Below are 46,850 nucleotides of genomic sequence, written 5' to 3'. Positions count from 1 at the left end.
CTCGGGCCTGTGATAAGGCGTTGCGGGAGACGGTGGATTATTTGGGGATTCGGGGGGTGAGTACCCATAGTTTTCGGCGATCTCTGCTGACCTATTTGCATTTTGAGAAGGGCCATAGTCTGCGGACACTTCAGCAGATTACGCAGCATCAAGACATTGGCAATTTGGCGAAGTACTTGGAGGTCGGCAAATTGGAAGCTGATGAGGCGCTGCGATCTGCCTGGGAGTAAGACATACACGCCATCTAGTCTCCCATCGGGAACTACATTTCTAAGTCATGTGACTTTTTAAGCGTGAGTGGGCTTAGACAAACTCATGAGGATGAACAGCACAATCTGTATCGAGATTTATCCTGCTTCAGACACTCCCAGCAGAGGAAAAGATAAGTTGTCGATTCAACTGATGTACCAGTGAAAAGATGAATGTATTCATTTTGTGGATTAATCGCTCGAAGCCAATGTGCAGTGATGCAATGGGGGAAGACTTCTAGCCAATTGCATCAAATCAAGGGTTGGATGATTAAGCACAAATTGTTCAGTAATCTTTTCCAACCGCTTTGGTTATCCCACCAAGGCGAGATAAGGAAATGGTTAAGAAAAATTTCCTTACCTCAGGTGGTTAAGATGCTGCTGTATTTGACATAGAAGGGAGAACCATAAATATGATGTACGTCATATCCTGCCCAACTTCTTTGCAAAAGCCCTACTTACTCAAACAGCCAGAATCGGGTCGCTTCATCCAAGAGTTGAACCAATTTTCTGGATTGACGTAGGAGCAGTTTGGGCTACGGGTTGGTGTGTCTTACGAAACCGTAAACCGATGGGAGAACGGGAGAATGCAGCCTTCCTCGCTATTATTTAGGCAGCTACAGCAGTTAGCCCAAGAGTTTGGAGAAACAGGCAAGGCTTTGTTAGAACGGTATACATCTGATCCCCTATCTCCAGGAGCACCGTCGTATGGTTCAGCTTGAGGACTTGGTTCGCGGCACGACGGTTAAAGGGATTCTGCCGAATCACCATGTCATTATCGTGGATGTGACCCAGCATAGCGATGATGTGATTGAACTGGTTTATAAGGATGCCACTGGCAATCTGGGTCATGAACTGGTTTTGCGCGATCGCGAACCTGACTTGGAGATTGTCACCACTGGGCAACCCTGGAGTTTTGATGGGGATGGAGCCGTACTGCGTTTGGTGTCAGAGGCACATCGAATTCGACTGGCGCACCTCTTCGATCCACTGTTAGCAGTTCATACGTCGCTGGTTGAACCTTTGCCACACCAGATCACGGCAGTCTATGGGGAGATGATTCCCCGGCAACCTTTACGGTTTTTGCTGGCGGATGACCCTGGAGCCGGAAAGACGATTATGGCTGGGTTGTTGATGCGGGAGTTGCTAATCCGGGGGGATCTGCACCGATGCCTGGTGGTTTGTCCTGGCAGTTTGGCGGCTCAGTGGCAGGATGAACTATTCCAGAAATTCCATCTGCCGTTTGAAATTCTGACGAACGATCGCATTGAGGCGGCGCGAACGGGGAATGCCTTTACCGAAATTCCCTTACTTATTGTGCGTTTGGACAAGCTGAGTCGAAATGACGATTTGCAGGCGAAGCTGGCACAGACCGATTGGGACTTGGTGATCTGCGACGAGGCACATAAGATGTCCGCCTCTTTTTTTGGGGGTGAGGTCAAAGAGACGAAGCGGTACAAACTGGGCAAGCTGCTGGGGGACATTACTCGTCACCTGTTGTTGATGACGGCAACACCCCACAACGGGAAAGAGGAAGACTTTCAACTGTTTATGGCATTGCTGGATGGCGATCGCTTTGAGGGTCGGTTCCGAGGGGGCACCAACACGACCGATACTTCGGACTTGATGCGACGGTTGGTGAAGGAAGACTTGCTCAAGTTTGACGGCAAGCCCCTGTTCCCAGAACGTAAAGCGTATACCGTTGGCTACCGTCTTTCAGACCTGGAGCAGCAGCTTTATCACAAGGTCACGGAGTATGTGCGAAACGAGTTCGATCGGGCAGAAAATTTGGAGAACAATGGGCGCAAGGGTACGGTTGGCTTTGCGTTGACCATTCTTCAACGGCGGTTGGCATCTTCTCCAGAAGCAATTTATCAGTCAATCCATCGTCGCCGGGAGCGGTTGCAGAAACGACTTCAAGATGAGGAAGCCTTCAAGCAAGGACTGGGTGCCCGTCTTGATTTTGGGCGCACGATCGACCCGGAGGACTGGGAAGACGACTTTGATGATGTGCCAGAGGATGAGCGGGAGTCTACCGAAGAGGAAGTGGTGGACCAGGCGACGGCAGCGCGGACGGTGGCTGAACTACAAGCTGAAATTGAGCAACTGAATCAGATTGAGCAGTTGGCGCTGAAGGTGAAACGCAGCGGTAAGGATAAGAAGTGGGAGGAACTCTCCAACCTCTTGCAAAACGAGGCAGAGCTGTTTGACGCACATGGGCATCGCCGCAAGCTGGTGATTTTTACCGAACACCGCGACACGCTCAATTACCTTGCCGATCGCATTCGGACGCTCATTGGTCGCTCTGAAGCCGTTGTCATGATCCATGGTGGTATGGGACGCGAACAACGCAAGAAGGCAGAGGAGTCCTTCAAGCAGGATGTGACGGTTCAAGTGCTGCTGGCAACGGATGCGGCTGGAGAAGGGATAAATTTGCAACGGGCGCATTTGATGGTGAACTACGACCTGCCCTGGAACCCGAATCGGCTAGAACAACGGTTTGGACGGATTCACCGGATTGGACAAACGGAAGTGTGCCATCTTTGGAACCTGGTAGCAGAGGAAACCCGTGAGGGTGAGGTGTACCTGACGCTGCTCGGCAAGCTGGATCTCGAACAGAAGGCATTGGGCGGTAAAGTCTTTGATGTATTGGGTAAGGCGATCGCAGGCAAAGACCTACGCGACCTTTTGATTGAAGCCATTCGATACGGCGATCGCCCTGATATTCGGGCAAAGCTGAATCAAGTGGTGGCAGACCGTCTGGATCAGCAACGGTTGCGCGAACTGTTGGAAGAGCGGGCACTGGCGCGAGACACGATGGATGCCTCCAGAGTGCAGCAGATTCGAGAAGACATGGAGCGGGCAGAGGCTCGGCGGCTCCAGCCCCACTTTATTGCGGCATTCTTCCTGGAGGCGTTTGCCAATTTGGGAGGAACTGCCAAGCAGCGGGAACCTAAGCGGTATGAGATTACCCACGTTCCGGCAATTATTCGTAGCCAGGATCGGCAGATTGGAGTGAGGGAACCGATTCTGCGGAGCTACGAGCGGATTTGTTTTGAGAAGGGACTGATTAATGTCCCCGGCAAGCCCCCAGCTGCCTTTATCTGTCCGGGGCATCCTCTGCTGGAAGCGGTGACGGAGATTACGCTGGAACGGCATCGAGACTTGCTGAAGCAAGGAGCGGTGCTGGTGGATGAGAATGATTTTGGTGAACAGGTACGGGCGCTGGTTTATCTGGAGCATTCGATCCAGGATGCCAGTACCGACAGCAGCGGTAAGCGCCGGGTGGTGTCGCGACGGATGCAGTATGTGGAAATTGATGGGGAGGGCAATACTCAGAATGCTGGGTATGCACCCTATCTCAACTACCGACCGTTGCGTGAAGAGGAGAAACCGTTCATTACCCCAGTTTTGGAGCAGGATTGGCTGAAGAATAATCTGGAACCCCAGGCAACGAAGTATGCGATCGCTCATTTGATGCCGGAGCATTTGCGAGAGGTGAAGCAGCGCAAAGAGGATTTGGTTGCCAAGACGATGAAGGCAGTCAAGGAGCGGCTGACTAAGGAGATCTATTACTGGGATCAGCAGGCGGAGCAGTTGAAGCAGCAGGAAGCGGCAGGTAAGGTCAACGCCAAGATCAACTCAGCGAAAGCCAGAGCCAGAGCTGATGAATTGGAGTCTCGCCTCCAGCGACGGTTGACGGAATTGGAGCAGGAACGGAAGCTGTCTCCCCTGCCGCCGGTGGTGGTGGGTGGGGCGTTGGTTATCCCGATCGGATTTCTGCAACGGGCGCAGGGCAAGCGGCGATCGGAGGCTGATTTGTTTGCCAGGGAGACGAAGCGGGTTGAGATGTTGGCAATGCAGACGGTGATGGCAGCGGAGCGGGCGTTGGGGCATGACCCAAAAGATGTCAGTCGAGAGAAGTGCGGCTATGATGTTGAATCGCGGGTTCCGGGAAATGGAGAGCAACCGGGACGGGTGAAGTTTATTGAGGTGAAGGGACGGATTAAGGGGGCAGAAACGGTTACGGTTACGAAGAATGAAATCTTGACCGCACTGAATAAGCCAGAAAACTTTGTGCTGGCGTTGGTGCAGGTGCCAGAGTCGGCGGATTTTCCTGAAGGGGATGCGTTTAAGGTTTCCAGTACGAAGGGGACTTATAACGTTGGAGATAATGGGTGTGTGGTGCGGTATGTGCTGAACCCCTTCCAGAAGGAGCCAGACTTTAAGGCAGACAGTGTGAACTATAACTGGAAGGAGTTATGGGGACAGGGGAGGAATCCAGAATGACGAATCATGCGGTAGTTCAGGGGGGAGGTTACTGCGATGCAGGCTCATAAGGTTGAAGCGGTTTTGTCTGAGAATGGCACGTTAGTTCTGGAAGGGTTGCCGTTTCAAGCGGGGGAGGCGGTGGAAGTGATTATCTTGAAAAAATCTGTCTCTAGCTCTCAGCAACATGGAGCGGTAAATTCTCTTCAGAACAGTCTCTATTACTATGATGAGCCATTTGAACTCGCAACGGCATTAGAGGATTGGGAAGTCCTTCGATAATGGTTTTATATATCCGAAAGTTGGGTGGAAAATTTTATTGAAGGGAGTAAAACCATGCTACTAGAGTTACAGCGAATCAATGTACCACCGGGGCAGCGAGTCATATTAGAGGATGTTACTTGGCAGGAATTTGAAACCATCCTGGATGAATTGGGAGACCATCGCGGGTCTCGATTGGCGTATGACAATGGACTGCTGGAGATTATGATGCCGTTACCGGAGCATGAGGATGATAAGGAAATTATTGGGGATTTGATCAAGGCATTGTTAGAAGAGTTGGATATTGAGTTTCGTAGTTTGGGTTCAACAACCTTCAAAAAGCCTATGGCTCAAGGGCTAGAGCCTGACCAGTGTTTTTATATTCAGAATGAGGCGGCAATTCGCGGCAAGAAGCGAATTGATTTAAGTGTTGATCCACCGCCGGATTTGGCGATCGAGATTGATGTTACCTCTCGGACTCATCCCAGTATTTATGAGGCATTGCAGGTGCCTGAACTCTGGCGATTTGATCAGGGGAATCTGCAAATCAATGTGTTGGATTTTGGGAAATACCAGGAAGTGCTAGAAAGCCCGAATTTCCCAGGTTTAGATCTGAAACAAGTGATTCCTCATTATTTGAGGGAGAGTAAAACATTGGGCAGAAATAAGGTACTGAAGGCATTTCGCCAATGGGTACGAGAACAGATTCAGTAGTCCCAAAATCTTAAATCCAAAATCTTAAATCTAAAATTCAATGACCTACCGCAAAAAGCTAATTGAAGTTGCCCTACCGCTAGAAGCAATCAATATGGAATCGGCGAGAGAGAAGTCGATTCGGCATGGACATCCCAGTACGTTGCATCTCTGGTGGGCGCGGCGACCGTTGGCGGCTTGTCGGGCAGTGTTGTTTGCGTCGTTGGTGGATGATCCATCAAGCCATCCTGATAAGTTTCCGACTGAAGAAGCGCAAATTGCTGAACGACAGCGATTGTTTGATATTTTGGGGCGGATCACCATCGAAACGGATAAAAAGGGCAACACGAAGCAAGTCATTCGGGGCTTGGTGTCTTGGGATGACATCAATAACCCAAATTCGGGTGTGTTGATTGCGGCACAGCGAGAGATTGCCCGCAGCATTGCGTGGAATCGAGGAGATGAACCCCCAACAGCGCCAGAAGCAGTACGGCATTATTTGGCTGAAAATGCACCTCCGGTTTATGACCCGTTTGCCGGAGGTGGTTCGATTCCATTGGAAGCACAGCGATTGGGATTAAAGGCTCATGCCAGCGACTTAAATCCTGTTGCTGTATTGATTAATAAAGCTTTGACTGAGATTCCGCCTAAGTTTAAGGATCTACCCCCAGTAAATCCGGAATCACAACAGAAACTAAAGGTCAATCAGTGGAAAGGATTGCAAGGGGTAGCGGAAGATTTGTGCTACTACGGCAAATGGATACGGGATGAGGCAGAGAAACGAATTGGACATCTGTATCCTGAAGTGGCGCTACCATCGGACAAGGGAGGAGGATCGGCAACAGTAATTGCTTGGTTATGGGCAAGAACGGCAAAGTGTCCTAACCCAGCGTGTGGCTGTCAAATGCCCTTGATTAGATCATTTGCCCTTTCAAATAGGAAGGGTAGTGAAGCTCATATAAAACCTGTTATTGATCGTAGTCAAACTCCTCCTATTGTCACATTTGAAGCAATTTCTGGTAAAAATCCTGAGTCAACAGGAACAATGACTCGCCGAGGGGCTGTTTGTCTTGCTTGCCAAACACCAGTTCCCTTTGAATACCTGCGAGGAGAGGGCAGGAACAAACAAATGCGAGTTCAACTAATAGCAATTGTTGCAGAGGGCGATAGTGGGAGAGTCTTCTTGTCACCTTCCGGTAAGCACGAAGAAATTGCTAATCAAGCACAAGCGGAGTGGAAGCCCGAAACCGAAATCATTCAGAACTCGCGCCATATGACTCCTCCTGTTTACGGGATGATGAAGCATTATGAATTATTTACGGAACGCCAGCTCACTGCTTTATCTACTTTTGGTTCTTTACTGGGTGAAGTTCGAGAAAAAATTACGCATGATGCCTGCAAGATTTTGCCTGATGATAGCCTTCCTTTTGAAAACGGAGGGGTAGGCTCAACAGCCTATGCTGATGCTGTCGTAACTTATTTGGGACTGGGACTAAGTAAAGCAACAGATCTCTCGTCTGCACTTTGTCATTGGCAAGCAAATCCAGAACACTTAAAAATTGCTCCTACCTTCTCACGCCATGCTCTTTCAATGTCATGGGACTTTGCTGAAGGAAATCCTTTTAGTGATTCTTCAGGAAATTTTAGTCGTCAGTGGGAGTTGATAGAAAAGGTGCTGAACAACTCTTTTTCAGATAATGATGCAAAGGTAGAACAACAAGATTCAAGACTTTTAGATTCGTCTGAACCAATAATTGTTTCTACTGATCCACCGTATTACGATAACATTCCATATGCTGATTTATCTGATTTTTTCTATGTTTGGCTTCGTCGTTTTCTAGGTGGTATTTATCCAAATTTATTCAGTACGCTTCTTGTTCCTAAAACCCAAGAATTAGTAGCAGATCAGGTTCGGCACGGTGGACGTAAAGAGGCACAAGAGTTTTTTGAAAAAGGTTTGGGAAGTGTATTTCTGCGGATAAGGAAGGTTCAACATTTCGATTACCCATTTACCATTTACTACGCCTTTAAACAAGCGGAAACAGAGCAAGAAGAAGGAAAAGCCTCTCTCCTAGTTTCGTCTACAGGTTGGGAAACAATGCTTGAGGGACTTCTTAGGGAAGGATTTTCAATTACTGGAACGTTACCTATACGAACAGAAAGAAGCGGGAGAATGCGTGATTTTGGTTCCAATGCTCTGGCTTCTTCTATTGTCCTTGTTTGTCGTCCCCGTCCTGAAAATGCTCCATCCACTACTCGCCGTCGCTTTGTGGATGAACTAAAGCAAGAGTTACCCGATGCTATTAAGAAACTTCAGCAGGGCAACATTGCTCCAGTGGACTTAGCACAGTCAAGTATTGGTCCAGGTATGGCAATTTTCTCCCGCTATGCCAAAGTACTGGAATCGGATGGTTCACCCATGCGGATACGCACTGCCCTGCAACTCATCAACCAGACCCTCGATGAATTTCTGGCTGAGCAAGAAGGCGAATTCGATACCGATACTCGTTGGGCACTGGCATGGTTTGAACAATACCAGTTCAGCGAAGGGCAATTTGGCGACGCAGAAACTCTTTCCAAAGCCAAAAATACCAGCATCAAAGGCATGACAGAAGCCGGAATCCTCACTGCCAAAGCTGGGAAAGTGCAACTCGTCCCCCGCGATGCCCTCCCCAAAGATTGGAATCCTGCCAAAGACAATCGAATTCCCGTTTGGGAAGCAACTCAGCATCTCATTCGGGCACTCGATCAGAACGGAGAAACGGGTGCGGCTCATCTACTAGCGCAATTGGGCAACTTAGGAGAAGTGGCACGGGATCTCGCCTACCGGCTCTACAGCATTTGCGATCGCAAAGGTTGGACGCAGGAAGCGATCGCCTACAACAGCCTAGTCATCTCCTGGTCTGAAATTGCTCGACTGGCAACGGAAAAACAAAACTCAACGCCCACTCAAATTGAACTAGGGATTTAGGTTATGTCCATTAGCAATCACGAACGGGTCGGTAGAGCGTTAAATCTGCTCAAGGAAGGCTTGTATCCCTATATTGAGCGTGAGATGAAAGCGGTCTACAGAGATCGGTGGTTGCTGGCATCCGTTCCCCATATTGACCCAGATAACACCCTTCGTCGTAAGCCTGAAGACATTCTCAAAGAGGATATTGCGGCTCAACTGAAGTTGATGTGGGGCAAATGGGATGAGGTCTTCAAGCAAACCTTAGGGCAAACTGAGCGCACCCTCATTAGTGAACTTCGCAACACCCGTAATACTTGGGCACATGGTTCTACAGCCGTATCCACTGAAGATGCTTACCGTGCTCTTGATAGCATTGTTCGCCTTCTGAATTCGGTGGGCGCAGCCGAGCAATCCGACACTGTTGAGAAGCAGCGAAGCGAGCTAATGCGGCAGCGTTACGAAGAACAGGCGCGTCGGGAAACTCGCCGTGCTGCCGTTGCCCCAATGGAAGGCACACCCACCGGAGGACTCAAGCCCTGGCGCGAAGTGGTGATGCCCCACCAAGACGTTGCCTCTGGACGCTATCAACAAGCAGAATTCGCCGCTGACCTTTGGCAAGTCTTTTTAGACGAAGGATCAGACGAATACCGCGACCCCACCGAATTCTTCCGGCGTACCTATCTCACCGAAGGACTCAAACAGCTTCTCACTGGGGCATTACTGCGTTTGAGCGGCGATAAAGGCGACCCCGTGATCGAGCTTCAGACCAACTTTGGTGGTGGCAAAACCCACGCCATGCTTGCCCTCTACCATCTGTTCTTTGGCGTTTCCGCCAATCAGCTACCGGGACTGGAGCCTGTCTTTGAAGCGGCAAACGTACCTGAACCTCCCCAAGATGTCAAAACCGTCGTGCTGGTAGGAAATAAGATCTCCCCTGGTCAAACCCACACCAAAAAAGACGGTACGGTTGTTCGGACGCTCTGGGGTGAAATTGCATGGCAGCTTGGCGGTAAAGAAGGTTATGAGATGGTGCGCCAAGCGGATGAAACCTCTACCAATCCTGGCGATACCCTTAAACTCCTGTTCAACAAGTATTCACCCTGTCTGATCCTGATTGATGAGTGGGTGTCCTACGCCCGACAGCTTCACTTCGAGAATGACCTGCCAGCAGGTAGCTTCGATACCCACTTCACCTTCGCCCAAACCCTGAGCGAGTCAGCTAAAAACGCAGATCGCACGTTATTAGTAGCCAGTATTCCCTCCTCCGATATCGAGATTGGCGGCGATCGCGGTCAGGATGCTTTAGATCGGCTCAAGAATGCGATCGGTCGGGTGGAGTCTCCCTGGCGACCCGCCAGCGCAGAAGAAAGCTTTGAAATTGTCCGTCGTCGCTTGTTTCAGCCGATCGACTCCAATTCCTACGTCGCTCGTGATGCGGTGATCCGTGCCTTCTATGAGATGTACCAATCTCAGGCAGCAGAGTTTCCTTCCGAATGCCGCGAAGCCAGCTACAAACGCCGCTTGGAAGAAGCGTATCCCATTCACCCTGAACTGTTCGATCGGCTGTACTCTGACTGGTCAACGCTCGACAAATTTCAGCGGACTCGTGGCGTGTTGCGACTGATGGCAAAGGTGATCCATTCCCTCTGGGATCGGGGAGACAAGAACCTGCTGATTATGCCAGCCAGCGTCGCAATGGATGACGCGCAAGTGCAGTCCGAACTTACCCGCTACCTGGATGATAACTGGGTGCCGGTGATTGAAAAAGATGTCGATGGCACGAACTCTCTCCCTGTCTCCCTCGACAACCAGAACCCAAACTTGGGTCGCTACTCTGCCTGCCGCCGTGTCACCCGTACCATTTATCTTGGCTCTGCCCCTACTTTACGAGCCGCCAACCGAGGCTTACAGGATCGTCGTATCAAATTGGGCTGTGTGCAGCCGGGAGAATCCGTCCCTATCTTTGGCGATGCCCTCCGACGACTGACTGATCAGGCAAGTTATATATACATCGATGGCGATCGCTATTGGATCTCAACTCAGCCGAACGTCACTCGCACAGCTCAAGACCGAGCAACCCAAATTGGGGAGGATCCAGAAAAGATCTGGGAAGAAATTGTCCGTCGGCTAAAGCTCGACAAACAGCGAGGAGAATTTGCTGGGGTCCATATTGCCCCAGATTCAACGGCTGACATCCCGGATGATGAATCGATGGGTGTACGTCTGGTCGTCCTGGGACCACAGCATCCCCATATCAGCAAGTCAACCGATACCCCTGCCCGTCAGCAGTGCGATCAAATTCTCACCACTAAAGGAGCCAGCCCCCGCTATTGCAAAAACCTGCTTCTGTTTCTGGCTCCCGATAAGTCCAAGCTGGCGCTGCTGGAGCAAAACGTTTGCCAGTTTCTCGCCTGGGATTCGATCGTGCGAGATAAGGAACTACTCAACCTTGACCCATTCCAGGGCAAGCAGGCAAACACAAAACGGGAACAGACTAATGATCTGGTAGACAATCTGCTGAAGGAAGCCTACCAATGGATGCTCGTCCCCACTCACCGAACGAATGCCAGTGACCCCAAACAACAGACCGACTGGACAGAAGTACGACTCCAAGGGCAAGACTCCCCAGTGCTACGAGCCAGTCGCAAGGCAGTGCATGAGGAATATCTAATTGTCACTTACGCTGCGAACCGCCTTCGGATGGAAGCCCTTGATCCCTACTTATGGCGGGATTCCGATCACATCGACACAAAACGCCTGTGGTCGTATCTAAGCAATTACCTGTACCTCCCCCGTCTCAGCAATGAGCAGGTATTACTGCAAGCGATTCAGCAAGGAGTAACCGCTCTCCTCTGGTCTGAAAACTTTGCCTACGCCACTGGCTGGGAAGAGGCCAAAGGACGATATTTAGGACTAAAAGCTGGACCCAACGATCCCTTTACTGCGACCCTCAGTAGCCAGAATTTGCTTGTCAAACCAGAGGTTGCCCAACGACAACTGGACGCAGACGAAGCAGCGAGAAAACAGGCAGAAGACGAGAAGAAGAACCAGCCTGGTTCCGATCCGGGTGTGGAGGGGAAGGGCGATCGCACCGATCCTCCTGGAGGTGGGACAAAACCTGTTTCCCCACCTCCTACTAAGCAAGTAAATCGCTTTTATGGAGCAGTCAAGGTCAACCCCACCCGATTAATCAAGGATGTAGGGCAGATTGCCGACGAAGTATTGCAGCACCTCAGCAGCCTCAATGCAGACATTGAGGTAACTGTAGAAATCCAGGTCAAAACCCCTGATGGCGTTCCAGACGCTGTCGTTCGCACCGTCACTGAAAACTGCCGAACCCTCAAGTTCACTAGCTATGACTTTGAAGAAGACTAGTGGTCTGTCCAGTTTATTTTGAGGGGTTAAAGAAGTTTCAAACGGTTGTTTTACTTGAGTTTAAAAGAACTTCTATCCTTCATTTTATGGATGACAAACCACTAGAGGGAAATTGCTTCTGTGGATAGTCCTATTTCTGAAAGGATGGAGAATAATCAGGCATCATCGAAAGCTTTGAGCAGAAACCTACCAGCTTAGGGTTATTTTTCTCTGTCCTGTACGCAAGAGCACTACTCGTCACCACACCGATCGCTTTCGAGCTTACATGGATCAGTACCTCCCGACATGGCAGCAGTCCCGCGAATACCTGAAGCAATCCCCCCTAGACCACGCCACTTGGAGCTATTGAGAAACAGACATCTCTTTCACCTGGAATCTGGTTTCTGGTTTCTTGAATCCATACTCCAGAATCTTGAATCCATATACTGTAATCTTGAATCTGGTTTCTGGTTTCTGTATATTGAATGCGATGTCCGATCGGTCATAGCCCCTGTCAGCGCATTCCCCTATGGCTCATAAACTTGCAATCTTCAACATGAAAGGAGGGGTAGGCAAATCAACGACTACCTACAACCTCGCCGCTGGCCTAGTCAAATTTCATCAGCAACGAGTTCTCCTCATCGACATCGACCCCCAAGGGAACTCCGCTGCATCCCTCGGTATCCAAATTTGGCAGCTTGGCCCCCAACTTAAAGACGTACTGCAACGGCAATCTTCCATTCAGGAGACGATCGTACCCACTTCATCCGGGGTTGATGTTGTCCCCTCCAACATTCTGTTAGCGGAAGAAGAGATTCCCATCTCAGGGTTACCAGGGCGAGAACTATTGCTCCGAAAAGCGATCGCACCCATAGAGAAGCAATATGACTTCATCTTGATCGACTGCCCCCCCAACGTTGGGGTATTTGCCGTGAATGCATTGATGGCCGCCGAGAAAGTCATTATCCCGGTGGATATGAGTTACCTCGGGTTATTGGGAATTCAAGGCATCGAACGCGCTTTGACCTTGGTCCGCGAGTATCTTGACCACCCGATCGAAGTTGCTGGAGCGCTAGCCACTCGCTACGACGGACGCAACAATCTCAGCAAAGAAGTCTTGGCTTCCTTAACAGACCATTTTGGCGATCGGATGTTTGAGACGCTAATTCCTGAAACCGTCAAGCTGCGTGAAGCTCCCAGCCATGGGCAATCGATTTTTGAATATGACCCGAGTGGCAGTGGGGCAAAAGCTTATCAATCGTTGGTGAATGAGGTGATGGCACTATGACCAGTTCTAAAAGGAAATCCGTTCTGGGGACAAATCCCTTAGCCGTTGCTCCATTAGATAAGGGAATTTTCCAGAAAACAGAAACTGGAAACCAGACTCCAGAAATTGGAAACCAGGAAGACTCTCAGACTGCCAGCGGTGAAGAGATTGAATCTGGTATCCAGAATCCAGAATCCAGAAACCAGAAACTGGAAACCAGAAACTGGAAACCAGAAACTGGATTTTTAGCAGAATCCAGAGAACTCGAAAAAATCACCCTCCGGCTCCCGATCGAGTTGAATGACTGGCTAGACGACTTGCTCAAGCAGGGTAAACGGAAGCATGGACAAAAGATCCCTAAAGAGGTTTGGGTACAGGCCGCGATCGAGTTGTTAAAGGCGATGCCGGTGGATTGGACAGAGGTGAAATCGATCGAGCAGATGCGCGAAAAACTTAGCTTTCTGGAATCCAGTTACCAGAATCCAGAATCTGGAAAATAATGAAATACCTTTGATAGAAGGCTTTGAGGCGTTTGCGTGTCGATTAATTTTGTGCGAGAGGAAGCTGAACGAATCCTCGATCGCTTTCAATCGGTTCCCTTCGATACTTGCCACGTTCTGACTCGTCAGTTTGAAACGGTGCCAGCTCGTACCGGGATTTATGGCTTTCGGCATCGAACGGACGGCTTGCTCTACATCGGTAAAGCCACCAATATCCAGCGCCGGTTACGCTCTGGCCATAAAGCCCTGGCCTGGGCCTTTATCGATCGCTTAGACCCGGATGATGTTCGAGTCGTGGCAGATATTCTCAGGTTTCGGGCTTGGCAGAATATGCTGGATATTGAAGCGACGATGATTCAGCTTTCTCGCCCAAGCTATAACATCGTTATCAGGCAGCTAGAGGATTAATCCCTATGCAAAACACCCACACGGATCATTTTTCTGCAACGGCTGCTCAGACTGTTCTGGAGGCAGTCCCGGAAAAAATTAAGGCGGCACTCATTGCCTATGCTGCGGAAATGGACTACCCGATCGAGGCGGTGATCGAGATGGCGATCGCGAGTTTCCTGGATGAGGATGCGGTGAGTTTCACGGATTGTCGTCCCCTGGTTGCCTTTGGGATGGAACGCAAAGCCAGCTAGGTTGGCTGCATATCACCTTTACGATTTGGCAACCCATTGCCAAACAGAGATCGGGATTTAGCTCTCTTCCTGCAAGACGGCTTCCACATCCCGTCTGCCATGCAGTACCCTCACAACTTCCAGGACAGATGCTGCCACACGATAGAAAATCACCACTTCTCCCGCTGGATAGCTTCTGATGCCGGGTTGAAGCTCATCCCGAATACGCCCTGCATTGGGAAACTGCAAGAGTAGGCGAAACTTTGTTTCAATTTCATCCAAACGACGATCGGCAAGCTCTAACCCGCTATATTCCGCCCAGCCCCGCCAAATATCCCGCAAGTCTTGTTGAGCTTGCTCCGTCAATCGCAACTCAACCCTCATACCGATCGACCTAGCTCCGATCTACCTTGCATCTTGATGTCATCAAAGAGTTGATGCAACGTTGCTTCGGTATATTCAGTGGTTTGCCCTTGCTGAAGCTGTTGTAGCCCCACTGCCAGATCCTGCCGGAGGGCCACTCGCTTGAGTTCCTGTAATTCTGCTTCTAGGGCTTGCAGGCGATCGACCTGAGCCTGGAAGGATGTTGCATCTTGCACCACCACTGCTGCTTTGCCATTGACGGTGAGGATGAGTGGGGTATGGGTTGATTGCACCTGCTCTACATAATTGCTGGCATTGCGCTTGAAGTCGGTCAGGGACTGAATATTTTGCAGAGGAATCATAGCACTTAATTCGGAGTCGAATTCGATGCTTTATTCTAGGCTGTATTTATATGCGATCGGGAAATCTCTGCGAAAGTTGTGGTTGGGAGGAGGGCCGATTCTTCTATGTCTGGTGACACTTTAGCAACTATCGCTGGGCAAAGATGCTCTGGAACGGGATTTAGAAACCGCACTCATTACCCATATCCGTGATTTTTTGTTGATCTGCTCTTCTATCACCTCAAACTACGGTGTTATGTGGCGATCGATCTGAAGATGACGGATTTCAAACCGGAGTATTCCGGCAAGATGAATTTCTATGTGGCGGCGATCGATGATTTGCTGCGGCATCCTAGCGATAACCCGACGATCGGGATCATCCTATGCCGAGACAAGAAGAAAACGATCTCTGAGTACGCCCTTAGAAATGTCAATTAACCGATCGCGATTTCGACCCATCGCTTGCCGAAGCAGTTGGAAGACCAACTACCGACGATCGAGCAATTAGAAACAGAGATTAACAGTGTCGTTTCAGAACTGGCCGAACAAGCCGACAGCGATTAGCCACAGCCAGAAACCATCAGAAGGCTTGTCAATTCTGCGGAACTATAGTTGATAGTGGTGAAGGAATATTAGTCAGCCTACGGAATGACTCCCATGGAAAAAGCGATCGCCCAGTTTACCCTCGAAGACGGTTCCTCAGTCCTGGTGGAAGTGGACGAACCGGAAGGGAGTGCTATTCAACCCGTGGCTTCGGTCAGTACTGGAAAACTGGTGTATCAGGCGCAAGTGTCTTTAGAGCAAGCCTTGGATCGAGTCAAGCCGGTAGCTTCGACGGTACTGAACAAGTTGAGATCTGGGATGACCACGCCTGCCGATGAAATTGAGGTGACGTTTGGGTTAAAACTCAGTGCTGAAGCAGGGGCTATCATTAGCTCCGTAGGGGGAGAAGTGACCTTTGAAGTCAAACTGAAGTGGAATCAGAGCCAGACGGCTGGAAAATCAGCATGACGTTTGAAGACGGAAAAAAGGCGATCGCTCGAATTTATTCAGCGCTGAACCAAGTGGTTGGCGTTGGCTTTTTGGTGGCCGATCGCTACGTGTTGACCTGTGCCCACGTTGTGAATGCCTGTGGGGTCCCTCAAGACAACCCGATCGGCTCGACCCTATCGCTGGCATTTCCCTTCAGCCCTGGTGAGCAACTTTACACAGCAGAGGTCATTGGGCACGAGTTGCAGGGAGACTATGGGAGTGATTATGCGGTTTTACGGTTGGACACCGTTCTAGCTATCCCACCGATCGGCTTGGAGACATTTATCAGAACGGAGAGTCCGGTGGGACTTCAGGCGTTTGGCTTCCCAAAGGGGGATCAGGCGGGACGCAATTTAATCGCAGAAAGTCGAGGCACGATCGCCCCTGGGGATTGGGAACAGATCGAGGATACAAAGCAACCTGGATTAGCGGTTGAGGAAGGGTTTAGTGGTGCGCCAGTGTGGTGTCCATCGGTCAGCGCCTTTGTGGGCATGATTGTAGCGCGGGACAAAAGGCGAGAAGCCGCTAAGGTCGGGTTCATGATTCCGACGCAGAAGCTGAATAAGCCCCTGAAATTGATCCAGAAGCGAACCCTACTGGATTTACTTGAACCGGAACACAACAGCTTGACGGAGCAGATTCAAATTGCCTACGAAGTTTGCCGTCGCGAGGGAACTCCTTCTCCCTACCAAACAGCACTATCGGCACGATTAGACGATTTGGCTGGGATGGCAGACGGCGAGATTGAGGAACCCATGCTGGTGCAGTTTGCAGCTTGTTTGCTGAATCAAGCTCTATCAGATAACGTCAGAACGCGGTTGGAACAGTGGGCACAACGCTATACCCAGAATTTAAATACACTGCGAACAAAGCTCCAGGATCAGCAAAACCAAAAGCTCAATCGTCAATCGGTTAAATCCAAATATCCTGGTTTATTGATTAGTGTCAAAGCCCATGAGAGCCAGGAGAAGCATTACACCGTCAATGCTTGGTTTATTCGTGATTTTAACCAATATGATGCAACAACAGGACAAGGCTCCGAGGCCCTGACGTTCCAAAACCTCAGACAGACCCCGGAGGATGAGAATCTCGATCCTGAAACTGGAATTCCCGATCGCCAACTTCCCAGTTTATTTGCCGACTACCTCGATCAGGTGGGGGCACGGGTTGATTTGCGAGCGCTGACGATTGAGCTTCTCCTACCCATGGTGTTAATGAATCAGCGCATTGAACAGCAGCCCATTCCCTGCGATTTTGCCATCCCGGAAGCACTAGTGGCCAGTTATCGGGTTTCCTTACGATCGCAGGATCGCTTAGAATCCCCTCGATTTCTTGGCACATGGGCAGCCAAGTGGCAACAGCTTGAGACATCGCTGAGTCTCCAGACAGGGCCAGCCTTCGTGACAGGAAGCGAGAATCTCAAGCAAATGCAGCGGGAACTCAAACCGAATGAAAAGCTGGGACTGCTATTACCCTATCCGCCAAGCGCTGATGAGAAAGAGTTAGGCGTTTTGATTGGGACGGGAACCCCGATCGCGCTATGGGTTCGTAAAGACCATCCCAATCAGGCTTGGGGGCACCAGTTTTGCCAACAGGTTTTGGGCTGCTTAGGTGAAACCGGTGATGAGCCAGGGCCGTCTGGCTGCTGTTTACATCAGCCTTGTTCTAGCAATCATCTACCCGGCAACTGTCGGAGTATCCTGTTAGGCAAACTCCTCGATCGCGTAACCACGATCCGTCGAGAAGCATTGGAACGCGATGATGACCTGGAAAACATCGCACAATCCCTTGAATTGGGGCATCACCTCGCGTTTGTGTGGGAAAATCCTAAGCGAGTGCCACCCACCAGTAAAAGTCCTTATCAACATCCTTCTTCCCAATAGCTCGCTATGACTGGAACCGACGATCGTCAGCCTTTAGAAAACCCCAGTGCTGCTGCGGGAGAAACGGGTGCGACTTGGAAAATCTTTCAAGGCACGGGGATTCCCCATGATGGGCTAGAGCGATTGCCCGATCCGCCCAGTTGGCGCGTTTTTCAGGATGAGGCGACGCGGCAGCAACACAAGGGCGCAACCTTTCAACCGCGACCGGAAGAGATTGAGATGGTCAATGCGGCGTTATATCTGCGGCGACCGTTGCTGATTACGGGCAAACCGGGCACGGGCAAAACTTCGCTGGCCTATGCAGTGGCTAATGAGTTGAAACTGGGGGAAGTGCTATACTGGCCGATTACGACGCGCACCACGCTCAAAGATGGCCTCTATAGCTACGATGCGATCGGGCGGTTGCAGGATTCCCAGCAGAAACCGAAAACAGGAACGAAAACACGAAATTCCGTGGAAGACATCGGCAAGTACATTCGCTTGGGGCCGTTGGGGACAGCGCTTTTGCCCACCGGTTCGCCGAAGCAGCCGAGGATTTTGTTGATTGATGAAATTGATAAAAGCGATATTGATTTGCCGAATGATCTGCTGCACGTCTTTGAGGAAGGACGATTTCGGATTTCAGAGCTAGAGCGCATTAAGGAAGTAGCCCCTCGGGTGCGGATCAATACGGCCTATACCAGCGAAGGCGACAATCAACCCCTCCAGGTTGAGATTGAAGCCGGTCATGTGCAATGTACAACATTTCCCTTTGTGATCTTAACCAGTAACGGAGAACGGGAGTTTCCGCCTCCGTTTTTGCGGCGTTGTATTCGTCTTGCCATGCGAGAACCGGATGAAAAAGAGCTAGCTCGCATTGTGGAAGCGCATTTAAAACAGTCGTTTCCTAGCGTGTTGCAAGATGCAGAATCGATTATTAAGAAGTTTCTGGACATCCGGGATAAAGCGGGTCAAGAAGTGGCAACGGATCAGTTGCTGAATGCAATCTATTTACTGTTGCAAAAAGACATACCCACGGAAGAAGCGCGGGATAAATTGCGCGATCGATTGCTGAACGGATTGCTGAAATCATTATCTGGCCCAGGTGCAGAATGACCCAGCAGCCCGATCGATCCGTTTTTGAGCAGTTGATTGCTCGGCTGCGCCACGCCCAAATTGATTGGGATGCGGAAAATATTGCGGATGCGCTGTGGTTGGCGCGGTATGTTGAGGGCCAATCCGATCGCGCAGATCGATCGACGGAGGCCGCTGCTACACCCAAGATTCGGACGGAAACGGTGACAGGAGAAGCGTCACCCCCGCAACCCCCGCCGGAACTGGGGTTGTATGCCCAAGGACAGCCTGCCCAAAGCCCCAATCAGCCCAATCAGTCAAATCCAGCGGCTCCAGGACTCCCGTTTAAGACGCCGACGGCTCCAGCGTTGCGGCAAACCCTCGCGATCGGGCGATCGTTGCGGCCCTTACGGCGCAGGGTAGATTCCTATCGGCGGCGGGTGCTAGATGAGGAGGCAACGGCGGAACAAACGGCGGAACAGCAGTTCTGTATGACGGTGGTGCAGCCGGAGCCGGAAAATTGGTTGGAAGTGGCGCTGGTGATGGAATACACGCCCTCTAGTTTTATTTGGCAGGATACGCTGCAATCGTTTAAGCAATTACTGGAACATCAAGGTGCGTTTCGATCGGTGAATGTGTGGCATCTCAAGGTTGTCCAAGATACGGCATCGCAGACTGCTAAAGAACAAACCAAAGCGGCGAATGGGACGACGAATGTGGTGCAGTTATTTACCCATCTGCCTGGATCCCGTCCACAGAAGCCTCGTAGCCTGAAGGAATTGATTGATCCGGCGGGGCGACGGTTGATTTTGGTGCTGAGTGATTGTGTTTCGGAGGCATGGCAGCAGGGCGTGATCCAGGAGGCGTGTTTAGAGCTGTGGGCGCTGCGGGGGCCGATCGCGATTATGCAGTTCTTGCCGGGACGGTTGTGGGGCAGGACGGCGCTGCGATCGGGGGTGGCGGTGAAGCTGAGCAGTCTGACGCCGGGGGCCGCCAATCGTGAGTTGCTGTTGCATGAGGTGCCGGTTTGGTCTGATAGCCAGACCGATCGCGGTTTGAAGCTGCCGATCGTGACGTTGGAGCCGGGGTCTTTGGGGTTGTGGGCCAAGATGGTGGCGGGGTTTGGGGAGCAGCGGGTGGCGGGGGTTTGGTTTGATGAGGGCTGGAAGGACTGGGTGCAGACGGAAGCGACGCCTGCGGGGGATTGGACGGCGGAGCAGTTGGTCGATCGATTTAATACAACGGCGTCGTTATTGGCGCGGCGGTTGGCGATCTTGATGGCGATCGTTCCGGTGCAGTTGCCGATTATTTATTTGATTCAGGCGACGATGCTGCGGGAGTCTACGCCGTTGCATTTGGCGGAAGTGTTTATGAGTGGGTTGATTCGGCAGGAGGCTGGGGCAGCGGCGGCAGAGCAGGCAACGGAACCCGCCTATGAATTCGTGGCGGGGGTGCGGGAACGGTTGCTGGATTTGGCTGATCCGGGGGAGGCGGAACAGTTGCTCGATCGGGTGTCGCAGTATGTGGGGCAAAAGATTGGGCGGAGTCTCTACAGTTTTACGGCGTTGTTGCGGTTGGAGCGGGAGTTGCAAGGGGGGGATGTGGCGGATTTGGTGAAGTTTGCCACAGTGACGAAGCAGGCGGTGAAGCGGTTGGGGGGCGCGTATGCGGAGTTGGTGAGGGCGATGGAAGCGCGGCCTCCGGTGCCACCGCCAGGGCCGTTGGTGCAGTTTCCGCCGTTGCAGCGGCTGGAGTTTACCTGGGTGCAGTTGGAGGAGGAAGACGCGGAACTGGAAGAGGAACCAGAAGAAGAACCAGAAGAAGAACCAGAAACCCCGTTGCCGGAGCTGATGCCCTTTGAGTTCACCATTGCGACGTTGCGCCAGGAAGGCCGGGAGCGGGTTGTCTGGAATCAAGCCCAGCAAGCCTATCGCTTTGTGGAAGAACTGGCTCCGGAGGTTGTCCTGGAGATGGTGGCAATTCCCGGTGGTAGGTTCCTAATGGGATCCCCAGAAGATGAACCTGAGCGGATGGATAGGGAAGGTCCACAACACGAGGTCACCGTGCCCAGCTTCTTCATGGGACGTTATCCGGTTACCCAATCCCAATGGCGATGGGTCGCAGGCTTACCCCCCATCAAGCAGGAACTCGACCCCGATCCCGCTCATTTCAAAGGGGATCACCGCCCTGTAGAGAAGGTATCCTGGCACGACGCGGTCGAGTTCTGTGCCCGCCTCTCTGCCCACACAGGCCGTCCCTACCGCCTGCCCAGCGAAGCAGAGTGGGAATATGCCTGCCGTGCTGGAACCACGACTCCTTTCCACTTTGGGGAGATGATTACCACCGACCTCGCTAATTACGACGGCAACTACACCTATAACGATGGCCCCAAGGGCGAATACCGAAGAGGAACTACCCCCGTCGATCAATTTGGTATCGCCAATGCCTTTGGGCTGTGCGACATGCATGGCAATGTCTGGGAATGGTGTGCTGACCACTGGCATATCAACTACGAAGGTGCGCCTATCGATGGTAATGCGTGGGTGGATCAAAACGCGGGGGAAGATGATTTATATGTACTGCGCGGCGGCTCCTGGGACAACGATCCTAGGGTTTGTCGCTCTGCCTCTCGCAGCAATGATCTTGCGGGTGCGCGCGGCAACAACGGCAGTTTTCGTGTTGTCTGTTCAGCCCCAGGGCTCTTCCCTCGCCCTTAGCCCTCGTGCCCAGGCTCCGCCTGGGACACGCACCCTACCGAGGCTCCGCCTCACTCTTACCCATAGATCCCCACTCACCCCAGCACCTCCACCGCCAACAACCCCGCCTGCCCAACATAATTGCGATAGCTGGAATAGCGCCAATGGGCCGGATCATCCACATAGCCCCGCCGCAGAGGATTATTGTGAAGGTAGTCCAACTTCTGCACTAGCATCGCCTCACTAACGATCGCTTGCGGATGGGACCCTTCCTGCCACACCTGATACCGCTGACCCGTCTTATGCGGCAGCTTATGGGCCTGCAATTGCGCCAACAACGGAGACGATCGCCGCTGTTCCAGGCAATCCACAATCGATCGGGCCGTAAATGATTTAAAGCAAGCGATTTCTTTGGATAAGTTTTTGGATGACGCAATCAAATGCAAATGGTTTTCCATAATCACGTAACCATGGAGCGCCAACCGTTGCTGTTGTTGTAAAAAATCCAATGAGTTGAGGATAATTTGCGCCAACTCTGGCTGACTAAACAAATCAATCCAATTCACAACGGTACAGGTCAAGAAATGGGGAGCTTGTTCAATAAATCGGTAGCGCGATCGGGCCATGGTGAGGATGGTCAGCATTCCGTTACCGATTAGCTTGCCCCAAAATGCGGGATTGTCATCGGACGTAGGCGCGATCGGGATGGGGAGGCCGGAGCCTCGGGGATGGGGTGTCCCAGGCAGAGCCTGGGCACCAGGTAATGATATCTGATTACATCTTGATTCGGTCTACCAGTTCAAAGTGCAGACTGTTTACTGAATAGTTAGATTAAGGAGAAGAAAATACTTAGCGGATGATATGGAGTGTGATGAAGCGCTAAGGCTGATGAATGAATTCTTTCATCAAGCCACGGGCGAACCTTTGAGCAACTTACACCAAGATATTTTTCGTCGTGCTTGGGAAAATTATACCTATGAGGAGATGGGATTAGGGTACAGTCTCGGTCACATTCGCGAAGAAGGCTCTAAATTATTTCGAGTCCTAGGGCAAAAGTTGGGCCAACCCGTGAACAAAAGAAACTTTCGCGCGGTACTGAGCAATTATGCTTACTCTTATGTCCACTCTGAATCCGTTAGTCAAGAAACCTACGGAACCCTCATCCAAAAACGCATCCCCGGCACCGCCCAATACTACTCCGAACCCCTAGGTGACACCACCACCCTGGAGATGGTACTAATCCCAGGGGGCAGCTTCCTGATGGGTTCCCCAGAGGATGAACCTGAGCGGATGGATAGGGAAGGTCCACAACACGAGGTCACCGTGCCCAGCTTCTTCATGGGACGCTATCCGGTTACCCAAGCCCAATGGCGATGGGTCGCAGGCCTATCCCCCATCAACCAGGAACTCGACCCCGATCCCGCTCATTTCAAAGGGGATCACCGCCCTGTGGAGCAGGTGTCCTGGCACGATGCCGTTGAGTTCTGTGCCCGCGTCTCTGCCCACACAGGCCGCCCCTACCGCCTGCCTAGCGAAGCGGAGTGGGAATATGCCTGCCGTGCCGAAACCATGACCCCGTTTCACTTTGGGGAGACCATTACCACCGACCTCGCCAACTACGACGGCAACTACACCTACAACGATGGCCCCAAAGGGGAATACCGAAAAGAAACCACCCCCGTCGATCAGTTTGGCATTGCCAATGCCTTTGGGTTGTGCGAGATGCACGGCAACGTCTGGGAATGGTGTGCCGACCACTGGCATGACAGTTATGAAGGTGCGACTATCGATGGCAGTGCATGGGTGGATCAAGACGTGGGCGAAGATAGATCATATGTACTGCGCGGCGGCTCCTGGAGCAGCCTTCCTATGCGTTGTCGCTCTGCCTCTCGCAACCTCACTGTTGCGGGTGCGCGCAACTTCATCCTCGGTTTTCGTGTTGTCTGTTCAGCCCCAAGACTCTTCCCTAGCCCTTAGCCCTCTTGTCCTCTTGCCCTCTGCTCTGGTCTCTTTTGCCCTTTGCCCTCGCGTGAGGTGCGCGAAATTTTTTCTGCAAATTCCGCGCACCTCACGCCCCTAATCTCCCCCACCCTCTCAACAATCTGGAGGATTGGCCCGATTTTTCGCCCGCTGCCGCAGCAAACCATCCAGAAATCGCCGCTGCACCTCAGACGTTGGGCGGGCATAGTCTGCATGGAACGTCGCTGTGGAATGCCCCATCAGGTAAGCCACCGCCAGCACCTCCCGCTCCGTCAAACCAGCCTCGATCGCCCAAGTAGCCCACACCTTCCGGAGCATGTGGGGCGTAATCTTTTTGTTCGTCAGCCGCATCGCCGGATTGGAAAAAAATCTGCCAAAGTTCGCCTCAGACATGCATTTTCCTGTCAGAGGCCCCGGAAACAGATAGCCCCACGGCACAATCATCCCCACCCCCTCCGGATTCGGTAAAGCAAACACCTCCGGATTAAACTCCTGCCGCCCCTTCGAGACCCATCGGCCCCGCTGTCCGTACCATTCAGACCGCCACCAGGTATAGCGCAAATCATGCTTGTTTCCGCCCACGACCCAGCGCCCACAAAGATAGTCGTGATAACGGCCATACAGCGTCGTTTGATCCTCAAACATCTCATCGTCGATCGGGAACTCTTGCATCCCATACTTCTCATGGGTTTTTGAGCCACAAATTTGGAGCATGTATTTGCCCTGAAGCTGTCCCCCACTGTCATGGGAGTAAATGCGATACAGGCAGTTATCCGTTGGATTCCCGCTGGCATCGACCTCCCGGTACTGGTTCGGCAGCAGCGGGAAATAATAGCCATCCGCTGGAACTTCAGGGGGCTTCTCCACTGGACAAAAGAGCGCCACCTTCAGTTGGCGAATTTCGCCAGGTCGCCGCGCCGGGTAAGTTGTCATACGATGCCACAGCAAAAAGTGCGCTAGACTTTTGGCGATCGCCCTCGGCTGGCGATATTGCCCATATTGGTCACGCACAGCCAGTTCCAAGCGTAGCGGCTCCACAATGCGCCTATAAATTGCATCCAAGATGGTTTCCTGCTCTGGATCGTAATCTAGCCACTTTTCGCTGAATTTACTGACCGTTTGTTTGCGCGATCGCCAACGCCCGACCTCATGCATCGCCTGCTTCAGCAGTTGGTTAATCACCTGCATCACAAAAATAGAGCCGTAATCAGTTTCAAACAACACCTCTTTTCGGTACAGAAATTTTGCCAACGCCATCAAAGCCAGCAATTTATTCATGGTCGTTCGCGGGCTGCGAGATTCCATCGCATCCGCCAAAAACACCAAATAGCCATGCCACCAGCGCGAAAACGTCTCACGGGCTTGCTGCTGGAGTTGCCGCTGCAATGGCCGACTGAGATCATCCAGCACCGACGACGACAAGATCGGAACCAGATCTGAAAGCTGGATTCGCGAAGCTTCGATCGGATCTGAATCGTGCCGAACCCGAAATCCCAGCATCAATCTCAGATTCTTGAGATACGCCTTCGCAGAACTCGGTTTGAGGGGCGGGACACCTGTCAAGCGCTCCGGATGGTGAGGATCGCTGAGAAATGCTTCAAATTGTTTCAAGTCTGCCAGCAGTTCAGGCGACATGTCTTTTTGATCTAGTGCATATTTCTTGTATTTGCCAGATCGATGGGTGATTTTATTGGCAATTTTCCTGCTTTTGCCCCGCGCCATCATCTTTGGGCACCGCTTCTCAAAGGCTTGGGGTAAGCCAGGATGCCAAGGCTGATCTTTAGACCACGCCATGAAGCCGCCAATGTAGCTAGCGTAATTTTTCTGGCTGGCCTCAGAGGCTCTCAGCTGGGAAAAACCTGTGTGCAAAGCCCGAGGCACCTTCGCCACCTGATCAACGGGTAGCCGATCGAGAAAATCGATCGCGGCTTGACTCTCGTGATTCGACATCTTTGCTCGAGGATTTTCGCGCTCTGACCCCAAGCCCAAGGCAACAAACCTCAGCATTGCCGATCGCAATTGATTCGCAGTCGATCGACAGCTCTTTGGGTCTTTGAATTCACTGAGATGCAGCAAATAATCTTGCACTGCATCCCACAAGCTCAAGTTAGATTTCATATTGATCACTCAAGGAAAAATTTTTGTTCGAAACCTAGATTGTGCGTAAGAGCTAACTTTTTGAAGGGCAATCTTTTCAAGATTTTAAGTTAGTTGCACAAGATTTATTTCACTGGAATTAGTGTACACCCAAAAGAAACGTTTTCTATTGCGAAATCCTTGCTTTTAGGCGATTCTTCAAAGCCTATCTCAGTAATCAATTAGCTCTTATTTACGACATGAGCAGTAATAAATAAAATCAAAATCGTAATAAATTACAAGTCGTAAATAAATGCTAGAGAGGCATAGCCAATCGATTATTAAGATGCGATCAATGAAGAAAATTCAGCGCAATCTAGTACATTCTTCTGATCTAGCTCTTACGCACTCTCTCAATGCTTATCCCTTCTCAATCCAGCGTTTCTTCTAGGTTAAGCAAATGCCTAGAATCGAGAGAAATCAAGCCACGCCCCAGTTGTTCTAGAAACTCGCTGCGACAAATTTGGAGCTTTGCACATAGCGCATCTAGTCCCTTGAGACCTGTGGGAGTGATACTCACGGTGCAACGTTTTTTCAGTTCCTCATAGGGATTAATTGGAACATGTCGCATGCACTTTTTCCCCTTACATAAGTTCGATCGTCGCAACCCTTTTCGTTTTGTTTTCATTTTGGGCACTCGTGTTCTCAGGACAATTGCATTCTATGGCCCTTCAATCGGCTTGGCTAGGGGCTTTTCGAGCACATTTCAGGATCACAAGAGCTAATTATTTACTGCAACTACCACTGATCAAAAATATAAGAAATATTAAGAAATAAAAGCACAAACTAAACCAGAAAAATATCTGAAAAAAGCCGATTTTTAGTTGAAAAAATAGCCCCAAAAACTGTAGATCACAAGACCTAAAGGCCGATAAATGAAGGCATTGCATCAGAAGACTGCTAAGTCTTGTGATCTGTGATCAGAAGGCTTCTACCCTTCACGTATTCACCAAGGAATCTCAGCATTCCAAGCAACGGTCATCCATTGGCATTAAGTTGTAGAAACCTTATATGACAAGGCTTTCAGGCATTTTCATCCTACTTAGCTGGCCCTATCACTTTGCGCATGTCCTAAAATCAGCCGCATTTGCAATAAAAACCAGATATGAAACAGCTAGTAGAAGAAACGACAACGGGCAAACAGAGCCAGCGAGGTCCATCTGGGACTGACCTCGAAAACAAGGAGTCCTTTCAGATCGCTGTAGAGGAGGTGTATAACTCCTATATCGAACAGCAAGCCCAGGAGTTGTCGCTCTCCAAAGGAGAGTTCGTGGAACGCTTGTTGCGGGTGACTGTGTTGCAATTGCTGTTGAACCCAAGGCGTTACAGGCGTCAATATCGCCAGTTATTGAGAGGATTTGATGACGCACAGCCAAAGCTAATGGAGGTGAATGATTGCCCATCGCCCCCCAAAAAGCGTACGGGCTGGTCACTCACACCCACTTGCCGCAATCTCATTCGATTCTTGGCAGAATTACTCAACCTCACCCAGGGCAAAGTTCTTCAAAAACTCATTGATATCCACCTGATCGAATCGAAACAACACAACTCGAAGAAGTTTGAACAGTTAATACAGCAAATCAGGAATCTGCCTGATAACCAGGAATTAGTGATTGCAAAATTCACACCTGAGCAGCTCAAGGCGGCAGCTAATGCATGCCAGGAAAGCACTGCAACGATCGAAGAGGATGATCTTGACGCCAACAGTTGGGACTACGACGAACAATCGCATTCACCAACCGATCTAATGTCTAGGATTTACCTCACAGCTATGGAAGCGATCGGTCAAGGCCGATCCGCTGAACTGGCAAGACAGAATCCCACGCTCACGTTGATCCGATCAGCAATCCAAACAACCCAAGATCTCAGCCGTTTCAGATTCCAGCGGTGCTGCTAATGCTGCTTTCTCCTACCATAGGATGGCGGTACAAGGTGAAAGCCTTCATGGCTATAGAACCAGAATCCAGTATGCCAGCTAGCTATGATGAACCCTTGAAACAGCTTTGACTTTGCGACTTTCTTGGATTCAATTAAATTCAAGCAGAAACTGGCGCTTCAGTTCCACGGGACTGGTCAGATCCGACAATCCTTTTGCTGAGATCTGACGTTTTTAGCTTTTGTCCATCTTCCTCTCTTTCTTCTTCCATTGGGCTTTCTAGAGAGATCCAGACCTCTGGATTACTCTCTTTTTTCGCTCCCTGTGGATCGGCTTGCTGCCTGCGTTTCAGGACATTGAGAAGCGCCTCCAAATGGGCTTGGTCAACACTGTAGGCGTTCCGTCGTCGGTGACGTTTGCTGCGAATGCCGTAGTGCCCCAGCAGAATGCCTACGATTTGCTGGTCAGACATTTTATCGAGCTTGGCATAACCAAACCCAATGCGAAATTCGGTGGCATGGTTACGAACAAACTGCGAGATCGGTGCGGTAATCTCCGGCGTGAACTGGGTGACTTCCTGGCGCACAATTTGTACCACCAGCGGCAGGATGCCGCACTGTTCCATCATCCAGCGATGCACAGCGGCTTTGTCCCAATCTTGGGGGGTGTCAGGGTTCTGGTGGATGCTGTGGGCGGTGCGTTCTTCTGCTTTTGCCTGTGAGAGCGCTGCCTCTAGGTTGCGGATGTGGTGTTGGGTGACGCCTTTTTTATCAAACAGCACATCGGTTGCCGTCAGGTTGTCGAGACGATAAAAGCGGGCAAGCTGCCATTGGGTCAGGCTGAGGAGTTGCTCTGGCGTGAGGGGTGTGGTTTGCTCTGACAGACGTTTAGCTTCCGCGTCATCGATCGGGGTTGCCTGGGCGACCGCTTGGGCCTGTGCTTGGGTCACCTGCTGTTGGGCGGCTTTGAGTTCTCGACTAGCAGCTTTGGTGGCCGCAGTGGGAACGGTAGGCCGTAGCGATTGCACTTGCTTGCCTTCCTGCCGCAGTAAGGCGACCAATGTATCCCGTAATGCTACCATCCCCCGATTGCGGCGCACTTCCAGGGAAGCCAAGAGTTTCAGGTTCTGGGATTGCCAATCCAGGCCATCCACGGTGTTCAGGGTCATCGGATTGAGCTGGTGCCGCACCAGGCGAGCAGCAGCGGTACTGATTTGCTTGAATTCCTTCAAGAATGGCGCGATCGCTTGGGCTTTGCTCAGTTTGCTGTAGGCGCTGCCCTTTTTGGCAACGTGGACAAAGCGGGGTACGTCGTTGGAGCGCACTCTGTCGAGGGCTTGCGCCATGGCATGGGCGGTGATGCTGCCGCCTTTGTAGAAGCCCCAAACGGAATCAATCAGCTCTGTGTGGGCCTTGATGTTGAAGCCTTGGGTGACGGTCGGGCTGGTGATGATGGCGCGAATACCTTGCCGGATGAGGGTTGGCAGCATTCGACCTTGGCTAGCGAGAAATTCTGCTTCCGTTGCGCAGCCGCTGGTATCGCTGGTGATCAGCAAGCTGGAAATGCCCTGTGCTTGTAAAAGTTTAGCCAGACTATCGGCCAGCGTCTTACTGTCGCAGTTGAGGTAAATCAGTTGCTGAGTTGGCAGGGTTTGAAAGCGTTCCGTCAGGGCCGCGATCGCTTGGGGTTGGGTTCCTTCTAGGATCCAGGTTGGATAGGTCAGGGCTTGACGATCGCTGCGCACTAAATAAGCCCGCTCACCCCGTATCGCCTCAATGTAGGCGATCGCTTCTTCGGTCAAATCGGCATCGGCCAGAATCACCTGTTCCGATCTCTGCACCCGCCGGATGAATTCATCGAGTAGCACAGGACGCAGACCGTTTTTATTGGCCAGTTTGGAGCCAAGGAGGAACTCCAGGGTGGCGGTGAGTTCGTCTAGCACGAGAACGTCTGCCTCGATCCGGTTGACCTTGGTGAGGGAGGGGATGCAGACCGATGCGCCATGCACGGGTTGCCCGTCTTTGAGGAGTTGGGATCCAATGATATCGCCGTCGTTGATGAATACTCCGCCCCAGGCTTCGCCTTGGTCGCGCCCCAGGCTGACCAGTGGCGTGACGGAGAGCCAGGACTGTCCAGTCAGGATCTGTTTGATGGCCTCTGATTTCCCGGTCCCCTTGCCACCATAGAGGGCGAGAATGCCTGCCTTGGGAAGGTTTGGGGCGACTTCTGAGAATTCTTGGGTGCCGATCGCTAAATCTGGCTGGCGTTTGATTTGGGCAGCAAGCTGCTGCATAATGCGCCATTCGCGGGCTGGGATGGCCTGTTGGTAGGCGTTTTGCCATGCTTCAGCCCCAGCATTTACGATCAGGTCGTCCAAGCCTTTGCATTGGCCGCTTTGACCCTCCCAGGTGGCAATCCTGACCGTGCAGCCTTGCTGTTCCAAGTGCCAAGATAAATCGGCCAATGCGCTAGCCACCTTATGGCGGGTCTTGGGCTTCGTATCTTGGTCGAAGGCGAGGGTGAACGGCCTGCCTGTCCCAGCAAACCGTTGTAAATCGGGGATCAGTTCTGGCTGAAGACGACGAATGCGTTCCCCCCCGATCGTTTCATACTTGTTCACGCCTGCATTGATCCCATAGAGCGCGATCGCCACAAACCCTTGGGAGAGGGCCGCGAGGGATTTTTTGCCCCCTTCGGTCAGGACGATCGGGATTTCGGGATGCTGGGCGATGAAGTCCCAGAACGAGCCTTCCGTAGGGCATTCTATCTGCTGGCGTTGGTTGACTTTCTGCCGGATCTCAGGTGGCACGCTGGGGAGGTAGGCCCGTGCGCCGTTACCAACAGGCGTTTCGTATTTACGTGTTTTGCCCGTTTTGCGGTCTTGTTTGGGTTCAGATAGTTTGGCCTGCCAGTAGGATCCATCTTCATTCAGGAAGAGGGCGGCCAGCAGGGTGGTGTTCACTGTGTGGCCAAACCGGACATAGCGCCAGTTCAGGGCATCGTGGATGGGTGTGGCGGCATCACCACCGGCATCCTGTTCTAGGTCCCCCACAACCTGCACCGTGGCGGCGTAGAGGCTGGGATGGATGGCAGAGCCTTGGATGAATTCCCGATCGAAGGCGGTGTGCTTGGTCGAAGCAGCGGTGAGAACGGGGGTCGTAATCGTTAATGACATGACAAATCGCTTCCCTGGCAAAAAGTGGACAAGGGTAAGCGCGGTCAGATTTTGGGTTGCTACAAGTTCAAAAAAGTTAGGAAAAATCTTACCTTTTTGGACTGTGAGGTTGGATCCTAGAAGGCTCTTGTAGCAACGGTTTTAGGAAAACTGAGACCACACTTCACCCGATGGAAATGCTTGGGAAAGCTGGTTGTAAGCAAAAAAAGTTGCACGGCAACCATTGCCATGCCTATAATTAGAGCAAGGCAAAGCCCCCAAAGAGGCTACGCCACTTTGGGTCTCGGAAGGATTTCTAACTGCAAGCCGCCAAGCAAAACGAGTTAGTCATCCCGCCCAAGCATTTCGATGATTTGAATAAGCTCGAAGCCTCAGTGATTTTTATCGCTGGGGTTTTTAGCTTATTCGGGGCTGTTTCATTGGCATTCCTCCTTGAGGTCAGTGAAAAACTTGGTTTGTGAGGGAATCTGTGCCTCACGCTTCTGGAGGGATCGAATTCCCTTGGGAAGTTTTCAGATCATAGATCAGTAACCGCGATAATAGCGATTAATTCTGCGCAATCTTCTCATAACAGTGACTAGCATCCACTCCCTGTGCTTAAGACTTGGGCTGCGGTGAGGTTCAGGCTTGGGAAGATGCTGGAACAAATGCGATCGTCACCTCGTAATCGCTGTTTTTCGTAATAGCCATCGTTACCGAGGATGCAAATGGTCAGGGTGGGTTGTTTGGGGCGACCGATGAATTCCAATCCGCCCAGCGCGGCATAATCTACGATCCAATATTCTGGAATGCCTAAAATGGCGTATTCATCGACTTTCCGAGCATAGTCATTTTGCCAATTGCTGCTGACCACTTCAACGACTAATTTGACTGAGTGACCCAGCGTGATGATGGCTTCTTTAGGCCAGAGGGGTTCAGCACTTAACTGGGTTTTATCGAGTACGACGAGATCAGGGCGGAGTCCAGTCCAATCGCCCAAAGGCTTAATCAAGCAGCGTTGGGGAATGAAGTAGGGGAGTTCAGAATGGTCGATTTGGACATTTAGCTTGCGATCGATGAACGCGGCAACTTCTTCATGGGGGCCTGTGGCTTCCAAATCAAATATCTCTCCATCAATGAGTTCATAGCGATCGTCATCGCCATATTGAGCTAGAAATTCCTCAAAAGTGAAGGGCTTGAGCTGGGTTGGGCGTTCTACTGCGATGGTCATAGAGCTTCACTCTTTACTTAGGAGTTTTACTTAGGAGTTGTGCTGGTAGAAGGCAGGTTTTCAGGTTTGCAATTTCCCCATTAGTTCAATGCGGTATGAATTGCTTGGCTCAACCGATGCAGCTCGCGTTCTTTGGCGAAGTCTGCGGCGGCTCTTGCAGCTTCCGCCAAGATTGTGTCGGTGTTTGGCGTGAGCTTTAAAGCGGATCCTAAATAGCCTAAGGAGCGGCAATAGCTATCCGCAAGGTTAGTGCTGGCTAGCCGTTTAACCCGATCGTGGTTGCCACTTTTGAAGGCAGCTAGGGCCTCACTGTGTAGTGAGCTGGTGCCTTCTTGTAGGGTTTCCAAGATGGAATCGACAGCGGCTTGAACTTTCTCTGTAGTGAAGCTCATCTTTTCGCCCTCAAGACTTGTTCGGCAGTCAGGTTTAATCCAGGAAAAGTTTGGGAGGTAATCACCTGCGTGCCTGTGAAGACTTGATCGCTGTATGCGCCATCTTTCAAGGTGCAGACGGTTACTTTTTGCTCGATGGGATCAGCAATCCAGTATTCTGGAATGTCTAAAACCGCGTATTCGCTGTGTTTGGCGCGATAGTCGATCGCCACAGTGGAGGGACTAACGACTTCGACAACCAGGATGGGCTGGGGTTCATTCAGGGGAATGAATCCTTCACGATCGGCCATTGATTCCCATTGTTCTAAGGGCAAAACCACCACATCTGGGATTCTGGAGGTTTCCCAACGGCTGCCTCTGGGGGATTGCAGCCCAATTTTCATGGCTTTTGCGATCCAATCCAGTTCGGTTCGGTTGATTTCATCTCGGAATTCATCCGTTAAGAAGTCACTTATATCACTGTGCTTGCCAGTCCCTAAAGGCATCTGAACCAATTCTCCATCCACTAATTCGTAGCGATGCCCTGTGCCGTCTTCGTAGGCCAGATACTCTTTGAGCGTCAATTTTTGTACGGCGATCGTCATGAGTCGTTCACCTTGTTTGCTTGAAAAAATCTTTTTTTACTTGGCTTGCTTCATCTTTTGATCGCAGGGTTTAGCGTACATCCTCACTGCTGAGTCTTGTCTGTGAGAACTCCTGATGCCTTAGCTTGCTGGATTTCTCGTTTCACCAAATGCAACACGTAATTGCTGACGGGGCGATCGTTAAGGGCTGCTAACACCTCTAATTCAGCCTTGGTGGCCGCGTCGAGATAAATGGTGAGCCGAGGCTTTTCCGAAGGCATTTCAGGGGAGGCACAAAACAGTTTTATATACATAGTTTATCCCTTTGAACCTCCAAACAGTTAAAGTACTTACTCAGTACATGTACCTTACATGTTGTCATGTTTTTGCCCACCTGTGGGACAAATAACGGGACTATCCCATGGGACTAATCCTGCGGTCTCACCATTTATCTCACGCAACCATGTCAATCCTTTGTGCAGACTCCTATTCAAAGCATCGGTGGTCGATTGGGGACTTACGGCACTTTCTACATCGCAGACTACGTTACCAAGTCCCCCGCTCGACGCTGGCGCGATGGAAGGCTTTCTTGGGGGTGCAGCCGCTCAAAGTAAGTCAATGCTGTTGGTTGTATAGCGATTCCGCTCGTGTCGCTGCGTTCTAGTTTGCGTTGTTGATGGGGTGGAAACATCGATCGCCAATCTTTCACCCTCAGCGATCAGTATTGTGTCTCCCCATCAGTGCACCACTGAAAACCCATCAAGTGAGGTATTTTCAATGATTCCATTGGAACGTTTTTGAACCAATTAATGTGGGGCAGAAGCTGGCAATAGACTCCACAGACCGAAGTAAGCCATCGCGCTATCTAGAGAGCTTTCCAGAGCCACTCACCCCTTAGCGCTTCGTTGATCGCCCCTTACTTTTTGTGGTTTTACCCGTAGTTTTCTCGGGCACAGGTTCAGGAGGGATTTCCCCTGCCCGTCTCGCCTCATCGATCGCTAATTTCAGCAGGTAGGTTGCAAACGTGGCCAGGGGTTCCCCCCTCGTTTCTGCCCAGCGCTGAAGATCGGCGTGGTAAGGGTCAGAAAGCGTGACATTAATACGTTTCGCCATCTGTTCGGTATCCATTGAGTAGCACCCCTCATAGTAGATGGTTCGTAATTTTTAGCAAGACTGTCACTAATTAACATCTTTCTAACATCTTGACAGTTACTTTTTAGATGTTAACATCTAAATCAACCCGTACCACCCTGGAACTTTAGTCCGTACCAATGTGGTGCCACCCTAGAACATCCAATACCCATGAATACGATTTGCCTAGCCCAATGGCAGTGTGGTGAAACCGTTGTCTACACCACGTCCGGAGCGCGGCACCAGCTAGGAGATCGAGATCGAAAACGATTGCTTCGCGATCTCAAAGCCTTGGGGATCCCCATCCGTAGCCCCCTGACTGAAACAGAACTCTTGGAAATCCAAAGAATGCGCCGCTTTCTGGCCTTAGCTCCAGGGATCCATAGCCGACAACTCTACGCCAAACTGCGAACTCAGCCCGTTTTGCTCAATCTCGCTTTCAAACAATATGGAGTTGAACCATGACGATCGAAGAACTGACAGAACTTTATGGAATGGAACTCCTCGTGGAAGTCTCCGCCAGTCTGGACATTGAGCTGAAAGATCGCTATGAAGATGACTCTGCGGAGCTGACAGCACTCATTGAGCAAGCCGATGAATTACGCACTTCCGCCACTTCCAAACGGACCAAGACCAAAGCCCCCGGACGAAAATCGGGAAGTGGTCAGCCCTGCGGAAGTTCGGGAAGTGGCAACGCGCAAAGCTCTCGTGAGGGCAAACTGACCACTGCTCAACTTCGCCAACGCCAACAACAAAAGACCCAAGGCGCAATGGTGGAGGCTCAACAGAAAATGAGTCGATCGGCCATCTCTGCTGCCCAACAACAAGGCAGAACCGATTCCGACAATTATCTCCACAGCTATGCCAACAGCTTTATGTCTAATGTGGCTGGAGGACTCCACGAATTTGCAGCCATGATTGGAGGTCTGCACGAACCTCTTACCCACATTGCGGATGCTGTTGTTCTGGATGCGGAACTTGAATCCCTTAAAGGCGAACTATACGACCAGTTTCTGGGGAGTTCTCAAGCAACCGCTGAAACCCTTTGGACGGACTTCGGTTCCCGTTTTACAGCGTTAGGGACTGACCTGACTGTGGACGAAATTCAAGCCTGGATTGATGAAGAACAGTGGGAAGCCGATCGGGAGGCCAATCAACGCCCTTTGGCCGGGATCCTTTCAGGGTTCCAGATCTGACGCCCCGCCTAGAAGCGATCGGTCAGCTCCATGGATTGATCTCGCTGCAAGTTCATCACCGGGCCAGGGGAATCACCACCGCAGGCGCTTTACTAGGATGTCTAAGCTACGCTGTCCTGAGTTTAGTGCTTCCGCTCAGTCCGATCGCTGCGATTCCCTTGGTGATTACTGCTATCAAAGTCGTGAAGGAAATCACTGATGGAAAGCCTCATTCGTAAAACATGCGCAGTTGTTTGCATGGCGGGACTTGCCATGATTACCTACTCTCTCTCTCCGTTCATCATTCCTGCAATGGGCACCCTTTTCGCCATCTATGAGGTGACCTATGCAAGCTAAATTTAACCCTTTGGATTGGGGAGGAACCACTTGGCTCTGTATCGGTTGTGCCTGCGTGACGATCGTGGGTGGAATGGCTTCTATCCCCGGTGCTCACAAGGCGGAAGACAACCAAGATACCAACGTTGTTCTTAGTGCGATCGCGCGTGATGTGTGGAATACAGCGGTCAAAGAGTCTCAGTCTCCCAAGTCTCCTTGTTATGGCGATCCTTGGTGTGTGGTGAATCACTGGGAAACCGAAACGGCAGAAGGCATTACCCGAGGGCAATTGCGGCTCCAGGCCATCAACCAATTACGCCACCAAAGGGAGAGTAAACCGTGAATGAGACTCCGCTAGTGGAGCAACCTCTGGTTACCGCGCCCCCGATCGCCCCTTTCCCAATCGCCCCGCGCCCCGTGCATGTGAGTTGTCAAATTGATATTCGGCCTGACAGAACCACCTTTCACTACAGCGGCGACGATGATGGCCTCATTGACGCGCTCAACAACATCTATGGTTTACCGGTTCCCAAAGACACCACCACCGAAGCCTGGGTGCGAGTGGCGTCGCTGTTCATTTGCTTACTGGGTCTCGGCTTAATTCTCATCTCTTTCAGGAGTTCTCACTATGCCCAACCTAATTCACAGTCCCGGCAGACTACCCACAGTTATTCCCACCACGCCTAACCCTGGTCGATATGCCCAGCAATCAGGCGGCGGGCGGGGAAACCACAACATTCATTCCCATGTGGCCTCCCACGGAGGTGCAGCGCTGAGATCCGTAAATCGCCTATTTGGCATTGACTTAGCTCGCATTGGTGAAATGAGCGATCTTGAGTTGGCCGAATTTGCCGATCGCGCCAAGCGCATGAAAGACTTACAGCAGATTCTTCCGATTTTAGAGCAGCACTTTGAAGCCCTGATTCAAGGCCAGCTTGAATATGAACAGTTTGTTCAGAGGATCCTCAAAGCGGGCACCACTGCCGCCAAGCAAATCGACAAGGCAGTATTGGATGCATGGCTGGCTGACCAAGGCTATCGCAGCCACCTTCAGCACCTCAATCAGGAAGCTCACCGCAAAATTGGCATTATGCGTGCGGAACAACAATCCCAGCAAGCACTGGGCGAGTTGAATTTCCAAACCACCTTGCAACTCATCGCCATGAAACATCGCCGTGCAGAGCGCAAGGAGCAGGAACGTATTCCGATCGCGCGCACCAAGATGATGGTAGACAATCTGCAAGCCAACCAGCAAAAACGCAGAATGGAACTCCTGACCCATGGGACACAAGGGGCTCATGGCCGTGGGATTGGCTGGTTCGATCGTATGGTGAATTGGTTTGGTCGCTAAGATTGCTCCATTTGTTTCTTGTTTCTTGCTAAGAGGTTGTAGGAAATGTTTCCACTGTTTAATGATGAGTATTCCGAATTTCAGGATTATCAATTTCAGCACCAGCAGCATCCTGGCTTCACAACAATTGACGCAATGCACCAAATTGCACGAATTCTGATGGTGCTTTCTTCGGGGTTATTCCTCTTTCTGCTGAGTCGTACTATTCCGCTATTTGCGCCCTTCTGCTGGATTGTTGGCACGTTTGGGTTGTTAGCATTGACGATCGTTGCGATCGCGTACCGGGATGCCCAATTCTGGGTCATGAGTCTGGCGAGCTTGGCGGCTGTGTTGTTGGCCCACTGGGACTTACTGCTCGGAGGTTCCTAATGGCCCAACGTCCTATGACCATGGGTCTTCTGATGGGAGGATCCATTTTGACAGCCGCGATCGCGTCGATCGGGGGCACTCAGTTACTGCCATTACGGTTAGCAGCAGCAGCTTCATCGATGGCGTTGTCCTCCGCTTTGTTGTACCAGGTGGAACAACAGCGGAGACATGCCTACCTCGACGATATTGACGCACAGATCGCCATCAGAAACCGTCAAATCTATGCCGATGCCAGACTGCAAGGGGAACAGCTCAAGGCACAGTTCCAAGCAGCTGAAGAGTTCTATGCCGAGAATCCGTGGATGGCGGATTATGTGGTGGACGTTGCGGCTGAGACTGTGAACCCGACGGGGAATGGCTCCGAGCCCTCAGGCCCCCCCCCGGAGGCTTCTCAAGGTGTATCGACGGCTCCAGCATCGGTATTATCAACGACCCAAGAAATCCCCTTTTTTGATTGGCATGACCTAAGAGACGCCGATCGGCATCCCATTTTAGGGGTGGTTGCCAAGATGGGAGGCGGTAAGTCCGTCCTGGTTAAGTACCTTGGTAAGCATATTCTTAATGCCTCCATCACCGTCTTTGATATCTATGGGTCTGAGGCAGACTGGGCAGGCTGTGAAGTCCTCTATGACTATGCACAAATGGTGACGCGAATGGCGGAGGATAATAAATTCATCACGCAAGATATTGCACAGTATCGTCTGGGCAAACGTGATTTTCCTGCTCGGCTGATTGTCTTAGAGGAAGGTAAAGCAACGCTAAAACGCCTCCAGTCCCAAGGCCGAAAGGTCGCTAAGACCGTTGAGGAGTGGAAGCTTAATTACGAATCTGTTACCCGAAAAATCCGCCGTCGGCTCTGCCAAGTATCCACCAATATGAACTCCGAGGTCTTTGGCAGCAATGCTGAAACCCGCGATGAAATGACGCTGATTTTTCCGGGTCGTGAAGGCATCGGGAAAGCCATGAAAGACACCAGTATGCTCAAGCTCGGGGTTCAACAAAACAAAGGACTGCGCGACCGTCTCACCCACGCTTTAGAAGGGGTCAAACGCCCTGCCCTGGTATACTCCAACGGTGAATGGTTCCCAGCTTCGGTTCCCGAGTTGGATAACAATGGTGATCCGATCGAACTTGTAGCCACGACCTCTAGTCCCCCACCCCAAACCGTCGATCGGCAATTCCTAGAATCCTTACTCAGCACGGACATTGAGGAGCCGTCATTTGATGACAACGATGCCTATGAACCCTCCTCAGATGAGCTAAAAACCGCATTAATCAATGCAATCAATTTGCTGATTACCAAGGGCCAAAAGGAGGATGCCAAAGCCGTGGGGCAATGGCTGGAAGCCGATCGAGAACAGGCTCTGTGGGCTGCGTTGCAAGCTTTGAACCTCTCACCCACTGCAACCATTCGTGATGTCTTTGAGTTTGGTGCCGGTGGCCGCAAATTTGGAGAGGGTAAGCGGTGGCTTGAGAGCTTAAAAGCTAAGTATGGCGAGTAGGCCCACTGTTAGTAGTTGGGCCAAGAATTAAGACGTACTCCCACCAATCTGACGAATGTGCTCTTAGCCGAGTCAGTTTATCCATCCTCGTCGATGATGCCCACATAACCTAAATCAAGCGCTCCCCCGTCTACTTTCCTAATCAACCGGTATTGTTTAGGCTGCATTGAGTAACGCAACAATAAGAAACGTTATCAGGGTACAGAAAATCGATAGATGACTTAGGCTGAAAAAATAGGGAACTGCCGCATCTCAAGGTCTAATGGAAACGTCATCGCGCTCAACTATCCGGATCTTCATCAGTTACAAACGGGGAGTAACACCGGATGAACCTGTTGCACTAGAAGTTTTTCGTGCTTTCAGCCAAGACTATTCAGTCTTTATTGACCAGACGATGACGGTTGGGACACAGTGGGCCGCACAGATTGAAGCTGAACTGCGACAGGCAGACTATTTCATTCCCTTGCTGTCTGGCTACTCAGTCAGTAGTGAGATGGTGAAGGGGGAAATTGAGACGGCATATCATCTGGGGAAGCAGCATGGTAAGCCTAAGCTTCTACCTGTACGGGTGGCCTATCAGGAACCGTTTCAGTATCCCTTAAGTGCTTATTTAAACGAAATTAATTGGGCTTTTTGGCAGGATCCACAGGATACCGAACGACTACTAGCAGAGTTACGGCGGGCGATCGCGGGCAACTCACTCTCCATTGAGACAGCCCAAGCGAAGGCAGATTTAATTCAAGCCAGTGTGCCTTCTCCGATTCCCCAACCCCAACCCTTTGCTCAACCGATACCAACACTGGAAATGCCAGAAGGAACAATGGCTCCAGAATCAGCATTCTATGTTGAGCGGGAAGCTGATGAAATCGCATTGAAGACGATTCAACGCCAAGGGGTAACCATCACTATCAAAGGACCGCGTCAAATGGGGAAGAGTTCGCTACTCTTGCGAACAATCGGGGCGGCGGGAGCGATGAATAAGCGAGTTGCCTTTCTGGATTTTCAACTCTTTGACAAAACGGCTTTAACCGATGCTAATCAATTCTTTCGGCAGTTCTGTGTGTGGCTCACCGATGTATTGGAGATGGACGATCGGGTGCAGGAGCTGTGGAATGATGCCTTAGGGCATTGCCAAAACTGTACTCGCTATGTGCAGCGCTACCTACTGAAGGAATTAGGCGTGCCGATGGTCTTAGCGATGGATGAGGTGGAATGCATTTTTGACACCGAGTTTAGATCAGACTTCTTTAGCATGTTGCGAAGTTGGCATAATAGCCGCGCCACAATGCCAGTGTGGAAGCAGTTGGATTTGGCGCTGGTGACTTCGACGGAGCCGTACCAGTTGATTGATAACCTCAACCAGTCGCCGTTTAACGTGGGGCAGGTGCTGGAACTCACAGATTTTAATGCTGAGCAGGTGATGGTACTCAATCAGCGCCATGGATCTCCGCTGAGCTTAACTCAGGTCGGGCAGTTGATGGAGTTGTTAGGAGGGCATCCCTACCTGACACGGCGGGCGCTGTATTTGGTGGCAACGCAGCAAATCACGATCGACCATTTATTTGAACAGGCTGCCCATGAGCGGGGGCCGTTTGGGGATCATTTGCGCTATCACCTGTTTCGGATGCACGACAAGCAGGAACTGGTGCACGGACTGCTACAAGTGCTGAACAAGCAGACCTGTCAAGATGAACGGCTGTTTTTCCGGTTGCGGGGAGCAGGATTAGTACGCCGGGATGGACAACGTGTTGTACCGCGTTGTCAACTTTATGCAGCCTTTTTCCAGGAGCACTTGCATGGCTGACAGCAACATCTATACTGTCGGGGGAACGGTTCAGGCCAATGAGGAGGGAGTATATATTCCTCGGGCGGCGGATAGGGATCTGCTGGCGCTGTGTCAAGAGGGTGTGTTTGCCTATGTGTTGACGCCTCGGCAGATGGGGAAGTCAAGTTTAATGGTGCGGACAGCGCAGACTCTGGAAGAGGAAGGGGTGAGATCGGCGATCGTGGATTTGCAGGATCTCGGCTCGAAGGTGACGGCTGAGCAGTGGTATCTGGGTCTGGTGGTGAAGCTGACGGATCAACTGATGCTGGACACAGATGGGGTGGAGTGGTGGCAGGCCCACGAACATCTGGGCTTGTCGCAGCGGTTGACGTTGTTTTGTGAGCGGGTGCTGTTGGCGGAAGTGGCGGAACCCGTAGTGGTGTTTGTAGATGAGATTGATTCGACGCTGACATTGGAGTTTACGGACGACTTTTTTGCGGCGATTCGGTATCTATATGTAGCACGGGCACAGGTTCCAGCGTTTCGGCAGTTATCGTTTGTGCTGATTGGAGTGGCGACGCCGGGGGATTTAATTCAGGATGCAAAGCGAACGCCGTTTAATATTGGCCGTCGGGTGGATTTGACAGATTTTACGTTGGCGGAGGCGTTGCCCTTGGCAGAGGGATTTGGATTGCCTGAAGCGGAGGCGAGGCGGGTATTGCAGGAGGTGTTGGACTGGACGAATGGGCACCCCTATTTGACCCAGCGGCTCTGTGCGGTGATTGCGGCGGCCTATCGGGATGGGTTGATACAGGGGTTTGATCCGGTGGAGATCGAGCAGTTGGTGACGGAGACGTTTTTGGGGGCGAGAAGTGAGCAGGACAACAATCTGCAATTTGTGCGGGATATGTTGACCAAGCGGGCACCGGATATTGAGCAGGTATTGACGGTCTATCGGGATGTGTGGAAGGGGAGGGATGTGCTGGATGAGGAGCAGTCGATTATCAAGTCTCACCTGAAGATGTCGGGGGTGGTGTGGCGAGAGGGTCGAGTACTGCGGATGCGGAACCGGATTTATCGGCAGGTGTTTGACTTAGGGTGGATTCAGCGCCATTGGCCGGTGAACTGGGCGAAACGACTACAACGGACAGCAATGGTCTTGGCAGCGGTGTTATTGGTTTTGTCACTACCGTTGGCAATTTTTGGATGGTCGCAGTACCTAACAGTACAGAAGGAAAAACAGCAAGTACAGGGGGAGAAACAGCAGTTAGATACTCTCGCTAAGAGAGTGCATGCTGATCGTCTTTGGCTCGATGGCATGGGTTTAGATGCATTACTAGAAGCAACCCATGCAGCAAAGACATTGAAAAACTTAGGACAGGATACTAACCCCGATCTGCGGATGATGCTCATTGGAACATTGCGTGAAATTGTGTATGGAATACAGGAGAAAAACCGGCTAGAAAGTCATACTGGCATAGTTACAAGTGTGAATTTCAGTCCCAATAGCACGATGATTGCTAGCGGGAGTTGGGACAAGACAGTCAAGATATGGAGTGTGGATGGGCGTTTACTACGAACCCTCACAGGCCATGCAGATGGGGTCAAAAGTGTGAGTTTCAGTCCCAATGGCACGATGATTGCTAGTGGAGGATGGAAGAATGACAAGACGGTCAAGATATGGAGTGTGGATGGGCGTTTACTACGAACCCTCACAGGCCATGCAGATGGGGTCAAAAGTGTGAGTTTCAGTCCCGATAGCCAACTGATTGCTAGTGGAAGCAATGATATGACAGTCAGGTTGTGGCGTGTGGAGAACGGTAAGTTCCTGAAGGCTCTTAAAGGGCATGATGATGAGGTCAACAGTATAAGTTTCAGCCCGAATGGAAGGCTGATTGCCCGTGCTAGTGGACAGCAAGAAAAAACAGTCAGATTATGGCGTGTGGAGAGTGGTCAGTTCCTGAAGGCTCTTAAAGGGCATAGCGATGGGATTGAGAGTGTTAGCTTTAGTCCAAATGGGAACATAATTGCTAGTGGGAGTTGGGACAGGACAGTCAAAATATGGAGTGTAGAAGGAAACCTATTGAAAACCCTGAAAGGACATCTCGCTCCTATTATGAGTGTAAGTTTCAGTCCAGACGGGAGTATGATTGCTAGTGCAAGTCGAGATAAGACTGTGAGACTGTGGATCTTACAAAGACGTGGACCTGAAGCCCTCCAAGGTCATAGCAAAAACGTTACTAGCGTAAGCTTCAGTCCAGACGGTAGGATCATCGCTAGTGGGAGTAAAGATAAGACGATAAAGCTGTGGACTCGCGAAGGACAGTTACTCAAAACTCTCCAAGGTCATACTGACGATGTATACAGCGTGAACTTCAGTCCGGACGGCAGGATCATCGCTAGTGGGAGTAAAGATAAGACGATAAAGCTGTGGACTCGCGAAGGACAGTTACTCAAAACTCTCCAAGGCCATACTGGCGATGTATACAGCATGAACTTCAGTCCGGATGGCAGGATCATCGCTAGTGGGAGTAAAGATAAGACGATAAAGCTGTGGACTCGCGAAGGACAGTTACTCAAAACTCTCCAAGGTCATACTGGCGATGTATACAGCGTGAACTTCAGTCCGAACGGCAGGATGCTTGTCAGTGGTAGTTGGGATGCAACCGTGAGATTATGGAGTATAGATGGTCAGCTACTAAAAACAATGCTCCACAGTGATGGAGTTCAAAGTGTTGGTTTCAACCGAGATGGGCATGTAATTGCTAGTGCGAGTCGAGACAAAACCATCAAACTATGGAGTATAGATGGACAAATCCTCACAACTCTTCCAGGTCATCGCGATTCGTTGTCTAGCGCGAGTTTCAGCCCTGATGGCAAGACAATTGCGAGTGGCAGTGCGGACAAGACAGTCATTTTGTGGAATCTGGATCTCGATAACCTCATGACCCGAAGCTGCCACTGGCTCCACGACTACCTACAAAGCAATCCCAACGTCTCCCCCGAGGACAAGAAACTGTGTGATTCTATAGCCAAATGAGCAAATACAAACCATTACCCTGTTCGATGGGGTACACAGCAAAAGGCGGAGAGTTTCCGGCAATGGGCCAAGCTCCGGACGCAGTTAGCACGGGTGAAGTTGTTGGTTCTAGGAGCTGGGGAAGAATAACCTCGAAGTGATTTTTATGATTAGAATATGAGTTCTTCTTCTTAAGGAAGAATAACCGCTAGCGGTGTATCTATTCTTTAATCCCCCATGTTATTCGTTCACCGCAAACTAAACTATGAAACCCAAACCCCTTCTCATAGCAGGGATATTGACACTGTTGGGTATTGTTGGCTTCCCCCATGCCACGCGATGGGTGCAATCCTTAGCCGCCCAAAAACAAGCGCTTGACCAAACGCCCCGCCTGTTAGCAGAGGTCGGAGATGTCAGCAAGAACAATAATTTAGACAACCTCAAGGCCCAGCAGCAGCGCCTACAAAGCAATATTCAACTACTGGAAGCTATACCCAATCTTCCACTGATGGGATACCCGCAAGCCCAGGAGCAACTGAAACAGCTTCGTCCCTTGGCGGAAAAACTAAATCAACGAATTAGCGAAGAAAGTGATATTTCTAAAAACCTCCAGAAAGCTGTAGACCTGGATAATCAAGCCTTAGAGATTGCAAATAATCCTCCCCATCCTGAGGAACGGTTGAAGAATGCCGCCGATAAGTGGGGGCAGGCCATTCGACTCCTAGAAAAAATACCCGCCCAGAGTCCAAATTACGCTCAAGCCCAGCAGGGTCTGAAGGCACTACGTCCCAAGAAAGCCCAGGTAGACCAGTGGCTCGTGCGAGAGAAGCAGTCCGTGCGGAAGATGGAAACGGTGTTAACAACTGCGAAGACCGTTGCGAACAACACTAAGGATAAGTTCCCCCTAGAGATGGCCGATCTGCTGAATGCCGCGACCCAATGGAGTCGGATTGTGCTGCTGTTGCGGGAAATTCCCGGCAATACAACGGTTTCAGAAGATGCCTCGAAATTTCTGCCGATCGCGCAACGCAATCTACAATCCGCTAAGTCTGCGATCGCGAACTTAAAAAACTGTAAGGCTGCACAAGCTGAATTACCTGGTATTTGCAGTGATGAGGTGGCTCTGTTAGTAGAAGACTTTCCCGTGGATGCATTCACAGCGGAGGAAGACATCAGCATCGCTTCAGCAGATATCCCGGTTGTTCCAGCAGTGACCACTGCCTCCAATATCAGCAGCTCTCCCGTGGTTCAACGCTATCGCGAATCTCGCTTACGTCGATATCCCAAGGCCCCGCCTCCCGTGATGACTTCTAGTGCAGGCGGCGGCTCAGTGGAAGTTAAAGGGCATACGCGCAGTGACGGAACCTTTGTCCGCTCCCATACCCGTAGCAGTCCTTCGCGATCGAGTGGATTTGGTTGGAGCAGATCGAGTGGTGGTGGTTGATGGGTAATGAACGTCGTGCGTTTTTTGAGCAGTATCGGGACAGTTTTAGTTGGTATGAGCCGCAGGACTACGCCTATTACGGGGTGATTCCTGTAGAGCCATCTCTGATCGAGGCAATACAGCAGGCGGCGCAGGCGGTCTGGCAGGTATTGCTCAGTGCGGGTTCAGTGATGCAGGGGTTCAGTGATGAGCAGTTGTTGGCGTATGGCTACTTTCCAGAGACGTTTGATCTGTTGCGATCGACGGCTCAACCCCCCTTCATTGCGCGGTGTGATTTTGCTGTGACCCCAGAGGGCATCTACCTCCTAGAGTGCAATGCGGAGGTTGCGACGTTTATCGTGGAAACCTTCAAGATGAATGGGTTAGTGGCTCGGCACTTTGGGTATGACGATCCCAATGCCCACTCAGAACAGATACTTCGGGATGGCTTGAATGATTACCTCAAGCTGGCGGCGGCGGCGATCGGCAAGGATTTGGAGAACTGCAATGTTATCTTTGCGGCGATCGGGGATGCACCCGAAGACGTGGGCACCGCAGAATATCTCGCGTCTCTTTCCCAGCATCCAGCTTGGTTCTGCCCGATCGAATCGATTTCGATGGATGAAACAGCCGCCTATGACGATGAAGACGAGCCGATCGATATCCTCTATCGGGTCTATCCGACGGAATGGATGATTGAAGACCGAGATCCGCAAACGGGGGATTCTCTATGGGCAGCGCTGGAGCCGTTAGTGTTCGATCGCAAGCTTGCGTTAATCAACCCTGTAAATTGCATGGTGCTTCAGAACAAAGCGTTGTTGGCCCTCAGTACTGAGTTGTACGGTCAGCAGAACGATTCAGCGTTGTCTCAGACAGTCCAGCGTCATTTTCTGCCCACCTACATGACGCCTGATGCGTTGAAACCGCCCTATGTCGCCAAGCCCACGTTTGGCCGGGAGGGGAGTGAAGTGGAAATCGTGAAAGGGACTGAGCAAGCAACGTTGTTTAATCCTGCCCCCGAATACGCAGTGTTTCCTAAGGTGTATCAGCAGTATGTTGAGATGCCTGTGCTGGAACTGGAGGGAAAAACCTATAGTCAGCAATTTTCTTGTTTTTTAGTCAATGGTCAACCAACGGGGGTAGCGGTGCGGGTTGGGGATTTAGTGATTAATAACCTGGCAAAGTTTGTGCCGATTGGGTATCCGAAGATTTTAGGATGATAATCTATGGTTTCAAAATGATCTCAATCTCAATGATGGCGTTTAAGAAACTACAGTCGTAATCGTAACTACTATTGATTTTTTGAGCATTACTACAAGTGCAACATTTCGTGAATTGATTCATCTAGATCGCAAGGCTTGAGTGAGATTTTCAAGATTCTCAATTGAGGGCATGGATTCTCAATAGAGTCTGATTTTTGAGGGGTTTGTTCCGGTCAGAGGCCAGAACCCCTGAATTTTCAGTAAAATTGAGTTCGTAAAAGACTGGAATAGGAACTGATGCCTAAGGTCGATCGCAATGGTCAAGCTGCCGTCTTACAAGCAGACGATCTCGATCGGGTGTTTGCTCAGTTGCCCCAACCCCATCGCTTGATTTTTCAAATTGCTTACTATACTGCTGCAAGAATTGGCGAGGTGGTGCAGCTCCAAGCGGAGGATGTGCTGAAGTCTCACTTGGTCTATCGGGCGCAGAATACTAAGACGAAACGCACCCGCGAGGTGGCGATCGCGCCGCCGTTACGCAAGCTGTTAGACCAGGCGCAGTTGCCGAGGTCGGGCTATCTATTTCCCGGTCGGTTTGGGGGGCATCTGACGACTCGGGCCTGTGATAAGGCGTTGCGGGAGACGGTGGATTATTTGGGGATTCGGGGGGTGAGTACCCATAGTTTTCGGCGATCTCTGCTGACCTATTTGC

39 protein-coding genes and 3 pseudogenes are annotated in these 46,850 nt (G+C 51.1%); 30 read left to right on the top strand and 12 right to left on the bottom strand.

Annotation, left to right across the window (positions count from 1 at the left end; translation table 11 throughout):
* A pseudogene (locus H6G21_RS22840) lies at positions 1-230 on the top strand (site-specific integrase); the annotation flags it as partial.
* A gap of 127 nt (positions 231-357) precedes the next feature.
* Here H6G21_RS22840 and H6G21_RS25885 read toward each other — a convergent pair.
* Positions 358-574: pseudogene (locus H6G21_RS25885) on the bottom strand (IS701 family transposase); the annotation flags it as partial.
* A 382-nt stretch (positions 575-956) separates the two neighbouring features.
* On the opposite strand from H6G21_RS25885, the gene H6G21_RS22830 reads away from it, so the two are divergent.
* The 9 genes from H6G21_RS22830 to H6G21_RS22785 all read left to right on the top strand — a co-directional run bounded on the left by H6G21_RS22830 (position 957) and on the right by H6G21_RS22785 (position 14,186).
* The gene (locus H6G21_RS22830) at positions 957-4,538 is read left to right on the top strand and encodes a helicase-related protein (protein ID WP_190576385.1); all 3,582 of its coding nucleotides are present in this window, start codon (positions 957-959) and stop codon (positions 4,536-4,538) included.
* Positions 4,539-4,574: 36 nt separating this feature from the next.
* A complete protein-coding gene (locus H6G21_RS22825; protein ID WP_190576382.1) occupies positions 4,575-4,799 on the top strand; it encodes a hypothetical protein in 225 nt (74 codons plus the stop codon).
* Positions 4,800-4,853: 54 nt separating this feature from the next.
* Positions 4,854-5,492 carry a Uma2 family endonuclease gene (locus H6G21_RS22820; protein ID WP_190576381.1) on the top strand — a complete coding sequence of 213 codons (639 nt, stop codon included), beginning with the start codon at positions 4,854-4,856 and terminating at the stop codon, positions 5,490-5,492.
* A 40-nt stretch (positions 5,493-5,532) separates the two neighbouring features.
* Complete coding sequence (locus H6G21_RS22815; protein WP_190576379.1) at positions 5,533-8,442, top strand: DUF1156 domain-containing protein; 2,910 nt, start codon at positions 5,533-5,535, stop codon at positions 8,440-8,442.
* Between the two features lie 3 nt (positions 8,443-8,445).
* On the top strand, positions 8,446-11,799 hold the full coding sequence (locus tag H6G21_RS22810) for a Swt1 family HEPN domain-containing protein (protein WP_190576377.1): 3,354 nt from the start codon (positions 8,446-8,448) through the stop codon (positions 11,797-11,799).
* Positions 11,800-12,307: 508 nt separating this feature from the next.
* Positions 12,308-13,066, top strand: coding sequence for a ParA family protein (locus H6G21_RS22800; protein ID WP_190576375.1), 759 nt, complete (start codon positions 12,308-12,310; stop codon positions 13,064-13,066).
* The gene (locus H6G21_RS22795; protein WP_190576373.1) at positions 13,063-13,545 is read left to right on the top strand and encodes a hypothetical protein; all 483 of its coding nucleotides are present in this window, start codon (positions 13,063-13,065) and stop codon (positions 13,543-13,545) included. Before H6G21_RS22800 ends, H6G21_RS22795 begins: the two co-directional genes overlap by 4 nt.
* A 36-nt stretch (positions 13,546-13,581) precedes the next feature.
* Positions 13,582-13,953 carry a GIY-YIG nuclease family protein gene (locus H6G21_RS25880; RefSeq protein ID WP_190576371.1) on the top strand — a complete coding sequence of 124 codons (372 nt, stop codon included), beginning with the start codon at positions 13,582-13,584 and terminating at the stop codon, positions 13,951-13,953.
* Between the two features lie 5 nt (positions 13,954-13,958).
* On the top strand, positions 13,959-14,186 hold the full coding sequence (locus H6G21_RS22785; RefSeq protein ID WP_190576369.1) for a hypothetical protein: 228 nt from the start codon (positions 13,959-13,961) through the stop codon (positions 14,184-14,186).
* Positions 14,187-14,243: 57 nt separating this feature from the next.
* On the opposite strand, the gene H6G21_RS22780 is transcribed toward H6G21_RS22785, so the two are convergent.
* Together H6G21_RS22780 and H6G21_RS22775 are read right to left on the bottom strand one after the other, a co-directional pair.
* Positions 14,244-14,549, bottom strand: coding sequence for a type II toxin-antitoxin system RelE/ParE family toxin (locus H6G21_RS22780; RefSeq protein WP_190576367.1), 306 nt, complete (start codon positions 14,547-14,549; stop codon positions 14,244-14,246).
* Positions 14,546-14,890: a type II toxin-antitoxin system Phd/YefM family antitoxin gene (locus H6G21_RS22775; protein WP_190576365.1), complete on the bottom strand. Its 345-nt coding sequence runs from the start codon at positions 14,888-14,890 to the stop codon at positions 14,546-14,548. Before H6G21_RS22775 ends, H6G21_RS22780 begins: the two co-directional genes overlap by 4 nt.
* A 127-nt stretch (positions 14,891-15,017) precedes the next feature.
* On the opposite strand from H6G21_RS22775, the pseudogene H6G21_RS22770 reads away from it, so the two are divergent.
* From H6G21_RS22770 to H6G21_RS26390, 5 genes and pseudogenes are all read left to right on the top strand, one after another.
* A pseudogene (locus H6G21_RS22770) lies at positions 15,018-15,433 on the top strand (PDDEXK nuclease domain-containing protein); the annotation flags it as partial.
* An 84-nt stretch (positions 15,434-15,517) separates the two neighbouring features.
* A complete protein-coding gene (locus tag H6G21_RS22765; protein WP_242042015.1) occupies positions 15,518-15,880 on the top strand; it encodes a CU044_2847 family protein in 363 nt (120 codons plus the stop codon).
* Positions 15,877-17,784 carry a trypsin-like peptidase domain-containing protein gene (locus tag H6G21_RS22760; RefSeq protein WP_190576363.1) on the top strand — a complete coding sequence of 636 codons (1,908 nt, stop codon included), beginning with the start codon at positions 15,877-15,879 and terminating at the stop codon, positions 17,782-17,784. Before H6G21_RS22765 ends, H6G21_RS22760 begins: the two co-directional genes overlap by 4 nt.
* A gap of 6 nt (positions 17,785-17,790) precedes the next feature.
* Complete coding sequence (locus tag H6G21_RS22755; RefSeq protein WP_190576361.1) at positions 17,791-18,879, top strand: MoxR family ATPase; 1,089 nt, start codon at positions 17,791-17,793, stop codon at positions 18,877-18,879.
* Positions 18,876-21,554 carry a formylglycine-generating enzyme family protein gene (locus H6G21_RS26390; protein ID WP_347278059.1) on the top strand — a complete coding sequence of 893 codons (2,679 nt, stop codon included), beginning with the start codon at positions 18,876-18,878 and terminating at the stop codon, positions 21,552-21,554. The genes H6G21_RS22755 and H6G21_RS26390 overlap by 4 nt, the downstream gene beginning before the upstream one ends.
* A 74-nt stretch (positions 21,555-21,628) precedes the next feature.
* Here the strand turns inward: H6G21_RS26390 and H6G21_RS22745 are convergent, their stop codons facing one another.
* Positions 21,629-22,159: a transposase gene (locus H6G21_RS22745; RefSeq protein ID WP_190576388.1), complete on the bottom strand. Its 531-nt coding sequence runs from the start codon at positions 22,157-22,159 to the stop codon at positions 21,629-21,631.
* Between the two features lie 262 nt (positions 22,160-22,421).
* On the opposite strand from H6G21_RS22745, the gene H6G21_RS22740 reads away from it, so the two are divergent.
* Entirely contained in the window at positions 22,422-23,510 is a 1,089-nt protein-coding gene (locus H6G21_RS22740; protein ID WP_242042013.1) for a formylglycine-generating enzyme family protein, read from the top strand.
* A 117-nt stretch (positions 23,511-23,627) separates the two neighbouring features.
* Here the strand turns inward: H6G21_RS22740 and H6G21_RS22735 are convergent, their stop codons facing one another.
* Together H6G21_RS22735 and H6G21_RS22730 are read right to left on the bottom strand one after the other, a co-directional pair.
* The gene (locus H6G21_RS22735; RefSeq protein ID WP_190576354.1) at positions 23,628-25,631 is read right to left on the bottom strand and encodes a site-specific integrase; all 2,004 of its coding nucleotides are present in this window, start codon (positions 25,629-25,631) and stop codon (positions 23,628-23,630) included.
* 388 nt (positions 25,632-26,019) lie between these two features.
* Positions 26,020-26,220 (bottom strand): hypothetical protein, encoded by a 201-nt coding sequence (locus H6G21_RS22730; protein ID WP_190576352.1) that lies wholly within the window; start codon positions 26,218-26,220, stop codon positions 26,020-26,022.
* Between the two features lie 534 nt (positions 26,221-26,754).
* Between H6G21_RS22730 and H6G21_RS22725 the strand changes: the two genes are divergently transcribed.
* Positions 26,755-27,546 carry a hypothetical protein gene (locus H6G21_RS22725; protein WP_190576351.1) on the top strand — a complete coding sequence of 264 codons (792 nt, stop codon included), beginning with the start codon at positions 26,755-26,757 and terminating at the stop codon, positions 27,544-27,546.
* Between the two features lie 139 nt (positions 27,547-27,685).
* Here H6G21_RS22725 and H6G21_RS22720 read toward each other — a convergent pair whose 3' ends face one another.
* The 6 genes from H6G21_RS22720 to H6G21_RS22695 all read right to left on the bottom strand — a co-directional run bounded on the left by H6G21_RS22720 (position 27,686) and on the right by H6G21_RS22695 (position 33,978).
* A complete protein-coding gene (locus H6G21_RS22720; RefSeq protein WP_190576349.1) occupies positions 27,686-30,700 on the bottom strand; it encodes a plasmid replication protein, CyRepA1 family in 3,015 nt (1,004 codons plus the stop codon).
* Between the two features lie 577 nt (positions 30,701-31,277).
* Positions 31,278-31,910, bottom strand: a complete 633-nt coding sequence (locus tag H6G21_RS22715; protein ID WP_190576347.1) for a Uma2 family endonuclease — start codon at positions 31,908-31,910, stop codon at positions 31,278-31,280.
* Positions 31,911-31,990: 80 nt separating this feature from the next.
* A complete protein-coding gene (locus H6G21_RS22710) occupies positions 31,991-32,302 on the bottom strand; it encodes a hypothetical protein (protein ID WP_190576345.1) in 312 nt (103 codons plus the stop codon).
* Positions 32,299-32,886 (bottom strand): Uma2 family endonuclease, encoded by a 588-nt coding sequence (locus H6G21_RS22705; protein WP_190576343.1) that lies wholly within the window; start codon positions 32,884-32,886, stop codon positions 32,299-32,301. The genes H6G21_RS22710 and H6G21_RS22705 overlap by 4 nt, the downstream gene beginning before the upstream one ends.
* Before the next feature lie 83 nt (positions 32,887-32,969).
* Positions 32,970-33,179 carry a hypothetical protein gene (locus H6G21_RS22700; RefSeq protein ID WP_190576341.1) on the bottom strand — a complete coding sequence of 70 codons (210 nt, stop codon included), beginning with the start codon at positions 33,177-33,179 and terminating at the stop codon, positions 32,970-32,972.
* Positions 33,180-33,759: 580 nt separating this feature from the next.
* On the bottom strand, positions 33,760-33,978 hold the full coding sequence (locus tag H6G21_RS22695) for a hypothetical protein (protein WP_190576339.1): 219 nt from the start codon (positions 33,976-33,978) through the stop codon (positions 33,760-33,762).
* A gap of 189 nt (positions 33,979-34,167) precedes the next feature.
* On the opposite strand from H6G21_RS22695, the gene H6G21_RS22690 reads away from it, so the two are divergent.
* The 13 genes from H6G21_RS22690 to H6G21_RS22630 form a co-directional block, all read left to right on the top strand.
* On the top strand, positions 34,168-34,461 hold the full coding sequence (locus H6G21_RS22690; protein WP_190576338.1) for a hypothetical protein: 294 nt from the start codon (positions 34,168-34,170) through the stop codon (positions 34,459-34,461).
* The gene (locus H6G21_RS22685; protein WP_190576335.1) at positions 34,458-35,192 is read left to right on the top strand and encodes a hypothetical protein; all 735 of its coding nucleotides are present in this window, start codon (positions 34,458-34,460) and stop codon (positions 35,190-35,192) included. Before H6G21_RS22690 ends, H6G21_RS22685 begins: the two co-directional genes overlap by 4 nt.
* Before the next feature lie 198 nt (positions 35,193-35,390).
* On the top strand, positions 35,391-35,528 hold the full coding sequence (locus H6G21_RS22680) for a hypothetical protein (protein ID WP_190576333.1): 138 nt from the start codon (positions 35,391-35,393) through the stop codon (positions 35,526-35,528).
* Entirely contained in the window at positions 35,518-35,850 is a 333-nt protein-coding gene (locus H6G21_RS22675; protein WP_190576331.1) for a hypothetical protein, read from the top strand. Before H6G21_RS22680 ends, H6G21_RS22675 begins: the two co-directional genes overlap by 11 nt.
* Positions 35,847-36,194 (top strand): hypothetical protein, encoded by a 348-nt coding sequence (locus H6G21_RS22670; RefSeq protein WP_190576329.1) that lies wholly within the window; start codon positions 35,847-35,849, stop codon positions 36,192-36,194. Before H6G21_RS22675 ends, H6G21_RS22670 begins: the two co-directional genes overlap by 4 nt.
* Positions 36,136-36,858, top strand: a complete 723-nt coding sequence (locus H6G21_RS22665; protein ID WP_190576327.1) for a hypothetical protein — start codon at positions 36,136-36,138, stop codon at positions 36,856-36,858. The genes H6G21_RS22670 and H6G21_RS22665 overlap by 59 nt, the downstream gene beginning before the upstream one ends.
* 45 nt (positions 36,859-36,903) lie before the next feature.
* Entirely contained in the window at positions 36,904-37,227 is a 324-nt protein-coding gene (locus tag H6G21_RS22660; protein WP_190576325.1) for a hypothetical protein, read from the top strand.
* A complete protein-coding gene (locus H6G21_RS22655; protein ID WP_190576323.1) occupies positions 37,227-38,729 on the top strand; it encodes a hypothetical protein in 1,503 nt (500 codons plus the stop codon). Before H6G21_RS22660 ends, H6G21_RS22655 begins: the two co-directional genes overlap by 1 nt.
* Positions 38,730-38,991: 262 nt before the next feature.
* On the top strand, positions 38,992-40,533 hold the full coding sequence (locus tag H6G21_RS22650; RefSeq protein WP_190576322.1) for an AAA-like domain-containing protein: 1,542 nt from the start codon (positions 38,992-38,994) through the stop codon (positions 40,531-40,533).
* Entirely contained in the window at positions 40,526-43,534 is a 3,009-nt protein-coding gene (locus tag H6G21_RS22645; protein WP_190576319.1) for an AAA-like domain-containing protein, read from the top strand. The genes H6G21_RS22650 and H6G21_RS22645 overlap by 8 nt, the downstream gene beginning before the upstream one ends.
* A gap of 244 nt (positions 43,535-43,778) precedes the next feature.
* The gene (locus H6G21_RS22640; RefSeq protein ID WP_190576317.1) at positions 43,779-44,957 is read left to right on the top strand and encodes a hypothetical protein; all 1,179 of its coding nucleotides are present in this window, start codon (positions 43,779-43,781) and stop codon (positions 44,955-44,957) included.
* Positions 44,957-46,156 carry a glutathionylspermidine synthase family protein gene (locus tag H6G21_RS22635; RefSeq protein ID WP_190576316.1) on the top strand — a complete coding sequence of 400 codons (1,200 nt, stop codon included), beginning with the start codon at positions 44,957-44,959 and terminating at the stop codon, positions 46,154-46,156. Before H6G21_RS22640 ends, H6G21_RS22635 begins: the two co-directional genes overlap by 1 nt.
* A gap of 279 nt (positions 46,157-46,435) precedes the next feature.
* Positions 46,436-46,850, top strand: a 415-nt coding sequence (locus H6G21_RS22630) for a tyrosine-type recombinase/integrase (protein ID WP_190576315.1), incomplete at its 3' end; no start/stop codon positions are given.

This window comes from Alkalinema sp. FACHB-956 (genome assembly GCF_014697025.1).
Classification (GTDB): Bacteria; Cyanobacteriota; Cyanobacteriia; order Leptolyngbyales; family Leptolyngbyaceae; genus Alkalinema.
The sequence above is the reverse complement of the archived record's forward strand: the minus strand, read 5'-3'. Positions and strand labels throughout refer to the sequence as shown.

Bases quoted from the DNA above. Each gene is read 5' to 3' on its own strand.
- H6G21_RS22810 (WP_190576377.1), top strand. From the start codon at position 8,446: ATGTCCATTAGCAATCACGAACGGGTCGGTAGAGCGTTAAATCTGCTC.
- H6G21_RS22715 (WP_190576347.1), bottom strand. From the start codon at position 31,910: ATGACCATCGCAGTAGAACGCCCAACCCAGCTCAAGCCCTTCACTTTT.
- H6G21_RS22675 (WP_190576331.1), top strand. From the start codon at position 35,518: ATGCAAGCTAAATTTAACCCTTTGGATTGGGGAGGAACCACTTGGCTC.
- H6G21_RS22775 (WP_190576365.1), bottom strand. From the start codon at position 14,890: ATGATTCCTCTGCAAAATATTCAGTCCCTGACCGACTTCAAGCGCAAT.
- H6G21_RS22800 (WP_190576375.1), top strand. From the start codon at position 12,308: ATGGCTCATAAACTTGCAATCTTCAACATGAAAGGAGGGGTAGGCAAA.
- H6G21_RS22640 (WP_190576317.1), top strand. From the start codon at position 43,779: ATGAAACCCAAACCCCTTCTCATAGCAGGGATATTGACACTGTTGGGT.
- H6G21_RS22730 (WP_190576352.1), bottom strand. From the start codon at position 26,220: ATGCGACATGTTCCAATTAATCCCTATGAGGAACTGAAAAAACGTTGC.
- H6G21_RS26390 (WP_347278059.1), top strand. From the start codon at position 18,876: ATGACCCAGCAGCCCGATCGATCCGTTTTTGAGCAGTTGATTGCTCGG.
- H6G21_RS22635 (WP_190576316.1), top strand. From the start codon at position 44,957: ATGGGTAATGAACGTCGTGCGTTTTTTGAGCAGTATCGGGACAGTTTT.
- H6G21_RS22830 (WP_190576385.1), top strand. From the start codon at position 957: ATGGTTCAGCTTGAGGACTTGGTTCGCGGCACGACGGTTAAAGGGATT.
- H6G21_RS22695 (WP_190576339.1), bottom strand. From the start codon at position 33,978: ATGGCGAAACGTATTAATGTCACGCTTTCTGACCCTTACCACGCCGAT.
- H6G21_RS22825 (WP_190576382.1), top strand. From the start codon at position 4,575: ATGCAGGCTCATAAGGTTGAAGCGGTTTTGTCTGAGAATGGCACGTTA.
- H6G21_RS22720 (WP_190576349.1), bottom strand. From the start codon at position 30,700: ATGTCATTAACGATTACGACCCCCGTTCTCACCGCTGCTTCGACCAAG.
- H6G21_RS22700 (WP_190576341.1), bottom strand. From the start codon at position 33,179: ATGTATATAAAACTGTTTTGTGCCTCCCCTGAAATGCCTTCGGAAAAG.
- H6G21_RS22795 (WP_190576373.1), top strand. From the start codon at position 13,063: ATGACCAGTTCTAAAAGGAAATCCGTTCTGGGGACAAATCCCTTAGCC.
- H6G21_RS22820 (WP_190576381.1), top strand. From the start codon at position 4,854: ATGCTACTAGAGTTACAGCGAATCAATGTACCACCGGGGCAGCGAGTC.
- H6G21_RS22755 (WP_190576361.1), top strand. From the start codon at position 17,791: ATGACTGGAACCGACGATCGTCAGCCTTTAGAAAACCCCAGTGCTGCT.
- H6G21_RS22745 (WP_190576388.1), bottom strand. From the start codon at position 22,159: ATGGCCCGATCGCGCTACCGATTTATTGAACAAGCTCCCCATTTCTTG.
- H6G21_RS22765 (WP_242042015.1), top strand. From the start codon at position 15,518: ATGACTCCCATGGAAAAAGCGATCGCCCAGTTTACCCTCGAAGACGGT.
- H6G21_RS22665 (WP_190576327.1), top strand. From the start codon at position 36,136: ATGCCCAACCTAATTCACAGTCCCGGCAGACTACCCACAGTTATTCCC.
- H6G21_RS22740 (WP_242042013.1), top strand. From the start codon at position 22,422: ATGAATGAATTCTTTCATCAAGCCACGGGCGAACCTTTGAGCAACTTA.
- H6G21_RS22760 (WP_190576363.1), top strand. From the start codon at position 15,877: ATGACGTTTGAAGACGGAAAAAAGGCGATCGCTCGAATTTATTCAGCG.
- H6G21_RS22690 (WP_190576338.1), top strand. From the start codon at position 34,168: ATGAATACGATTTGCCTAGCCCAATGGCAGTGTGGTGAAACCGTTGTC.
- H6G21_RS22780 (WP_190576367.1), bottom strand. From the start codon at position 14,549: ATGAGGGTTGAGTTGCGATTGACGGAGCAAGCTCAACAAGACTTGCGG.
- H6G21_RS22680 (WP_190576333.1), top strand. From the start codon at position 35,391: ATGGAAAGCCTCATTCGTAAAACATGCGCAGTTGTTTGCATGGCGGGA.
- H6G21_RS22785 (WP_190576369.1), top strand. From the start codon at position 13,959: ATGCAAAACACCCACACGGATCATTTTTCTGCAACGGCTGCTCAGACT.
- H6G21_RS22815 (WP_190576379.1), top strand. From the start codon at position 5,533: ATGACCTACCGCAAAAAGCTAATTGAAGTTGCCCTACCGCTAGAAGCA.
- H6G21_RS22710 (WP_190576345.1), bottom strand. From the start codon at position 32,302: ATGAGCTTCACTACAGAGAAAGTTCAAGCCGCTGTCGATTCCATCTTG.
- H6G21_RS22725 (WP_190576351.1), top strand. From the start codon at position 26,755: ATGAAACAGCTAGTAGAAGAAACGACAACGGGCAAACAGAGCCAGCGA.
- H6G21_RS22685 (WP_190576335.1), top strand. From the start codon at position 34,458: ATGACGATCGAAGAACTGACAGAACTTTATGGAATGGAACTCCTCGTG.
- H6G21_RS22735 (WP_190576354.1), bottom strand. From the start codon at position 25,631: ATGAAATCTAACTTGAGCTTGTGGGATGCAGTGCAAGATTATTTGCTG.
- H6G21_RS22660 (WP_190576325.1), top strand. From the start codon at position 36,904: ATGTTTCCACTGTTTAATGATGAGTATTCCGAATTTCAGGATTATCAA.
- H6G21_RS22655 (WP_190576323.1), top strand. From the start codon at position 37,227: ATGGCCCAACGTCCTATGACCATGGGTCTTCTGATGGGAGGATCCATT.
- H6G21_RS22650 (WP_190576322.1), top strand. From the start codon at position 38,992: ATGGAAACGTCATCGCGCTCAACTATCCGGATCTTCATCAGTTACAAA.
- H6G21_RS22705 (WP_190576343.1), bottom strand. From the start codon at position 32,886: ATGACGATCGCCGTACAAAAATTGACGCTCAAAGAGTATCTGGCCTAC.
- H6G21_RS22645 (WP_190576319.1), top strand. From the start codon at position 40,526: ATGGCTGACAGCAACATCTATACTGTCGGGGGAACGGTTCAGGCCAAT.